Source organism: Halopseudomonas salina, from assembly GCF_014637955.1.
In the GTDB taxonomy this organism is placed as follows: Bacteria; Pseudomonadota; Gammaproteobacteria; order Pseudomonadales; family Pseudomonadaceae; genus Halopseudomonas; species Halopseudomonas salina.
This window is the reverse complement of the sequence record NZ_BMFF01000002.1, coordinates 401,566-458,262: the sequence shown is the minus strand read 5'-3', so window position 1 is coordinate 458,262 and position 56,697 is coordinate 401,566. Positions and strand designations below refer to the sequence as shown.

The 56,697-nt window shown below is 58.9% G+C and carries 54 protein-coding genes (2 of these 54 cut by a window edge); 23 read left to right on the top strand and 31 right to left on the bottom strand.

What is annotated here, in order from left to right; translation table 11 throughout:
- From rsmB to def, 3 genes are all read right to left on the bottom strand, one after another.
- Positions 1–1,327, bottom strand: the 5' portion of a protein-coding gene (gene rsmB, locus IEV54_RS06010; RefSeq protein WP_150276424.1) for a 16S rRNA (cytosine(967)-C(5))-methyltransferase RsmB. It extends 26 nt beyond the left edge of the window; 1,327 of the gene's 1,353 nt are visible here — the first part of the coding sequence; the start codon lies at positions 1,325–1,327; its stop codon lies off the left edge, out of view.
- Complete coding sequence (gene fmt, locus IEV54_RS06005; RefSeq protein WP_150276423.1) at positions 1,324–2,277, bottom strand: methionyl-tRNA formyltransferase; 954 nt, start codon at positions 2,275–2,277, stop codon at positions 1,324–1,326. The genes rsmB and fmt overlap by 4 nt, the downstream gene beginning before the upstream one ends.
- 66 nt (positions 2,278–2,343) lie before the next feature.
- Entirely contained in the window at positions 2,344–2,856 is a 513-nt protein-coding gene (def, locus tag IEV54_RS06000) for a peptide deformylase (RefSeq protein WP_150276422.1), read from the bottom strand.
- A gap of 138 nt (positions 2,857–2,994) precedes the next feature.
- On the opposite strand from def, the gene IEV54_RS05995 reads away from it, so the two are divergent.
- From IEV54_RS05995 to aroE, 5 genes are all read left to right on the top strand, one after another.
- On the top strand, positions 2,995–4,020 hold the full coding sequence (locus IEV54_RS05995) for a LysM peptidoglycan-binding domain-containing protein (protein ID WP_150276421.1): 1,026 nt from the start codon (positions 2,995–2,997) through the stop codon (positions 4,018–4,020).
- A gap of 52 nt (positions 4,021–4,072) precedes the next feature.
- Complete coding sequence (dprA, locus tag IEV54_RS05990; protein ID WP_150276420.1) at positions 4,073–5,191, top strand: DNA-processing protein DprA; 1,119 nt, start codon at positions 4,073–4,075, stop codon at positions 5,189–5,191.
- Positions 5,192–5,310: 119 nt separating this feature from the next.
- Positions 5,311–5,868: an L-threonylcarbamoyladenylate synthase type 1 TsaC gene (gene tsaC / locus IEV54_RS05985; protein ID WP_150276419.1), complete on the top strand. Its 558-nt coding sequence runs from the start codon at positions 5,311–5,313 to the stop codon at positions 5,866–5,868.
- 18 nt (positions 5,869–5,886) lie between these two features.
- A complete protein-coding gene (hemF, locus tag IEV54_RS05980; RefSeq protein ID WP_150276720.1) occupies positions 5,887–6,810 on the top strand; it encodes an oxygen-dependent coproporphyrinogen oxidase in 924 nt (307 codons plus the stop codon).
- Positions 6,810–7,616, top strand: coding sequence for a shikimate dehydrogenase (gene aroE / locus IEV54_RS05975; RefSeq protein ID WP_150276418.1), 807 nt, complete (start codon positions 6,810–6,812; stop codon positions 7,614–7,616). Before hemF ends, aroE begins: the two co-directional genes overlap by 1 nt.
- Here the strand turns inward: aroE and IEV54_RS05970 are convergent.
- The 3 genes from IEV54_RS05970 to trpB all read right to left on the bottom strand — a co-directional run bounded on the left by IEV54_RS05970 (position 7,613) and on the right by trpB (position 9,919).
- Positions 7,613–7,804, bottom strand: coding sequence for a hypothetical protein (locus IEV54_RS05970; RefSeq protein WP_150276417.1), 192 nt, complete (start codon positions 7,802–7,804; stop codon positions 7,613–7,615). The genes aroE and IEV54_RS05970 overlap by 4 nt on opposite strands.
- Before the next feature lie 94 nt (positions 7,805–7,898).
- Positions 7,899–8,711 (bottom strand): tryptophan synthase subunit alpha, encoded by an 813-nt coding sequence (gene trpA / locus IEV54_RS05965; protein ID WP_150276416.1) that lies wholly within the window; start codon positions 8,709–8,711, stop codon positions 7,899–7,901.
- The gene (trpB, locus tag IEV54_RS05960) at positions 8,708–9,919 is read right to left on the bottom strand and encodes a tryptophan synthase subunit beta (RefSeq protein WP_150276415.1); all 1,212 of its coding nucleotides are present in this window, start codon (positions 9,917–9,919) and stop codon (positions 8,708–8,710) included. The genes trpA and trpB overlap by 4 nt, the downstream gene beginning before the upstream one ends.
- Positions 9,920–10,032: 113 nt before the next feature.
- On the opposite strand from trpB, the gene IEV54_RS05955 reads away from it, so the two are divergent.
- From IEV54_RS05955 to IEV54_RS05935, 5 genes are all read left to right on the top strand, one after another.
- A complete protein-coding gene (locus IEV54_RS05955) occupies positions 10,033–10,914 on the top strand; it encodes a LysR family transcriptional regulator (protein WP_150276414.1) in 882 nt (293 codons plus the stop codon).
- The gene (locus tag IEV54_RS05950; RefSeq protein ID WP_223825353.1) at positions 10,911–12,056 is read left to right on the top strand and encodes an aminopeptidase; all 1,146 of its coding nucleotides are present in this window, start codon (positions 10,911–10,913) and stop codon (positions 12,054–12,056) included. Before IEV54_RS05955 ends, IEV54_RS05950 begins: the two co-directional genes overlap by 4 nt.
- A 27-nt stretch (positions 12,057–12,083) precedes the next feature.
- Entirely contained in the window at positions 12,084–15,476 is a 3,393-nt protein-coding gene (locus IEV54_RS05945; protein WP_150276412.1) for a bifunctional diguanylate cyclase/phosphodiesterase, read from the top strand.
- Positions 15,473–17,434: an acetoacetate--CoA ligase gene (locus IEV54_RS05940; RefSeq protein WP_150276411.1), complete on the top strand. Its 1,962-nt coding sequence runs from the start codon at positions 15,473–15,475 to the stop codon at positions 17,432–17,434. Before IEV54_RS05945 ends, IEV54_RS05940 begins: the two co-directional genes overlap by 4 nt.
- A gap of 113 nt (positions 17,435–17,547) precedes the next feature.
- Complete coding sequence (locus IEV54_RS05935; RefSeq protein ID WP_150276410.1) at positions 17,548–18,558, top strand: zinc-binding alcohol dehydrogenase family protein; 1,011 nt, start codon at positions 17,548–17,550, stop codon at positions 18,556–18,558.
- Positions 18,559–18,564: 6 nt separating this feature from the next.
- Here IEV54_RS05935 and dkgB read toward each other — a convergent pair whose 3' ends face one another.
- On the bottom strand, positions 18,565–19,365 hold the full coding sequence (gene dkgB, locus IEV54_RS05930) for a 2,5-didehydrogluconate reductase DkgB (RefSeq protein ID WP_150276409.1): 801 nt from the start codon (positions 19,363–19,365) through the stop codon (positions 18,565–18,567).
- A gap of 129 nt (positions 19,366–19,494) precedes the next feature.
- On the opposite strand from dkgB, the gene IEV54_RS05925 reads away from it, so the two are divergent.
- Positions 19,495–20,532, top strand: a complete 1,038-nt coding sequence (locus tag IEV54_RS05925) for an NAD(P)H-dependent flavin oxidoreductase (RefSeq protein ID WP_150276408.1) — start codon at positions 19,495–19,497, stop codon at positions 20,530–20,532.
- A 62-nt stretch (positions 20,533–20,594) separates the two neighbouring features.
- Here IEV54_RS05925 and IEV54_RS05920 read toward each other — a convergent pair whose 3' ends face one another.
- The 12 genes from IEV54_RS05920 to IEV54_RS05865 form a co-directional block, all read right to left on the bottom strand.
- Complete coding sequence (locus IEV54_RS05920; protein ID WP_150276407.1) at positions 20,595–21,725, bottom strand: response regulator; 1,131 nt, start codon at positions 21,723–21,725, stop codon at positions 20,595–20,597.
- Between the two features lie 85 nt (positions 21,726–21,810).
- Positions 21,811–26,283, bottom strand: a complete 4,473-nt coding sequence (locus IEV54_RS05915) for a PAS domain-containing protein (protein ID WP_150276406.1) — start codon at positions 26,281–26,283, stop codon at positions 21,811–21,813.
- Positions 26,284–26,322: 39 nt separating this feature from the next.
- Positions 26,323–27,096: an SDR family NAD(P)-dependent oxidoreductase gene (locus tag IEV54_RS05910; protein ID WP_150276405.1), complete on the bottom strand. Its 774-nt coding sequence runs from the start codon at positions 27,094–27,096 to the stop codon at positions 26,323–26,325.
- Between the two features lie 102 nt (positions 27,097–27,198).
- Positions 27,199–28,563 carry an ATP-binding protein gene (locus IEV54_RS05905; RefSeq protein ID WP_150276404.1) on the bottom strand — a complete coding sequence of 455 codons (1,365 nt, stop codon included), beginning with the start codon at positions 28,561–28,563 and terminating at the stop codon, positions 27,199–27,201.
- Entirely contained in the window at positions 28,560–29,222 is a 663-nt protein-coding gene (locus tag IEV54_RS05900) for a response regulator (protein ID WP_150276403.1), read from the bottom strand. Before IEV54_RS05900 ends, IEV54_RS05905 begins: the two co-directional genes overlap by 4 nt.
- Positions 29,223–29,227: 5 nt before the next feature.
- A complete protein-coding gene (locus tag IEV54_RS05895; RefSeq protein WP_150276402.1) occupies positions 29,228–29,851 on the bottom strand; it encodes a tetratricopeptide repeat protein in 624 nt (207 codons plus the stop codon).
- Entirely contained in the window at positions 29,848–30,675 is an 828-nt protein-coding gene (locus IEV54_RS05890) for an SDR family oxidoreductase (RefSeq protein WP_150276401.1), read from the bottom strand. Before IEV54_RS05890 ends, IEV54_RS05895 begins: the two co-directional genes overlap by 4 nt.
- Positions 30,659–31,336: an iron-containing redox enzyme family protein gene (locus IEV54_RS05885; protein WP_150276400.1), complete on the bottom strand. Its 678-nt coding sequence runs from the start codon at positions 31,334–31,336 to the stop codon at positions 30,659–30,661. Before IEV54_RS05885 ends, IEV54_RS05890 begins: the two co-directional genes overlap by 17 nt.
- Complete coding sequence (locus IEV54_RS05880) at positions 31,323–32,810, bottom strand: AMP-binding protein (protein ID WP_150276399.1); 1,488 nt, start codon at positions 32,808–32,810, stop codon at positions 31,323–31,325. The genes IEV54_RS05885 and IEV54_RS05880 overlap by 14 nt, the downstream gene beginning before the upstream one ends.
- The gene (locus tag IEV54_RS05875; protein WP_188434338.1) at positions 32,797–33,483 is read right to left on the bottom strand and encodes a thermostable hemolysin; all 687 of its coding nucleotides are present in this window, start codon (positions 33,481–33,483) and stop codon (positions 32,797–32,799) included. The genes IEV54_RS05880 and IEV54_RS05875 overlap by 14 nt, the downstream gene beginning before the upstream one ends.
- 53 nt (positions 33,484–33,536) lie before the next feature.
- Positions 33,537–34,190 carry a lipopolysaccharide kinase InaA family protein gene (locus tag IEV54_RS05870; protein ID WP_150276398.1) on the bottom strand — a complete coding sequence of 218 codons (654 nt, stop codon included), beginning with the start codon at positions 34,188–34,190 and terminating at the stop codon, positions 33,537–33,539.
- The gene (locus tag IEV54_RS05865; protein WP_150276397.1) at positions 34,187–34,885 is read right to left on the bottom strand and encodes a class I SAM-dependent methyltransferase; all 699 of its coding nucleotides are present in this window, start codon (positions 34,883–34,885) and stop codon (positions 34,187–34,189) included. Before IEV54_RS05865 ends, IEV54_RS05870 begins: the two co-directional genes overlap by 4 nt.
- Before the next feature lie 164 nt (positions 34,886–35,049).
- On the opposite strand from IEV54_RS05865, the gene IEV54_RS05860 reads away from it, so the two are divergent.
- The 9 genes from IEV54_RS05860 to IEV54_RS05820 all read left to right on the top strand — a co-directional run bounded on the left by IEV54_RS05860 (position 35,050) and on the right by IEV54_RS05820 (position 42,799).
- On the top strand, positions 35,050–35,376 hold the full coding sequence (locus tag IEV54_RS05860) for an ArsR/SmtB family transcription factor (protein ID WP_150276396.1): 327 nt from the start codon (positions 35,050–35,052) through the stop codon (positions 35,374–35,376).
- Positions 35,373–35,807 (top strand): YeeE/YedE family protein, encoded by a 435-nt coding sequence (locus IEV54_RS05855; RefSeq protein ID WP_150276395.1) that lies wholly within the window; start codon positions 35,373–35,375, stop codon positions 35,805–35,807. The genes IEV54_RS05860 and IEV54_RS05855 overlap by 4 nt, the downstream gene beginning before the upstream one ends.
- Positions 35,808–35,809: 2 nt before the next feature.
- Positions 35,810–36,229 carry a YeeE/YedE family protein gene (locus IEV54_RS05850; protein ID WP_150276394.1) on the top strand — a complete coding sequence of 140 codons (420 nt, stop codon included), beginning with the start codon at positions 35,810–35,812 and terminating at the stop codon, positions 36,227–36,229.
- The gene (locus tag IEV54_RS05845) at positions 36,226–37,971 is read left to right on the top strand and encodes a SulP family inorganic anion transporter (protein WP_150276393.1); all 1,746 of its coding nucleotides are present in this window, start codon (positions 36,226–36,228) and stop codon (positions 37,969–37,971) included. Before IEV54_RS05850 ends, IEV54_RS05845 begins: the two co-directional genes overlap by 4 nt.
- A 147-nt stretch (positions 37,972–38,118) precedes the next feature.
- Positions 38,119–38,898: a molybdate ABC transporter substrate-binding protein gene (modA, locus tag IEV54_RS05840; protein ID WP_150276392.1), complete on the top strand. Its 780-nt coding sequence runs from the start codon at positions 38,119–38,121 to the stop codon at positions 38,896–38,898.
- A gap of 26 nt (positions 38,899–38,924) precedes the next feature.
- Positions 38,925–39,611 carry a molybdate ABC transporter permease subunit gene (modB, locus tag IEV54_RS05835; protein ID WP_150276391.1) on the top strand — a complete coding sequence of 229 codons (687 nt, stop codon included), beginning with the start codon at positions 38,925–38,927 and terminating at the stop codon, positions 39,609–39,611.
- Positions 39,608–40,681, top strand: a complete 1,074-nt coding sequence (gene modC / locus IEV54_RS05830) for a molybdenum ABC transporter ATP-binding protein (protein ID WP_150276390.1) — start codon at positions 39,608–39,610, stop codon at positions 40,679–40,681. The genes modB and modC overlap by 4 nt, the downstream gene beginning before the upstream one ends.
- A 79-nt stretch (positions 40,682–40,760) precedes the next feature.
- Positions 40,761–42,374, top strand: a complete 1,614-nt coding sequence (locus IEV54_RS05825) for a methyl-accepting chemotaxis protein (protein ID WP_150276389.1) — start codon at positions 40,761–40,763, stop codon at positions 42,372–42,374.
- 146 nt (positions 42,375–42,520) lie between these two features.
- Entirely contained in the window at positions 42,521–42,799 is a 279-nt protein-coding gene (locus IEV54_RS05820; protein WP_150276388.1) for a PAAR domain-containing protein, read from the top strand.
- Positions 42,800–42,819: 20 nt separating this feature from the next.
- Here IEV54_RS05820 and IEV54_RS05815 read toward each other — a convergent pair whose 3' ends face one another.
- Positions 42,820–43,143: a hypothetical protein gene (locus IEV54_RS05815; RefSeq protein WP_150276387.1), complete on the bottom strand. Its 324-nt coding sequence runs from the start codon at positions 43,141–43,143 to the stop codon at positions 42,820–42,822.
- A gap of 60 nt (positions 43,144–43,203) precedes the next feature.
- Positions 43,204–44,094 (bottom strand): ankyrin repeat domain-containing protein, encoded by an 891-nt coding sequence (locus tag IEV54_RS05810; RefSeq protein WP_150276386.1) that lies wholly within the window; start codon positions 44,092–44,094, stop codon positions 43,204–43,206.
- Between the two features lie 184 nt (positions 44,095–44,278).
- On the opposite strand from IEV54_RS05810, the gene IEV54_RS05805 reads away from it, so the two are divergent.
- Entirely contained in the window at positions 44,279–44,491 is a 213-nt protein-coding gene (locus IEV54_RS05805) for a penicillin-binding protein (protein WP_150276385.1), read from the top strand.
- 18 nt (positions 44,492–44,509) lie between these two features.
- On the opposite strand, the gene IEV54_RS17330 is transcribed toward IEV54_RS05805, so the two are convergent.
- Entirely contained in the window at positions 44,510–44,923 is a 414-nt protein-coding gene (locus IEV54_RS17330) for a TSUP family transporter (RefSeq protein WP_150276384.1), read from the bottom strand.
- On the bottom strand, positions 44,814–45,155 hold the full coding sequence (locus IEV54_RS17515) for a GFA family protein (RefSeq protein WP_223825373.1): 342 nt from the start codon (positions 45,153–45,155) through the stop codon (positions 44,814–44,816). Before IEV54_RS17515 ends, IEV54_RS17330 begins: the two co-directional genes overlap by 110 nt.
- 378 nt (positions 45,156–45,533) lie before the next feature.
- On the opposite strand from IEV54_RS17515, the gene IEV54_RS05790 reads away from it, so the two are divergent.
- Positions 45,534–46,427, top strand: coding sequence for a transglutaminase-like domain-containing protein (locus tag IEV54_RS05790; RefSeq protein ID WP_150276382.1), 894 nt, complete (start codon positions 45,534–45,536; stop codon positions 46,425–46,427).
- Positions 46,428–46,661: 234 nt separating this feature from the next.
- Here the strand turns inward: IEV54_RS05790 and IEV54_RS05785 are convergent, their stop codons facing one another.
- From IEV54_RS05785 to IEV54_RS05755, 7 genes are all read right to left on the bottom strand, one after another.
- Positions 46,662–47,228 (bottom strand): competence protein CoiA family protein, encoded by a 567-nt coding sequence (locus IEV54_RS05785; RefSeq protein WP_223825375.1) that lies wholly within the window; start codon positions 47,226–47,228, stop codon positions 46,662–46,664.
- A gap of 782 nt (positions 47,229–48,010) precedes the next feature.
- Complete coding sequence (locus IEV54_RS05780) at positions 48,011–48,892, bottom strand: hypothetical protein (protein WP_150276380.1); 882 nt, start codon at positions 48,890–48,892, stop codon at positions 48,011–48,013.
- A gap of 336 nt (positions 48,893–49,228) precedes the next feature.
- Positions 49,229–49,969, bottom strand: coding sequence for a sulfite exporter TauE/SafE family protein (locus IEV54_RS05775; protein ID WP_188434336.1), 741 nt, complete (start codon positions 49,967–49,969; stop codon positions 49,229–49,231).
- A 130-nt stretch (positions 49,970–50,099) separates the two neighbouring features.
- On the bottom strand, positions 50,100–50,885 hold the full coding sequence (locus IEV54_RS05770) for an SDR family NAD(P)-dependent oxidoreductase (protein WP_150276379.1): 786 nt from the start codon (positions 50,883–50,885) through the stop codon (positions 50,100–50,102).
- 182 nt (positions 50,886–51,067) lie between these two features.
- The gene (locus IEV54_RS05765; RefSeq protein ID WP_150276378.1) at positions 51,068–51,997 is read right to left on the bottom strand and encodes an SDR family oxidoreductase; all 930 of its coding nucleotides are present in this window, start codon (positions 51,995–51,997) and stop codon (positions 51,068–51,070) included.
- Positions 51,990–52,865 (bottom strand): bile acid:sodium symporter family protein, encoded by an 876-nt coding sequence (locus IEV54_RS05760; RefSeq protein ID WP_150276717.1) that lies wholly within the window; start codon positions 52,863–52,865, stop codon positions 51,990–51,992. Before IEV54_RS05760 ends, IEV54_RS05765 begins: the two co-directional genes overlap by 8 nt.
- Before the next feature lie 14 nt (positions 52,866–52,879).
- Positions 52,880–54,208, bottom strand: coding sequence for a flavin-containing monooxygenase (locus IEV54_RS05755; RefSeq protein WP_150276377.1), 1,329 nt, complete (start codon positions 54,206–54,208; stop codon positions 52,880–52,882).
- A gap of 47 nt (positions 54,209–54,255) precedes the next feature.
- Here IEV54_RS05755 and IEV54_RS05750 point away from each other — a divergent pair, with 47 nt between their 5' ends.
- Positions 54,256–55,293 (top strand): AraC family transcriptional regulator, encoded by a 1,038-nt coding sequence (locus IEV54_RS05750; protein ID WP_223825352.1) that lies wholly within the window; start codon positions 54,256–54,258, stop codon positions 55,291–55,293.
- 5 nt (positions 55,294–55,298) lie between these two features.
- On the opposite strand, the gene IEV54_RS05745 is transcribed toward IEV54_RS05750, so the two are convergent.
- On the bottom strand, positions 55,299–56,697 hold the 3' portion of the coding sequence (locus tag IEV54_RS05745) for an LTA synthase family protein (RefSeq protein WP_150276376.1). It continues 677 nt past the right edge of the window; only the last 1,399 of its 2,076 coding nucleotides appear in the window; its start codon lies beyond the right edge, outside the window; its stop codon occupies positions 55,299–55,301.

The window sequence follows — 56,697 nt, the reverse complement described above, 5'->3', positions numbered from 1 at the left end:
GCGCAGTGTAGCCGGTGACTGCAGAGTCGGCGCCCATTTTTACCAGCTTGGCCAGGTAGAAGCCATCATGGCAGGTGTTATCAGGTAGCAATTGGCGACCGTGGGGTTGCGCCAATCCGTAGGGGCCTGCAACAGGCAGTTCCCTGGCAGTGGGTTGTCGATCCAGGAAAGCGCCGATCACCTGACTGTTTTCCTCGGGTAACACCGAGCAGGTGGCATAAACCAGGATGCCGCCCACATCCAGCGTCTGCCAGAGCGCGTCGAGCAATTCGCCCTGCAACGCCGCCAACGCCGGTATGTCTTCGGCCTGACGAGTCAGTTTGATATCCGGATGGCGACGAATCACGCCCGTGGCAGAACAGGGGGCATCCAGCAGAATACGCTGGAACGGCTTGCTGTCCCACCAGGCTGCAAGCTCCCGGGCATCAGCCGCCTTGAGTTGCGCGCGCAATCCGAGACGCCGCAGGTTGTCGCTTACCCGTTCCAGTCTTTTGGGCTCCAGATCCAGAGCAACCAGCTCCATCAGGTCCGGCTCCTGTTCCAGAATATGGCAGGTCTTGCCCCCGGGGGCGCAGCAGGCATCCAGTACGCGCTGCCCGGCAGCCAGATCCAACAGGGGTGTAGCCAATTGCGCTGCTTCGTCCTGCACGCTCACCTCCCCCTCTGCAAAACCGGGCAGGCGGTGTACGTCGCAGGATTGCTCCAGGGTAATACCCTGGTCGCTGAATGGGGTCTCATGGGCCGGCAGGCCTGTCTCTGCCAGTTTGGTCATATAGGCCTGACGAGCAATGACACTCTGGTTCACCCGCAGGGTCATCGGTGGGTGCGCGTTGTTGGCGTTACAGATGGCCTCCCAGTGCTCCGGCCAGGCTTGCTTGAGACGTTTTTGTAACCAGCGGGGGTGGGACAGTCGAATGGTAGGGTCACGCTCCAGTGCGATGAACAGCTCTGAATGTTCTCGCTGCGCCCGGCGTAGAACGGCATTCAGCATGCCCCTGGCCCAGGGTTTCTTCAAAGCTTTGGCGGCGGTGACAGTTTCGTCGATCGCCGCGTGGGCTGGTATGCGGGTGAACAACAACTGGTACAGACCTACCAGAAGCAATGCGTGCAGATCGCGGTCTGCAGCCTTGAGCGGCTTTTCCAGCAGAGCATTTGCCAGACCATCCAGACGCTGGAACCAACGTGCGGTACCAAAGGCCAATTCCTGGGCCAAGGCCTGGTCACGGTCATTTACGTGCTGCAACTGAGCGGGAAGACTGGTACCCAGCGAGGCCTTGCCGGCCATTACTGTGGCCAGTGCATTGGCCGCAGCCAGACGCGGGCTCATTGGCCGTTGCCCAGTTGCAGGCCGGGGGCGAACTGTTCGCGGCGGGCGTTATACAGGTCGCTGAACGACAGCGGCTTACCGCCGGGGATCTGTAACCGGGTAAGGCGCAGCGCACCGCTACCGCAACCAACCAGAAGCCCGGCCTTGCTGCACTCGAGAATCCGACCCGGCGCGCCATGATCCTCGGTGGGGCTGGCTGCCAGCACCTTCAGCGTCTGGCCTTCCCACAGGGCATGGGCCAGTGGCCAGGGGTTGAAGGCCCGGATCATTCGGTCCAGCTCAATGGCGGGCCGTTGCCAGTCGATCCGGGCATCGGATTTATTCAGCTTGTGGGCATAGGTTGCCAGGCTGTCATCCTGTGATTCGGGCTTGGCAGTGCCTTTGGCCAGCAGGTCAATTGCCTGGATAACGGCCTTCGGACCCAGCTCGGCCAGACGGTCATGCAGACTGCCGCCGGTGTCAGTATCCGAAATCGGTGTCATCACCTTGAGCAGCATGGGACCGGTGTCGAGTCCCGCCTCCATTTGCATGACGGTCACGCCGCTTTCGCTGTCCCCAGCCTCTATTGCCCGCTGAATGGGCGCGGCGCCGCGCCAGCGGGGTAGCAGGGATGCATGACTGTTGATGCAGCCCAGGCGTGGCGTGTCCAGAACTGCCTGCGGAAGAATCAGGCCGTAGGCCACCACTACCAGCAGATCCGGTGCCAGGGTGCTCAGCTCCTGTTGTGCAAGAGGGTCGCGCAGACTCGCCGGCTGATACACCGGTAGGCCGTGTTGCAACGCCAGTTCCTTGACCGCGCTGACCTGAAGTTTCTGGCCGCGTCCTGCCGGCCGGTCTGGCTGGCTATACACCGCGATAATGTCGAGATCCGCATCAAGCATGGCTTGCAGGTGGGCGGCGGCGAATTCCGGTGTACCGGCGAAAACGATGCGAAGATCTGAAGAGTTCATGCGGCTCCCGCTGCGGGCAAACAAAAAGGCTTGCCGAAGCAAGCCCTTGGATCTACGAACAAAACCTTAGGCACTGGCCTGCTGCTTGTGCAATTTTTCCAGCTTCTTGCGAATCCGGTCGCGCTTGAGGTTGGACAGATAGTCGACGAACAACTTGCCGTTGAGGTGGTCACATTCATGTTGAATGCACACCGCAAGCAAGCCCTCGCAAATCTCATCAAAGGGTTCACCATCACGCCCCAGGGCGCGAACTCGCACTCGCTCCGGCCTGGTGACGGTTTCATAGAAGCCGGGGACCGACAGACAGCCTTCCTGCATCTCTTCCAGGTCCTCGGTCAGAGGTTCCAGATCGGGGTTGATGAAAACCCGCGGCTCACTCCTGTCTTCGGACAAGTCGATCACCACTACACGTTCGTGCACATTGACCTGACTGGCAGCCAGACCGATGCCGGGAGCCTCGTACATGGTCTCGAACATGTCATCCACCAGTTGGCGGATTCGGTCATCAACCTTGTCGACGGGCTTGGCTACGGTACGCAAGCGTGGGTCGGGAAATTCCAGAATGTTTAATATGGCCATGTCAGTTTGTGATGCAGTTGTGGAATAAAGCTAAATTGTGCTGCTAAGATGATGAGCAGCTAGGAAATAACACAGGTCTGGCATGTCTAATGCGCCTTCAGACCGAATGCTGGCCTCTATAATAAAGGGATTCATGTCATGAGGAAAACATTAGTCGGCCTTCTGTTGCTCTCGATGAGCTTTTGGGTGCAGGCACAGGAGCCGGTATTCAGGGATGGCCATCCGCAAACCTATGAGGTCGTCAAGGGCGATACCCTGTGGGACATCGCCGGGCGCTTCCTGAATCTGCCCTGGAAGTGGCCGGAAGTCTGGCACGCCAACCCACAGATCAGCAACCCGCATCTGATTTATCCCGGCGATCTGATTTCGCTGGTTTACATTGATGGCCAGCCACGTCTCACCGTTGGCCGGGGCCAGGGAGGCACCATCAAGTTGTCCCCTACCGTGCGATTCCAGCCTATCGCCGAAGCCATACCCACTATTCCACTCGAAGCGATCAACGCCTTTCTCAAGGCCGGCCGCATTATTGACGATCCCAGTGTGCTGGAAAATGCCCCCTATATTCTTGGCGGTGAAGCACAAAGCGTGGTGGTTGGTGCCGGTAGCCGTGCCTACGCCCGCGGTCAAGTCGATCCGGATATTCGCGCAATGGGTATCTTCCGGCGTGGAACGGCTTATACCGACCCGATTACCGGAGAATTCCTGGGGATTCACGCACAGGAAATCGGCAACGGCGATGTGGTGGGTACCGAGGACGATATTGTCAGCCTCAACGTGACGCGCAGTAATCAGGAAGTACGCGTCAACGATCGTCTGCTGCAGACTGAAGAGCGCCCCATCAACTCGACGTTTTTCCCCCGCGAGCCGGCCAGCGAAATCAATGGCCTGATCATCGATGTGCCCAATGGCGTTACCCAGGTGGGTCAGTACGATGTAGTGGTGATCAACAAGGGCCTGCGTGATGGCCTTGAGCAGGGTAGCGTTCTGACCATCTACAAGACGGGTGAAATGGTGCGTGATCGCATTCAGAACGAGCGCGTGCAGCTGCCCGATGAGCGTGCCGGCATGTTGATGGTTTTCCGGCCGTACGAAAAAACCAGCTATGGCATTGTGCTCGAGTCGAGCCGTCAGATGGAAATCATGGACAAGGTTCGTAACCCCTGAACCTTTGCGGCACCGCCCTCTGGCGGTGCCTACCCCTGATCAAGGATGATCAATGTCAGTTGCTACCCCGTCCTCCCTGCAGGCGTGGCTTACTCTCTCCCTGTTGGAAGGAGTCGGGCCGCACGCCCTGACACGTCTGCTCCAGCATTTCCCTGATCCGGCCGATGCACTTGCTGCCGATCTGCTCACCCTGCAATCACTTGGGCTGCGACCTGCAGCGCTGGACATCATCCAGCGCTATCAGCAGGGGGAAGCCAAGCTGGGCACCAGGCTTGATGCTGTCTACCGCTGGCTCGAAGGTCCAGGCTGTCAGGTGGTATGTCTGAGTTCACCAGAGTATCCCGCGTTGTTGCGCGACATTCCCGACCCTCCCGCGCTGCTTTATCTGCAGGGTAATGCGCAGCTGTTGCATGACCCTCAATTGGCGATGGTCGGCACCCGTCATCCCGGCCCGCACGGTGCGGCCACCGCGCGTCAGTTTGCCCGCAGCTTTGCGGAGAGTGGTCTGGTAGTGACCAGCGGCATGGCGCTGGGTATCGACGGCGCCTGCCACCAGGGCGCGCTGGATGCAGGCGGGCAGACCATAGCGGTCTGGGGAACAGGCCTGGACAACTGTTATCCGAAACGTCACAGAACGCTTGCCAGCGCTATTGTCGAGCGTGGCGGCTTGCTGGTTTCCGAGCAACCCCCCGACGCGCCACCCCACGCCGGTCAGTTTCCCAGGCGCAACCGAATCATCAGTGGGCTAAGTCTGGGCACGCTGGTGGTGGAAGCCAGCCTGAACAGCGGGTCGCTCATTACCGCGCGCCTGGCTTTGGAGCAGAATCGCGAGGTATTTGCGATGCCTGGTTCGATCCACAGCACCCAGGCACGGGGTTGTCACCAGTTGTTGCGTGATGGCGCGCATCTGGTCGAGACCGTTCGAGACGTGCTTGAGGTACTGCGCCTGCCACTGCGTGCAGCTATCGAGGCGTATACCGATTCATCGCAGAGCGTCGATACTGCGCCGCCTGGCCTGCTTTGGCCATTGCTGGACCATAATCCCGTGAGCGTTGACTGGCTGGGTGAGCGCAGCGGTCTGCCGGTGGAGCGGGTAATGCAGGAGTTGCTGGAGCTGGAACTTGATGGTCTTGTGCAGCATACCCCGCACGGGTATTCCCGGCTGACGTGATCTGTAGCCCTTGAGCCTGAAGCGCCGCTCGGCTACTGTCTTCTTTCGTATGCTTGTTCAATGCATCTCCAAAGCCGGCAACGCCTGTGGGGTTGCGGTGGTTATCGGGGGGAGGTGGCATGTTGGCACGTTGGCGATTGATACAACTCAACCGGATTTTGCATGCCGGGGGAGTGGTTGCGTATCCCACCGAGGCGGTGTGGGGATTGGGCTGCAATCCCTGGAAAGCCGATGCAGTAGAACGCCTCCTGGACTTGAAAGATCGCCCGGTGGAAAAGGGTCTGATTCTGGTTGCCGGCGACATCGAGCAATTTGATTTTCTGCTCTGGGACTTGCCCGACGGGCTGCTCGCCAAATTAAGGCTTTCCTGGCCGGGTCCCAATACCTGGCTGGTACCCCATCGCGATCGTCTGCCGCACTGGATCACCGGCGTCCATCAGACCGTGGCGCTGCGCGTCAGCGATCATCCCCTTATTCAACAAATGTGCGAGGTGACCGGCCCGCTGGTATCCACTTCGGCCAATCCCGGAGGTCGCCCTCCCGCGCGCTCGCGACTGCGTATCGAGCAGTATTTCCATGAGTGTCTGGATGCCGTAGTTCCCGGCCCCTTGGGCAGGCAGCACAATCCCAGTATCATCCGCGACTTGCAGACTGACCAGATTATCCGTCCCGCCTGAGGTTTACCCGTGAAAGATATGCCCGATGCCAGCGACGTCGCAGCCGTCAAGCATTACCTGATGGATCTGCAGGACCGCATCTGCGCTGCCCTGGAAAATGCCGATGGTGCAGGTCGCTTTGCCGAAGAACAATGGGACCGCCCGGCTGGTGGCGGTGGTCGCTCGCGGATAATGGAAAAGGGTGCGCTGCTGGAAAAAGGCGGCGTGGGCTTTTCCCACGTGTTTGGCGATGGTATGCCGCCGTCGGCCACGGCCCACCGACCGGAGCTGGCCGGCCGGCATTTTCAGGCCATGGGCGTCTCCCTGGTAATGCATCCGGAAAACCCCCATGTGCCGACCTCTCACGCCAATGTGCGTTTCTTCATTGCCGAAAAGGAAGGCGCGGATCCGGTCTGGTGGTTTGGTGGCGGTTTTGATCTGACACCCTACTATGCCAACGAGGAAGACTGCAGACACTGGCATCAGGTCGCTCGCGACGCCTGTGCGCCTTTTGGTGATGACGTGTATCCACGCTACAAAGCCTGGTGTGACGAGTACTTTCATCTCAAGCATCGCCAGGAACAACGTGGTGTGGGTGGGTTGTTTTTCGATGACCTCAACGAATGGGGATTCGAACGCAGCTTCGAGTTTCTCCGTGCGGTGGGAGACGCCTACATCGAAGCGTACCTGCCAGTGGTCGAGCGCCGGCGCGGCGCGCAATACACCGCCGAGCAGAAGGCTTTTCAGGAGTACCGGCGCGGTCGTTACGTGGAGTTCAATCTGGTGTATGACCGTGGCACCCTGTTTGGTTTGCAAACCGGTGGTCGCACCGAGTCTATTCTGATGTCGTTGCCGCCAGTGGTGCGCTGGGACTACAACTGGCATCCCGCACCGGGCACACCGGAAGCGCGCCTGACCGATGAGTTTCTGGTGGCACGGGACTGGCTCGGAGAGGTGCACTGATGGACCGTTACGCGGTAATTGGCAATCCGATCGGGCATAGCAAGTCGCCGCAAATCCATCGCATGTTCGGCGAACAGACCGGTCAGCCCATTGCCTATGAAGCATTATTGGCGCCGCTGGATGACTTTGCCGGAACGCTGCGCGAATTTCTGGCCGAGGGGCTGGGCGTCAACGTCACAGTGCCGTTCAAGGAGCAGGCCTGGGCGCTGGTTGATCAGCATACCCCTGCCGCGGAACGCGCCGGAGCGGTGAATACGATTCAGCGTCTGGATGACGGTAGACTGTTGGGCGATAACACCGATGGTAAAGGCCTGGTGAGGGATATCCAGCACAACGCTGGATTGGCTTTGGCAGGGCTCAAGGTACTGCTGGTTGGCGCTGGTGGTGCGGCACGGGGAGTGATTCAGCCGCTGCTTGCCGCCGGGCCTTCACAGCTGTGCATCGTTAACCGCACCGTGAGCAAGGCCGAGGAACTAGCTGCGCTGTTCGCCGATCAGGGCCCGATCAGCGCAGCTGGTTTTCAGTGGATTGAGGAGCCGGTCGATCTGATCATCAACGCAACCTCAGCCAGTCTCGCCGGTGACCTGCCGGATATCTCCCCCAACCTGATTCGCCCGGGACATACCTGGTGTTACGACATGATGTACGCCAGTGAAGCGACCGCATTCAATCGCTGGGCTGCCGAGCAAGGTGCAGCGCGGTGCCTGGATGGTTTGGGGATGTTGGTCGAACAGGCCGCTGAAGCTTTCCTGCTCTGGCGCGGCGTGCGGCCCGATACCGCGCCGGTGCTCAAAGCCCTACGCTAAAGTCCGGGCCGGTGGGCTGGTGGGCTGGGAATGTCGAGTTCCACCTCGACAAAGTGCCAGTCAGAAACACCCACAGCCGAGATGGAACTCGGCAACTCCCAGGCGGCGACGTGCACTCCGGGAGCGTCGAGTTCCATCTCGACCAGCGGCGTTGCTGCTACCACCCTGCCGAGGCAGAGCCCGGCCACTCCCAGGGGCCTCCCGGGAATGTCGAGTTCCACCTCGACAGAGAGTCAGCCGCAAACACCATTGGCCGAGATGGAACTCAGCCTTTCTGTTGAGCTAGTTTCTTGCGTGGCGTACCGCGTTAGCCAGGTCTGAGACCAGGTTCAGCACGTCATTGACTCCCTGCTCAGGGGTTTCTGCCTTGGCTATGCAATCCACCAGCGCCGAACCAACTACCACTCCCTCGGCATCCAGGGCAAAACGCGCCGCCTGCTCCGGCGTGCGCACACCAAAGCCTACGCACACTGGAATCTCGGTCTGCTGGCGAATCGCGCCGATCGCATCCCGCACGGTGGCATTATCCGCCTGGCCAACGCCGGTCACGCCGTTGAGCGACACGTAGTAGAGGAAGCCGCTGGCATGGTCGAGCACTGCCGGCAGGCGTTTCGCATCGGTGGTCGGCGTGGCCATGCGAATCATGTCCAGACCGGCCTCACGGGCCAGGGGCCCCAGCTCGCTGTCGTGTTCAGCGGGCAGATCGACCACCAGCAGACCATCGACGCCGGCTTCGCGCGCATCGCGCATGAAGTTATCCGGACCATAGCGGTAGATCGGGTTGTAGTAGCCCATCAGCACGATCGGTGTGGTCTGGTCTTCGACGCGGAACTGCCGGACCATTTCCAGGGTTTTCAGTTGCGTCTGCCCGGCCTTGAGGGCGCGCACGGCGGCGGCCTGGATGGTCGGGCCGTCAGCCATTGGGTCGCTGAAGGGCATGCCCAGCTCGATAATGTCTGCGCCGGCGCCGGGCAACTGCTTGAGCAGTGCCAGGCTGGCATCATGGCCGGGGTCGCCGGCGCAGATGTAGGTCACCAGTGCGGCGCGGTTGGCACTTTTCAGTTCGGCGAAGCGACCAGCTAAACGGGATGTCATGCCTTCTCCTCCATCAGACGCAATACGGTTGGCATATCCTTGTCGCCACGCCCGGACAGGCAGACGACCATGATGTGATCCTTGGGCAGGTGCGGCGCACGCTTGGCTACTTCGGCCAGCGCGTGGGCGGTTTCCAGTGCAGGAATGATGCCTTCCTGACGGCAACAGACGTGGAATGCCTCCAGGGCTTCGGTATCGGTCACTGCGGCGTAATCGACGCGGCCCTGCTCATGCAACCAGGCATGCTCAGGGCCGATTCCCGGATAATCCAGACCGGCAGACACGGAGTGCGCATCGGTGATCTGACCATCGGTGTCCTGCAACAGGTAGGTGCGGTTACCATGCAGCACACCAGCGATACCTCCCTTGAGGCTGGCCGCGTGCTTGCCACTGTCCAGACCTTCGCCGGCCGCTTCGACCCCGATCAATTGCACGCTCGGGTCATCGAGGAACGCGTGGAACAGTCCCATCGCATTGGACCCGCCGCCAATGCAGGCAATCAGGCTGTCCGGCAAACGACCCTCGCGGGCCTGCATCTGCACGCGAGCCTCGCGACCTATCACGGCCTGAAACTCACGGACCATGGTGGGGTAGGGATGTGGCCCGGCTACGGTGCCGATCATGTAGAAGGTGTTGTCGACGTTAGTGACCCAGTCGCGCAGGGCCTCGTTCATCGCATCTTTCAGGGTGCCGGTACCGGATGTGACGGGAATGATTTCGGCGCCCATCAAACGCATGCGCGAGACGTTGTCACGCTGGCGGTCAATATCGGTTGCGCCCATGTAGACCACGCAGGGCAAGCCAAAGCGTGCGGCGACAGTGGCCGTGGCAACGCCGTGCATGCCGGCGCCGGTTTCGGCAATGATGCGGGTCTTGCCCATGCGCTTGGCCAGCAGCACCTGACCAATACAGTTGTTGATCTTGTGCGCACCGGTGTGGTTAAGCTCTTCGCGCTTGAAATAGATTTTCGCACCGCCGTACAGCTCGGTCAGCCGCTCCGCATAATACAGCGGGCTGGGACGGCCAACGAATTCGGCCTGGAAACGGTCCAGCTCGGCGAGAAAATTCGGCTCCGCGAGTGCGGTGTTGAAGGCCTCTTCAAGATCAAGAATCAGCGGCATCAGGGACTCGGCAACGAAGCGCCCGCCGAAGGAGCCAAACTGGCCCTGGGCATCTGCCCCACGGGTAAAGGTGCTGGTGTTCTGCATGATCGGTACCTTCATCTGGAATACGTTTTGGAATGCACCCACCTTAGGGCAGGCGGCATAGGAAAAAAACCGATAAGATAGCTGAAACCTGTGAGAAAAAGTGACGTATCGCCATGAGCCGAGATCTACCCTCACTCAACGCATTGCGCGTATTCGAAACGGCTGCGCGGCTGGAAAGCGTGAGCCAGGCGGCGCAAGTGCTGCATGTGACCCACGGCGCAGTCAGTCGCCAGATCCGCACCCTGGAAGCGGAGCTGGGAGTAGCCCTGTTCGAGAAGGCGGGTCGTGGCGTGCAATTGACCAACGCCGGCCGGCGGCTGCGCGATGCCAGTCGCGAAGCGCTGGATAGTCTGCGCACGGTGTGTGCAGAGATCAGTCAGAGTCAGGTGAGTGCACCTTTCCTTCTTGCCTGTCCGGGCAGCTTGCTGGCGCGTTGGTTTATTCCGCGTCTGGACCGGTTGAACGCTGAGCTTCCAGCGCTGAATCTGCACCTCTCCGCCAGCGAAGGTGAGCTGGATCCGCGCAAGCCGGGTGTCAGCGCAACGTTGCTGTTTGCCGAGCCGCCCTGGCCTGCAGACATGCAGGTGTATCCGCTGATCGCTGAACGTATCGGACCGGTATTCAGTCCGCGCTATGGGCGAGCGGCGTCGATTGCCGAGCAGCCCCCCAGTGCACTGGTGAACGAACCCCTGTTACATACCCTCTCGCGCCCCGGCGCCTGGGCTGACTGGGCGCGGGCGCTGGGGCTCGAACCACAAACCCTGCGCCAGGGCCAGGGCTTCGAGCATTTGTATTACCTTCTTGAGGCGGCCCTTTCTGGGCTGGGAGTGGCGATCGCCCCTGAGTTGCTGGTAGCTGATGACATTGCCAATGGCCGCTTGCTCGCTCCCTGGGGGTTCACCGAAACATCCAATCAGCTGGCGCTATGGAGCCCTTCACGACAACCGCAGGCACAGGTCCGCGAGCTGGCGAACTGGCTGAAGGTCAATCTGTGAAGAGCCTCTATCTGACGATACTCACCGTTGCGCTGCTCGGTGGGTGTAGCAGTATCGCCTTCGTCCAGCAATCTTGGCAGGGCCAGCGCAACGTGATGGCGCTGAGTGTGCCCATTGTCGACTTGTTGGAAAGTCCCGGCACCGATCCCGCTCTCAAGATGCGCCTGGCCCAGGCGCTCGACGCACGCCGGTTTGCCAGCAATGTGCTCGGGTTGCCGGACAATGCCAGTTACACCCGGTACAGCGCCCTGCCCCGGGATTACGTGCTGTGGAATCTGTTCGTCACGCCGGAACTCTCGCTAGAGCCTGTTCAGCACTGCTATCTGTTTACCGGATGCCTGGCCTACAAGGGCTATTTTACTCCCGAGGCGGCGCAAGGCGCGGCGCAGCATTGGCGGCAAGAGGGTATGGACGTTTTTATTGGTGACATTCCAGCCTACTCGACCCTGGGCTGGTATGACGACCCGCTGCTCAGTTCCATGCTCAACTGGGATGATGATTATGTTGCCCTGACGCTGTTTCACGAATTGGCGCATCAGCGTTTTTATGTGAAGGACGAGACTGCTTTCAACGAATCATTTGCCAATTTCGTTGGCAGTGAAGGTCTGCGCCAGTGGCGAGCCAGTCGGGGGCTGGCGCCACCGGATCCCGAGCTCGAGCAGCAGCAGGCTGAGTTTACCCGGCTGGTCATGGCTACACGGGAAAGCCTGCGGGAGATCTACGCCAGCGAACAACCTGATGTGGCCAAACGGATAGCAAAGGAAAAGGCGTTTTTCCGTCTGCAAACGGACTACAGGCAGTGGAAGACAGAATGCTGGGAAAGCAGCCCACGATTTGACGGCTGGTTCGCGCAAGAGCTGAACAATGCCAGCCTGTTACCCTTTGGACTTTATGATCAGTGGGTGCCGGCTTTTGCTATGCTCTTTGAACAGACTGGAAAAGATTGGCAGGCTTTTTATCAGGCAGTAGAAGAAATGGGGAGTTCGACCTCGGCGGGCCGTGAGCAAGCGCTGCTCGCACTGCTGCAGGCGGCGCAAAAAAAGGGTGAGGCCAGCTTGGATTCAAGAATGGATCATCGGCCTGTTTCATCTGCAGAATCAATAAAAACAAGAGAGCCAGGATGCACCCAAGAGCACCGATAACCGTATCTGGACCAGGGAAGGGTATCCATGACGGATCATGAACAACCGAGTGAAGCTGAATTGCTCAAGCCGCCCCGGGCCTACTGGTTGGTTGCACTATTGACTGGTCTGATCACCGGCGTTCTGGCTTTTATCATCGGCTACAGCCTCCATCACCACAGTCGTTTGCTGCAGGAGGAGCAGTTTGCCCAACGAGTGGAGGGATACGGACAGGGTATTTCCGATTTTGTGCTGCGTAGTCTGGGAGCTGTTTATACCCTGGGCACCCTGGTTCAAGTGTCCGATGGACAGCTAGATGATTTTCAACTGCTCGGAGACGAGCTGAGTACCTACTTCCCCGGCGCCTCCGCTCTCGCCATGGCAGAGGGTGGTGTGATCAGTCAGGTGTGGCCGCTTGCGGGGAATGAAGGGGAGCTGCAACGCGATTTGCTGCTGGATCCCGAGCGCGGTGCCGACGCCATGATGGCCCTGCAGAACAAGAGTCTTACCTTGTCCAGGCCCTTTTACCAGACTCGGGGCGGTCGCGTGATGGCCGGTCGTTTGCCCGTATTCGTCAGCGATGCCAGTGGTTCCGAGCGATTCTGGGGCTTTGTAGTCGCAATTCTCGACCTGACAACTATCCAGTCATTGCCGGAGATCCAGGCTCTGCGAGAACAGCAGTTGCGCTTTCGTCTATGGCGCCTCGATCCTAATACGGCCCAGCGGGATCTGCTGCTGCCGGTTGCTGACGAGGGAGACTTCCAACGCTCCCATGAAGTGTCATTGGAGCTGGCCAACGCCCATTGGATCCTGAGCGTTGAGCAACCTCCTAGCGTCGAGCTCTGGTTGCGGGCCTTGATCATGTTGTTGATCGGGGTCATCACCAGCTTGGCGCTGGGTTATTCGGTTCTTCAGGTGCTCACTATGCGCTGGCAGCGGCAGAATCTCACCAGCCTGGTTGCCCAGCGCACGCGCTCTGAAGTGGCGGCGCGCAATGATATGGCCGCGGTAATCCACGCCATACCCGATCTCTTGTTCGAACTGGATGCCGAAGGACGCTATTACCGTTTTTATTCCCAGCGTATTGACCTGCTGAAAATGCCGTTCCATTCGATGCAAGGCAGAACGGTACACGAAGCATTGCCGAGAGCAGCTGCGGGCCAGGTCATGACTGCTATTTCAGAGGCAGCACAAAAGGGTTGGGCAGGTGGTTACAGCTTTCCATTGGGCGATCCAGGGAGTGCCGAGGGTGAGCGCTGGTTCGAGTTGTCGGTGGCACGCAAGGCAGCGAGGCCCAATGAAACCGACCGTTTTATCGTGTTGTCCCGTGACATCACCGAGCGTAAACGGGCTGGAGAACTGAATCGGCAACTGTTAGCGCGTTACCAGTCCTTTGTCAGCGCCTCCAACACCGGGGCATGGGAATATCATGTCAGCTCAGGTCGCCTGGAGTTGAGTGACGAATATTTTCTGATGCTGGGTTTCGATCCGGTGGCGCAGGAGCGTGATCCTCAGTTCGGTTCGCTGCAGGTCTGGATCGACCTGCTCCACCCAGACGACAGAGAGTCGGCGGCCCGGCGCTTCACGAACTATTTCAGCAATCCCTCTGACAGACTGTACGAAAACCGTTTTCGTGTACGGACCGCCAAGGGTGAATGGATCTGGATTCTGGCACGGGGCCGTTTTCTGCGCGATGGGGACGGACACTTTACCGACCTCATCGTAGGCACCCATATCGACATTGACGAAACAGTGCGAGCGAGTGAGGAGCTGAAACTGGTCGGTCGGGTGTTTGAGCAAAGCAGCGAAGGATTCCTGATAACAGATGCCCGGCAGCGCATCGTCAAGGTCAACCGGGCCTTTACCGACATCACCGGCTACAGTCCCTCTGATGCGATGGGTCACACGCCGACCCTGCTGTCTTCGGGTCAGCATGACAAGGCGTTCTACCAGAGCATGTGGGCTGCCATCGAAAGTCAGGGCCACTGGCAGGGCGAGGTCTGGAACCGGCGCAAGGACGGTACCCTTTACCCGGAGTGGCTGCGCGTCAGTCGTATGCTCGATGACAATGGGGAGGCTACCCATTACGTGGCGGTCCTCAGTGACATCACCCAACGCAAGGCGGATGAACAGCATATTCACAAGCTGGCATATTTTGATGTGTTGACCGGCTTGCCTAACCGCAGCATGTTCGAGCAACGTGCCGAGCTCGCCCTGAGTCTGGCCGAGCGACATGGCAAGCACCTGGCGCTGATGTTTATCGACTTGGACAACTTCAAGAATGTCAACGATTCACTGGGTCACCAGGTCGGTGACGCGTTGCTGGTGGCCTTTGCACAGCGCTTATCGGGGTTGTTGCGTGAGGAGGACACCTTATCCCGGACCGGGGGCGATGAGTTCACGCTGATCTTGCCCGAGACGGACGCCAATGGTGCGGCACATACCGCGCAGCGCATTGCCAATGCGATGACTGAATCCATGTTCGTTGCGGGTCACGAGCTGACTGTGACGGCTTCGATTGGTATTGCCCTGTATCCGGATGATGCGCAGGACCTGGTCAATTTGCTGAGTAATGCCGACATTGCGATGTATCGGGCAAAGCAGCACGGACGCAATGGCTACAGCTTCTTCAAGCCGGAGCTGCAGACCCATTACGTGCGTACTCTGCAGATCGAGAACGCGCTACGCCATGCCATGGCCCGGGGTCAGTTGAGTGTGCATTTTCAGCCGCAACATCGCCTGACGGACGACCATCTGGTGGGAGCCGAGGCGTTGTTGCGCTGGAATCATCCCGAGTTGGGTAATATTTCGCCAGCCGAATTCATTCCGGTGGCGGAAAACAGCGGGCTGATCATTCCGATTGGTGAATGGGTGCTGGCCGAGTCGCTCAAGCACTTGCTGGTATGGCATGGCATGGGCTTTACCGATATGCGTGTAGCCGTCAATCTGTCAGCCGTGCAGTTCCGCGACAGACAGCTATTGGGCAAGATCGAAGCCCTGCTGGAAAGCACCGGCGTACCGCCGCAGGCCCTGGAGCTGGAACTGACCGAAAGCATGACCATGCAGGACCCTGAGTCCGCCATACAGATCATTGCCCGGCTCAACCGGTTGGGGCTTAATCTGGCTCTGGATGATTTCGGAACCGGCTACTCGTCCATGAGTTATCTGAAGCGCTTTCACCTGCAAAAAATCAAGATAGACCAATCTTTCATCCGTGATCTGAGTGTCGATGGTGATGACGCCGCCATTGTGAATGCGACCATCACGTTGTCCCGGAACCTGGGCATGCAGACCCTCGCCGAGGGAGTCGAGACCCAAGAGCAGCGCGACTTCCTGCGCCAGTCCGGTTGCGATTTTGTGCAGGGTTACCTGTACAGCCGGCCGCTACCGGCCGATGCCTTTATCGAATACATGACGCATTGCCGTCGGAGTGTGCCATGACGAATTTGCCCGCAGTTCTCCACACACCCACCGCCCGGACAATGAAAAGCAGTCGCATGGCCTGCTATAGAGACTGGTTACAGAACGCTAGTGAAATGCCAGGTGCCGATTACGCGGACCTCCACGCCTGGTCCATCGCTGACATCGAACGATTCTGGCGCAGCATCTGGGATTACACCGATGTGGTCAGCGCCAGCGATCCGAGTGTCGTGCTGGAGAGTCACGCGCTGCCTGGCGCGCGCTGGTTCCCACAGGCGCGCCTCAACTTTGCCGAGAACCTGCTGCGCCACGCCCTGACTAGTGACGCTACGCGGCCAGCGTTACATGCCCGTTCCGAAACCCGTGGCGATTTCACCCTCAGTCGCAGTGAGCTCCTTGCCCAGGTTGCAGCACTGGCAGCCTGGATGCGTGAGACTGGGATACAGCCAGGTGACCGTATTGCCGCGGTTGTTGCGAATGTCCCCGAAGCGATCATTGGTATGCTCGCGGCTGCCAGTATCGGCGCGGTGTGGTCTTCGGCCTCGCCAGATTTCGGCACCGCCGGCATCCTTGACCGCTTTGGCCAGATCGAGCCCAGACTGCTGATCTGCGTTAACGGCTATGGTTATGGGGGCAAGGTCTTCGATCGCACAGCCCAGGCGTTGGAGCTACGAGCCAGTATGCCCTCGGTGGAACAACTGTTGATGATCCGCAATGTACCGGATATCGCACTGCCGGATGGCGTGATCGATTGGCAAGCCGTGCAGAGCGAATATGCCGGTGCACCTCTGGAGTTTACAGCCCTGCCCTTTGATCACCCGCTATACATCCTGTACTCCTCGGGCACCACCGGCGTACCCAAATGCATCATCCATGGTGCCGGCGGCACGTTGCTGCAACATAGCAAGGAGCTGATGTTGCACGGTGATCTGGGCCCTGAGGATGTGTTGTTCTACTTCACGACCTGCGGCTGGATGATGTGGAACTGGCTGGCTTCGGGCCTGGTTACCGGCGCAGAGCTGGTGCTCTTTGATGGCAATCCGGGTTACCCCGATATGCACCGGCTATGGCAGCTGGCCGAGGATTATCGCGTCACCCATTTTGGTACCAGCGCCAAGTTTCTGGGTGGGTGTCGTAATGCTGGTCTGCAGCCAGGGCGCAGTTTTGATCTGAGCCCACTGCGCGTGCTGCTGTCGACTGGCTCGCCTCTGCTGCCCGAGGATTACGACTGGGTCTACGAGGCAGTCAAGAAAGACATGCTCTTGGGCTCGATATCCGGCGGTACCGATATCGTCTCCTGTTTTGTTGGCTGCTCGCCGCTGTTGCCGGTGCGCCGGGGCGTGATCCAGTGCCGCATGCTGGGCATGGATGTGCAGGCATTCAACGATGCAGGTCGGGCGGTGGTTGGCGAACGGGGTGAGCTGGTTTGCCTGCAGCCGGCGCCGTGCATGCCGATCGGATTCTGGAATGACCCGGACGGTAGCCGCTACCGCGCCGCATATTTCGAGCGCTTCGATGGCGTCTGGGCCCATGGCGACTATATCGAGTTCGATGACGAGGGCGGCTGTATTATCCATGGCCGCAGTGACGCCACCCTGAATCCGGGCGGGGTGCGTATCGGTACCGCCGAGATCTATCGTCAGGTGGAGACCCTGGAGGAAATCGCCGACAGTCTGGTGGTCGGGCAGGACTGGGAAGGCGACGTGCGCGTGGTGCTGCTGGTGGTCATGAACCCCGATCATCAGATGGATGAAGCCCTGCGCCAGCGCATTCGTCAACGTATCCGCGATAATGCCAGCCCACGGCATGTACCGGCGTGCATCGAGGTGGTCGAGCAGATCCCCTATACCCGCAGTGGCAAGAAAGTCGAATTGGCGGTGGCCAAGCTGTTGCGCAGAGAAGTGGTGAGTAATCGCGAAGCCATCGCCAATCCCGAGGCTCTGGACCAGATAGCCGCGAATCCCGCGCTCTGGCGCTAGCTTAAGATCATTTGGCGGGCGAATCCTGCAACAGCCTGCGACCTATATCGGCTTTCGCGCCGGCTTCACAGGGGTCAGAATGCTCCACGTTGATTCAATCGAGGAGCCAGAATATGAAAGCTGTGGGATATCAGGAAGCCGGTGCCGTGAGCCGGTCAGATGCACTGGTGGATATCGAACTGCCGCGCCCCGAGCCCGGCCCGCGTGATCTGTTGGTCAAGGTCGCAGCGATTTCGGTCAACCCGGTAGACGCGAAGATCCGCAGTAGCCGAGCGCCACTGACGGGCAAATTTGATGTCTTGGGTTGGGATGCGGTGGGCACGGTCGAATCGGCAGGCGCTGAGGTGTCCGGCTTCAAGGTGGGTGACCGGGTGTTCTACGCTGGCGCTATCGACCGCCCCGGCACCAACGCAGAGTACCACCTGGTCGATGAGCGCATCGTCGGCCGTGCGCCTGCGAGCCTCAGCGATGCCGAGGCGGCGGCCCTGCCCCTGACAGCCATTACCGCCTGGGAGTTGCTGTTTGACCGGTTTGGTGTGAGCGAGGGCGGCGGGGCGGGCCAAACCTTGCTGGTGATCGGCGGCGCCGGTGGTGTGGGTTCCATTCTGGTGCAGCTGGCCCGGCAACTGACTGAACTGACCGTGGTGGCCACCGCTTCCCGGCCCGAAAGCGCGCGCTGGATCAGCGACCTGGGCGCCCAGCATGTGATCAACCACCACGAGCCGATGCTGGCTCAGCTGCAGGGCAAGGGCATCGAACAGGTGGAGCTGGTTGCTTCGTTGACCCACACGGTCGAGCATTACGAAGAAATCGTGGAATGCCTGGCGCCGCAGGGCAAGCTGGGGCTGATCGACGACTTCGAGAGTCTCGATGTACTCAAACTCAAGCCCAAGAGCCTGTCGCTGCATTGGGAGTTCATGTTCGCCCGCAGCCTGCACCAGACCCCGGACATGAACGAACAGAGTCGCTTGCTCAACCGCGTGGCCGACCTGATTGACCAGGGCACCCTGAAGACCACCCTGGGCGAACACTTCGGCCGCATCAACGCAGCCAACCTGCTCAAGGCCCACCGCCTGCTGGAAAGCCATCAGTCACGCGGCAAGATCGTGCTGGAAGGCTTCTGAGTTGCCTTAGTCCCACTGTGGCGCAAAGTCGGGGTCAGCAATCCGTTCATTGCGCTCCAGTGCCGCAATAGCCGCCATATCGTCCTGGCTGAGCTGCAGATCGGCCGCCCGCAGGTTGTCCTGCTGGTGTCCGCGTTTGGTGGAAGAGGGAATAACCACATAGCCCAGTTGCATCAGCCAGGCGAGCGTCACCTGCGCGGGCGTGACTCCATGCGCCTGCCCAATGGCCTGTAATACCGGATCCTTCATCACTGCGCCTACTGCCAGCGGCATGTATGCGGTGAGCTGAATGCCATGCTCGCGGGCGAATTCGGCTATTTTCCGATTGTGCAGAAAGGGGTGAATCTCCACCTGATTGGTGGCGATATTCTCGGCCCCCACCAGGTCAATGGCCTTGCCCAGATGCTCGATGGTGAAATTGGACACGCCGATCTTTTTGGTGAGCCCCTGCTCTCGTGCTTCCAGCAGCATCGGCAGATATTCTTCCATTGGCACCTTGTCATCTGGCGAGGGCCAGTGGATCAGCGTCATATCCACCTGCTTGAGACCGAGCTTGTTCAAGCTTTCTTCCAGGCTGGGAATCAGCTTGCGTGGTGCCAGATTGGATATCCAGATCTTGGTGGTAATAAACAGCTCATCCCGGGGTATGCCGTTATCAGCGATTGCCTTACCTACCTGCGCTTCGTTCTCATAGATCTGCGCCGTATCTATATGCCGGTATCCAAGTTGCAACGCCTGGCTGACAGAGTCGATGACCTCCTGCCCTTTCAGACGGTAGGTACCCAATCCGATCGTGGGAATGCCCATGCACTTTGCTCCTGATTGTTGGTGAGTTCGCTGCCTACACCTTAGACCACGACGAGGTCGCCGTGGTAGTGAGCTCGGTGAGGCGTTAATCTGTGAAGCCGCTCACCATCACTATATGAGGACTCACCAATGACCCTTCAGGCTCTACTTGGAACTCGCTTGCCGATCATCCAGGCACCCATGGCCGGAGTGCAGAACAGCAATCTGGCGCTGGCTGTATGCCGCGCCGGCGGGTTGGGGTCAGTGCCTGCGGCGATGCTCGGGCCGGATGCCCTGCGGGCCGAATTGCAGACGATGGTCGAGCACAGCGTGGGTCCCTGGAATGTGAATTTCTTCTGCCATACCCCGCCGAGGCCCGAGGAGGATCGCGAGCTGGAGTGGCGCGCTGCGCTGGCGCCTTATTATCAGGAGTGGGGATTAGACATTACTGATGTCCCGGCTGGTGGCGGACGTAGACCCTTTGATACCGGTACGCTGGAGATCCTTCGCGAGTTCAAGCCCCCGGTTGTCAGTTTCCACTTCGGCCTGCCGGCCCCCGAGCTGATGGCGGAGCTCAAGAGCTGGGGTACGGTCATTCTCTCGTCCGCTACGACTGTGGAAGAAGCCCGCTGGCTCGAGGCTCGCGGAGTCGATGCAGTGATTGCCCAGGGCCTGGAAGCTGGCGGCCACCGGGGTATGTTTCTGAGCGATGACATCACTACACAGTTGGGGATCTTCGCCCTGCTACCCCAGGTTATCGCAGCGATTGATGTGCCGGTTATCGCCGCTGGTGGCATTGCCGATGCCGCAGGTATCCGCGCCGTCATGGCGCTGGGCGCGGCTGGCGTGCAGATCGGTACGGCCTTTCTGTTATGCCCCGAGGCTACGACCAGTGAAGTTCATCGTGACGCGCTGATCAGCAAAGCAGTCGAGCACACAGCCTTGACCAATGTATTTTCCGGCCGGCCGGCAAGGGGCATCGTCAACCGGGTGATACGCGAATTGGGGCCGATTAGTCCTTCGGCGCCAGCCTTTCCCCTGGCTGGCGCCGCGATAATGCCGTTGCGCAAGGCCGCTGAGGCATGTGGCAATGGTGACTTTTCGCCGCTGTGGTCAGGCCAGAACGCCAGCGGCTGCCAGGCCATATCCGCCGAAGAGCTGACCCGTAAACTGGGCGGGGCCGACTGATATCAAGTGAGCAGTTTCGCAAGAGTCGGCTCCAGCTAACGAGTCAGAGAAGGTGGACGCGTTTACCCTTTGGATAGGCCTACCCATTTCCGCAACCGTGCCAATTCAATCGGGTCATCGTCCAGCTCGGTTTCCAATGCAGCAATACGCATTATGACGAGGTCTTTGCGCAGACTGTTTTGGGGCAACTTGAACACGGCACCGATCAATTCCCGGGTGATGAAAGGTAGCTTCAGACCCACCTTGATGCGATTGCCGAACTCAGGCGCGAACTTCAGCATCAAGCGATCGACATCCAGGGGATCGAACTGTTGTCCGTAGTCGACAAAATTCTGTATTGCACAGAGCGTCGCCATTTCCCCCAGAAGGCATAAACTGACTGCCGACCTCACTGGCTCGGACGCGATGGATTGATGATGTGCCAGTCGTGTCAGAGCTTTTGCCAGAGCGGCCTGCTGTTTCATCAACTGAAGAGCTTTTTCAAGCAGTAAGGGATCACGCAGTACCGGCCCCGTGCGTGCAAGCTGAATCGCCAACTCGATGCTACTGACTAACCCCAACTGGTCAATGGCCTGCTCGACGCTGATGCAGTTGAAGGTACCTTCTCCCCCCTGATCAAGGTTTGCCTGATGCATCAACCCTGCCAGCAGTATCGGTTGCTGGCGCGCAAGGCGAACCATCTCATGCCGGCTGCAGGTGCGTTCCAGGTTGAGCACCCGGGACTGAGCGACCTGCGCGCTCCAGGGAATAAACAGTTTTTGTTGCAGCTGTTGGGTCAGGAAGTCCTGCAAGTCACTCACGCCGTCCACGCCGGCAGCGCATTCAATCGCCCCCTGGTTGACCAGTTCGCGCAATCGTTCAAACAGACTTTCCACCTTGAAAGGCTTGGCTATAAAACTGGTGATACCAGCCCGGCGAGCGGCAATGACGGTTGCCCGGTCAATCTGTGAGGTAATAAGCACCCTGTGGCTATTCGGGTTTCTCCGTCGGCAGGCTTCTATCACTTCCAGCCCGCTGCCATCGGGTAGATTCAGATCACAAATCAACAGATCCTGGGGGTTGGCTTTTATCTCGTTGAGCGCATTGCCAACTGTACCCACCAGGCTCAGTTCGGCCCCGCTGGTGAGGCTTTCCAGCACCTGTCTGAGCAATTCAGCTATCCATTGATCATCCTCGACGATCAGTATCTTCATCTATTCGACTCGCTGTACATGTTCGACCTATAACCGAATTTCGTCTCTGCTCTGCGCTACAGCCCTCCCCTGGCATTCCTTGGTTTCAGCCTACCTGATCTGATGCGGACTTGGCATCCAGCAATATCCAGAAGCTCGAGCCCTTCCCCGGAGATGACTCAAAGCCGACCTCGGCGGCCATGTGTGACGCCAGTTCACGGCAGATGGCGAGACCCAGACCGGTGCCGCCCCGCTGACGGGTGTCCGTGGCATCTGCCTGGGAGAACTTGGTAAACAGTTGCTCATGGAAGGCTTCAGGGATGCCGATTCCCTTATCAGTCACCCGTATACGCACCTTGCTCTGTGCATAGTGGGCTTCAAGCAAAACGGATTGGCCCGGGTAGGAGAACTTGATCGCGTTGGACAGGTAATTGTTCAGTATTTGCCCCATGCGCTGGCCATCGACTGTCACCTCTACGGCATCAACATGTCCTAGCTCCAGTTGTACCTGGAATTGCGCCGCATAGCCGGCGTTGCCCTGGATGGCTGTCAACAAAAGCGGCGCAAGCGCCTGGGGCTGAAGATCAAAATGCATTTTTCCAGCTTCGAGCTTTTCCATATTCAGCAGATCGTTGATCAGATTGTTCAGCGACTGGCTGTTTTTCTGCGCAATCTGCAGCATCTCGCGCATCCCGGTGGGCACTGGCCCCAGCACATTGTTGGTAATCAGCGTAAGCGCACCTGAAATAGCGGTTAATGGTGTGCGCAGTTCATGGCTCACAGTGGATACGAATTGATTCTTCAGCTGATCTATCCGGCGCTGCTCGGTAGCGTCCCAGATAAAACCACTCAGCCACAACAGTTCGTTCTGTGCATTGTATTCGCCACGGCCCTTCTCCCTGACCCAGACCTCGTGGCCCAGGGCATGAACAACCCGGTAGGTCGCTTCAAAAGCTTCCTGGCGCTGAATACGCTCAGCGGTAGCATAGGTTAGATGCAGATCCTCGGGATGCACAATACTGGCAAAGCTACGTACCCGGTTATCAACAAAATCTGAAGCCGGATAGCCGGTAATGGTCTGAATCTCGTCACTCATATACGACATCGTCCAGTCCAGGTCATTGTTGCAGCGGTACACTGCGCCGGGCAGGTTGCTGACCATGCTGCGGAAGCGTGATTCGCTTTTTTGCAGCGCGCGGGTGGCCTGAATCAGGTCGGTGATATCGGTAGCGATCCCGAGGAAGCCGGTCAGCTCGTTGTTTTCCTCGCGAATGCCGGTAACCGTCAGATTGACCAGACGATGGCCGCCGTCCTTGTGCACGTAAGTCCAGTGCAGGGTTTCGCCACCACCGTCACGAACATTGCTGGTGAATACCTCGAAGCCAGTGACATCAATGCCCTTTTCCTGACTGAGCTTCTGACTACGCCGTTCTATTTCGCTGGCCAGGTGGAATACCGCCGGAGTGGTTTTGTCGACGATGTCCTCTGCCTTGTAACCGAGTAGCTTTTCGGCCCCGCTGTTGAACAGGGTGATGGTGCCCTGCAGGTCGGTGGTGATGACCGCAACCTCGGTAGAGGCATCAATGACTGCCCGCAGGAAAGCCCTGGCCTGGCTGATTTTCTGATCCCGATCCATCTCTGCGCTGATGTCCGCATGGGTACCGCTCATCCACAGGGGCTGACCCTCAGGGGTACGGCTGATCAGTTGGCCGCGATCGTGTACCCATACCCAGTGACCGTCCTTGTGGCGCATGCGGCATTTGCAGTCGTAGTAGTCCGCCTCACCGGAAAAGTGCTGCTTCAACTTGCGCTCGGATTCTGCCAGGTCATCCGGATGGGTCAGACGGCCCCAGGTATCAATGTTGATGGGGGCCAGTTCATCGAGCGTGTAGCCGATAATATTGGCCCAGCGTTCATTAAACAGAGTTTCTCCCGTGCTCACGTTCCATTCCCAGGTACCAATGTTGGTGCCCCGAATAATGCTTTCCAGGCGCGTTCTTTCGTGCTCCAGGGTCAGTTCAATCTGCTTGCGGGCAGTAATATCGCCGATGTAGCCGTGCCAGATGGTATCGCCGTTTTCCAGTCGTTCCGGCACGGCGCTGCCAGCTGCCCAAATTTCCCCCAATACAGGATGGTTGACCCGGTATTCACTGCGCCAGATCGACAGGTGCTTGGCAGAGTCGGCAATACTCTCAAGTATCTGCGGCTGGTCCTCCGGGTGGATAGCCTGCACGGCTGCATCGGCATCCATTCGGACCTGCTCGGGGGTGACCCCATAAAGATCGATGATGCCCTGGCTACTGTACGGGAACCAGGTCTCTCCCTCACTGTTGAGTTGATATTGGTAGACTACGCCGGGTAACTGCTCGGTGAGGCGGTTGAAACGTTCAAGCAGCTGTTCGCGCTCACGATTGGCGGCGTCCTGACTCAGAGCGGAATTCACCCAACGGCTCATCAGCCGGATAAACTCCAGGTCGGTATCGGCGAACGGCTGTTGCCGTGGCTCCTCGGAGGTGAAGTTGAGCGTCCCGTAACGCTCACCGTCGACTATCAAAGGCACACCCAGATAGCTCTCAAGACCAAACAGGTTGTAGCAGGGATGGCCGCTGAATCGTGACTGACCCATGAACTCGATGGCCAGCACATCGGCCTGTTGTAGTGTCAGGGCGCAATAGGTAGTTCCAAGCGTGAAATACTGACCGATGGCAATATTATTATCGGGGCTATACTGGGCCACTACCCGGTAATCATCATCAGTGATGGAACTGATAATACCCACATTCATTCGCAGGTACTGGCAGCCCAGCTCCAGGGCCTTGTTCAGGCGGGTCTCCAGGCGCAGGTTGGACAGAGCTGCAATCTCGTTCAAGGCGCGTAGCGCCTGGCGCTGCAGCTCGATGCGCAGGGTGGAAGCCCGTTCTTCTTCATCCCTGCGCAGAGCGTGTATCAGTTGGCCGAGTGAATTGAGCAGAGGCGTTAGATAGGCCAGTTGCTCAAGGTTGTATCCACCCTCCCGGTTAGCCAGCCCGATCATGCCCACCATCCGATCGCCGAATAAGATAGGCAGTCCGGCAAAACTCTCCAGGGCCGGGTGGCCCGGTGGCAAGCCACCGCGATTAGGGTCATTCACAGGATCATTACTTATGTATGCAGCGCCACTTTGCAGTACCTGGCCAAACAGGGTGTCCAGGCGCGTAAAGCGCAAGCCGGTGGCCTGATGCTCCTCATAAAATGCACGGCTTTGATCGTCCCAGGCGATATTGCTGATGGCATAGGTCTGCAGAAAGGGCTTGCCGTCCCCGTTGCGCAATAGCTGGCCTACGAAACCAAAGCGGCTTCCGGTCAGATCAAGTATCTGGGCGAGTAATTGATCAAAGCTATCATTCAGGTTGCTGGCCTTGATATAGGCAGACTGGGTTTGCGAAACAATGTTCAGTAGATGCGCGGTCTGCTCGCGCTCCTTTATCTCTTGCTTGAGACGACCCTGGTGGTCATGCTCGCGCCGCCGGACACTTTCACGGGTGGCCAGCAAGAGACTGCCGAGTAACAGCATGGCGGCGATAAAGGCAGTCAGCCAGGTGAGTAAAGCCCGACTTTTTTCTGTCAGGTGTTGCTGCCAGAGTGGATTTATATCGCGCCAGACCAGAACCAGCGCCGAGGGATTACCCTGGCCATCCAGACGCGACTGAAAGTCTTCCAGGGGGATGCTCGTGAGTAGATGGTAGCGGCCATTGAGCGCCAACTCGGCACTGCCGTCCTGCTCCAGGGCCTTTGCAACCGAGTCGCTGGAGAGCCAATCCATTGCTTCAGTACGTGACGACTGATTCAGCCACCAGGGGCTGCCCTTCAGTTCGACCAGGCCAGCCTCGTCATGGTCGAGCACGACATCTTCCAGCAAGTGCCGGTTGAGTAGGAGCGCCAGGCTGGCCTGCAACTCTTCATCCAGCAATTGCAATTCCGGCAGCATGCCAAAGCCAACCTCCAGGCTGGCGATGACTTCTGCGTCGGGACCGGCTCTGTTTTTAATGGGCACAATGCCGCGCATGCCTGAGCCGTGGCGGCCGGTTTCCATGCCGCTCAGTGCCTGCCCCTGGGCTTGCACCAGCTCTATCATGGGGCGTATGCCCTCCAGGCTATCACCCCAATGGTCGGGTTGGTGCATACGCAGCAAGCTGACCGCACCTGGTGCTAGATGCACGTGCAGTTGATTGGCACCTGCCTCCTCGAGTATCCGCCAGAAGCCGGAGAGGTCGTTACGCAGTTGGGCACGCAGAAGATGCAACACAGGGTCGTCGAGACCGTTGCGCTCTTTGAGCAAGGCAATGCGACGTATCAGCCGCAAGGTATCGGGGTCTTCCGTCAGACTGTTGGCCGCCATAAGGGCCTGGCGTCGCACAGCCTGTTGCGACTGTTCAACGGCCATGCGCTGTATCTCGGACTGGGCATGTAATTGTTGCTGCCACAGTGAGTCACGTTGATTGCGGTCTGACCAGGCCAGAAAGGAAAAAAACAGAGCGAGCAGAATGACCCCGGTCACCAGCAAGGGACGCTCGTTGCGGCGTAAATCAATCCGGAGCATTGGCCTGTGAGTCCTCTTGGAGCCCTGTTGGTTATCTATTCACAGACTATTGCACAGATGGCCGCCATCCACATTGATAACGGTACCGGTCATGAACGAGCCCGCCTCACTGGCCAACAATAACAAGGGCCCGCTTAGCTCCTCGAGCAGGCCCAGGCGACGCATGGGTACTTTCTGCTTGATATATTCCTGACCTTTTTCCGACTCGAAATAATCGTTGTTCATCTCGGTACGGAAATAGCCGGGGGCGATCGCGTTGACCCGAATATTGTCGCGAGCCAGCTCAATGGCCATGGCCTTGGTCAGTTGCACCACACCGGCCTTGGCGACCGCGTAGTGGCTCAGGCCCTGACCTACGCGCAGGCCAAGAATCGAAGCGATATTGACGATGTTACCGCCCCGGCCGGACTCTGCCATGGCTACTGCAGCCCGGTGGGCGACACGCCAGGCGCCGTCGAGATTGGTGTCGAGCATGCTGCGCCAGTTGCCTTCGGTCATTTTCAGAAAGGGCACACCTTCACCAATGCCGGCATTGTTGATCAGTACATCCACACCGCCAAACTGCTGCTCGGCCTGGCGGAAGCCGGCATCGATGCTGTCGGAATCGGTTACATCCATGGTCACTGCCAGGGCTGCAAAACCCTGGGCCTGCAGATCCTGCACCAACTTGTCCAGGCGTTCAGCGCGGCGGGCGGCTACCACAACACGCGCACCTGCGGCGGCCAGCACACGGGCGAAGTGTTCCCCAAGCCCGCTGGAAGCGCCTGTAATCAGTGCGGTTTTACCGGTCATGTCAAAGCGTTGTTCGGTCATATTCTGAGTCCCCTGCGAGTCGTGTTTGGCGCAGTATCGACCATGCGAGGCTCAGGCTCCAGCAGGTTATGCAGGGGTGATAATCCGCCATCAACAGGCGCATTAAAGAGGCAGACGAATATTTACGCGCAGGCCTCCCAGGCTGCTGTCATCGAGCTCTATTGTGCCGTGGTGACGCTCCACTACCCGTTGCACAATGGACAGGCCCAATCCGGCGCCTGGATGATTGCTGCCAGTATAGAAGCGCTCGAGCAATCGACTCCGCTCGACTATTGGCACAGGCTCACCGCTGTTCTCGATGCTCAGCAATAGACGATGCGTCGACACCTGCTCCCGTTGCAGATGCAGCCGGATAGTACCGTGATCCGGGCAATGCTGAATGGCATTGCCGAGCAGATTCTGCAACAACATGCCCAGGCTGCCAGGCTCCATTTTCAGGGTCTCGGGAAGCTTCGGGTCGATGTCGAATTGCAGATCCTGATGCCGTTTTAACGTCAGGGGTAGAAGCTGTGCCAGCTCGGCGCGGCATGCCTGCTTCAAGTTGACTGGCTGGCGTTGCAGTTGCTGCTCGTCCGTTAGGCGAGCGAGTGTCAGCATCTGACTGACCAGGCGCGTGGCGCGCTCGGTTGCATTGAGCAGATGGCCAAGAGCGGCGTCGCGCTCGGCCGGGTCGCTGGCCGCCCGTGCATTTTCAGCATGGATCTGCAGTATCGCCAGGGGCGTTCGAAGCTCATGGGCCGCATCGGCGATAAAACGCTGTTCTCGGGCCAGGAGCTGCCCCAACTGATCAAGCATGCGGTTGAGCGCTGCCTGCATGGGCTCAAGCTCGGTGGGTAGATCGCTGATCAGCATCGGTTGCAGGCTGTCGGGATCACGTTGACGTATCTGCCTGGCCATACGCTCCAGTGGCTTGAGGCCGGAGCCTATTGCCAACCAGACCAGCAGTAGCATCAGGGGAATGCCGATCAGGTCGGGAATCAGGGTGGAACGCACAATCTTGCCCACCAGCTCGCCGCGCACATCGGCGCGCTCCCCGACCCAGATGGCCAACTGCTGCTCGGGATCCACCAGTACATAGCGTCGCCACTGGTCTTCCCCTTCGCCAAGACTGGCAAAGCCGGGTTGCCAGGTATCCTTGCCGATGGTTGGCACATTGAAGGAGCGGGCAATAATCTGGCCATCAGCATCGCGCACCTGATAGGCCAGTTTGCTTTCGTAGCGATGCCCCAGGGTAGGCTGCTGCCCCGCGGATTCGTTTAGCGCCGCAGCCAACTGCTGGTGATCTATCTGCGCCTGGGGCAGGCGTAGCAGACCCTGCAGCACCCTAGCACTTTGACCGAGCTGGGCGTCGAACAGCTCCTCGATTTCATGGGTCGCATCCCCGTAGCTGATTGCACTGAGGATCAACGAGCCAATCAACAGCAAACCGAGTACCCGCAGCAAGATGCGCTGGCGTATGGATTTCATACCTGGCGCTCAATCATGTAACCGACCCCGCGCAGCGTACGGATCAGCTCCGGGAAGAGTTTGCGACGCAAATGATGGATATGGACTTCCAGCGTGTTGCTGTCCACGTCCTCGTTCCAGCCGTTGAGTACCTGCTCCAGTCGGTCGCGGGTCAGCACCCGGTCAGGTTGGGCGATCAATTCGTGCAAGAGTACAAATTCCTTGCGTGACAGACTCACTATTTTCCCGTCCAGTGTTACCTGCTGGTTCTGCGGGTCAAGGATAACGCCGCGCAGGCTGATCAGCGGCTCCGCACGGCCATTGCTGCGCCTGAGCAGAGCGCGCAGGCGCGCCTTGAGCTCCGCGCTGTCGAATGGTTTTGTCAGGTAATCATCGGCTCCTGCATCCAGTCCAGCTATGCGGTCACTGACGCCGTCGCGTGCGGTAAGGATCAGTACCGGCACCGCATGATGGCGGTCGCGCAATGCCTTGAGCACCTGCAGGCCGTCCATGCGCGGTAGACCCAGGTCGAGGATGGCCAGGTCAAAGGGTTCGCTGCTCAGGGCGTGCAGCGCGCTGGCACCATCCTGTAACCAGTCAAGCGTGTAGCCCTCGGCTTTGAGCGCAGTGATTATGCCTTCGCCGAGGGATTTGTCGTCTTCAACCAGCAACAGTCGCATGGGCGTTACTCGAGTGTATTGAGGAGTGCGCGAATCTCCTGTTGCCGACCCTGGTCTGCAAGCTCGCGCCCGGGTCTGGGCGGTGCCGCCTGGGCTTTGAGAAGGGCTATTCGAGCCTCAGCATAGCGCTTTTGGTCTATCAGGTAATCCGCCCAGAAATAGTTGCTGTCGATACCCTCGGGATTGAGCGCCAGGGCTTTCTGCAGCAGCTCGCCGGCCTTGTCGTCGTCGCCAAATCCGATCGGCCAGCCGGGCACTTGATAGTAGAGCACGCCCAGGCTGGTGTAGGCAGACCCCTGTAAGGCCTCAGGCTCCAGACTCAAGGCCTGCTCCAGCTCCGCCTTTGCCTCCTTGGCCTTGCCCAGTGCGCCCAGCCCACCCTCGGCTCCGGCCCAGCTGCTGAGAATAATGCCCTGCCAGATATGTGCCTGAGCGCTCTCGGGGTTGGCGCGGGTCAATTGCCGTGCCTGCTCGGCCAGTAGCGAATAGGCCTTGGGCTGCTCCTTGGCAGGCGTCTGGTAATGGATCTGTGCCCAACGCTCCTGTAGCGGTGTGATGTCCGCCGCCTGGGCGGCCAAGGCCAGACCCCAGAAAGACGCCGTCAGGGCCAGCTGTCTGATGATGTTCATGGTCTTTGCTCCAATGCTGTGGATGGGGCGATGTCGGGTTCGGTACCGGCGTAATGTTGAATGGTCGGCAACTGGCGGCGTAAAGCCTTGTCCAGCAGCGAAGGCAGCAGGCTGTTGAGACGCACAAACAGGCGCTCCGGCCAGCCGAGATGCACTTCGCGCAGGTCCTGCTGCAGTGCTCGAATCAGTTGGGCTGCGACCTGCTCGGGGCTGTCCATGGTGACCTGCAAAGCGTTGTTCATTGCATTCACCCGGGTACTGTTCATTTCTGTACGGGTTGCCCGGGGAGCCAGATACAGCACCCCTACTCGCGTGTCCGCGAGCTCGCGGCGCAGGGCCTGAGAAAAACCGCGCAGGGCAAACTTGCTGGCACAGTAGGTGCTGAAGCCGGCATAGCCGATCGAGCCAAAGGTCGACCCGATATTGACCACACAGGCCTGCGGCGCAGATTTCATCAGAGGCAGCAGCGCGCGGGTCAACTGCAGGTTGGCGGTCAGGTTGGTGTCGATCAGATCGGCTATCGCCGCATCGTCCATGGATTCAAACAGCCCGAAGTGATTCACCCCTGCCGCGTTTACAAGCAGGTTGAAACCGGACAGTTTGCGCGCGGCTGCAACCACTCTTGCGCGGTCATCGGCTTGCCGCAAGTCGGCCTGCACGCAGGAAACACGAGAGCCGAATTCGCGCTCCATGGCCTGGAGTGCCTGCGTCTGGCGCCCGACCAGCAACACCTGCGCCCCGGCCTGGCATAATGCGGCGACCATGGCCTGACCCATGCCACCGGTGGCGCCGGTCAGTACCACAACGCTATCGCGCAAGCGCATGGGGCACCTCCAGCGAGCCGGGCAGGCTACGGAACATATCGGCGTATAGCCGGTAAATGACCCGGGCAGTATGCATAACGGCTTGCTGGTCTTCCGGATCATCCAGCTGGTTGACCAGCTGTTCAAAGAACTTCATGTGCTCCTGATCCAGTGCGCCATGGGACGTCAGGTAGCTGAATGCCTTGTCTGGCAGCCCCAGCCCCTTTTTCAGGCTGCCCGCGGCCTGCGTGGCGAGGGCGATGCTCGTGCCCTCGAGCACAAAGACCATGCCGAGCATCGATACCGGGTTGAGCCGGTTGATTCGGTCATACATGGTGCTGACCATCAATTCGGTTGCCAGGGCCGGTTGGCCATGACGCACCGCTTCGGAATCGGCGCCACAGGCGCGCAGGTCGTTGAGAATCCATTCCTGATGCCCCAGCTCTTCCTCGATATATTCGGCCATGGCGTTGCGAATCCATTCCTGCCTGGCGCTCAGCCTTGCCCCACACGCCATGAGCAGCGGCACGGTATGACTGACGTGATGAAAGGCTTCCGTCAGAAAGGCAATGTAGCTATGACGCTGCACCTGCCCTGCCAGTGCCGCCTCAATCAGCGGCGAGGCAAACAGGTATTCACGCTCGGCTTGCGTGCACTGGTGTAAACGATCAAAAAAACGCATGGGCTAACTCCTGGGGTAGCAGGCCCTGAAGAGCCTGACGGTAATGCTGGAAAATGGCAGCACGGCGGAGCCGACCATTGCTGGTCAGGAGGCCGTCGGTGCTGGTGAATGGCTGGGCGATGACCAGCCAGTGATGGACCCGTGCGTAGCCGGGCAGCCCGGCATTGGCCAGGGCCACGGCTTCTGCGATCTGGACGCTGGTGACCTGTTCATGGCGCGGTACGATCAGGGCGAGATTGCAAGGCAAGGCTTCGCCATGCACAAAGGCCTGGGCGATGGCCGGTTCAGCAGTCAACTCGGCCTCGACCCATTCCGGATTGACGTTGCGACCGAAGGCAGTGATGAACTGGTTCTTCTTGCGCCCGAGGATGGTCAGGTACCCTTCGTCCATGTGCCCGATGTCTCCGGTAGGCCATGGCCCGGGAGCGCGTATGGCGCTACCCAGATACCCAAGCGGACAGTTGCCATGCACCAGAATTTCGCCATCTTCGGCAATGCTGATCTGCACATGGGGCAGAGCCTGCCCCACGGTCCCCGCGCGGTGCCGAGTCGGTCGGTTAAGACAGACCACCGAAGCGCACTCGGACAGGCCGTAGCCCTCGTAGACTGGCCACTGCAACTGCGCGGCCCGTTCGAGCAGGGCAGGCGCTACGCGGCCACCGCCAACGGCGATAAATCGTAAGCTGTCCGGCGCTAGCAAGCCGGCATCGGCCGCCTGCAGGAGCCCCTGCAGCAGTTGCGGAACCAGTATCAGCGTATGGGGCCGGGCCTGATGTAACGCCTGCATGAGGAGCTGAATATCCAGCATGTTATTGCTCACGCCAGTGTGTTCGGGCAGATGAATACAGGCGCCCGCCAACAGCGCAGCGTAGACACCGATGTTGTCCAGGAGCACACCCAGAGGCAGAAGCACCAGGTGGCGTTCGGGCCTGACCTCGGAGCAGGCTGTCTGCAGGCTTGACGCGACTGTCATCAGGGCCTCCGCCGCCAGGCACACGCCTTTTGGCTGGCCGGTGGTGCCGGAGGTAAAAGTGATCTTGCAGGTATTTTCGGGAAGCGCGACTGCTGCGGCTTCCTGCTTCTCGGGCATCAGGCGTTGCCAGCCCAGACTCGTCCGGCTGAAGCCCCGCGGCGTTATATTTACGTCACCCGGCAACTCGCCGATAACGGCATCCACGGTGGCGCTGTCGAGTAGATGGCAAACCTGCTCGGCACTGAAAAACGGCGGCACGGGTATGCAGACAAGATTGCTGCGCAGCAAAGCCAGATCCCATAGCAGCCAGTCGCTACCGTTCGCCATGGACAGGGCAACCCTGCGGCAACCGCTGGCTTCGAGCGCCCTGCTTCTGGCGTTTATGGCTGCGGGCAGTTGACCGTAGGTGCATTGGTCCTGGTCACCGGCAAGGGCAACCTGGTCCTGCCTGTTCTCGGCATGCTTGGCCAGCGTCAGCCAGAAATTCTCAAGCGCTGACATGGGAGGCCTCCCGCTGGTGTGCGTACAACGGGCGGTAACCCAGTCGCCGGAAAACGCCGCGCTGCTCAAGCTGAACCAGACCCTCGGGAATGTACCCTGCCATCACCCGCGGCCGGGTTGCGTAATAACTTCCCCACTCCGCTTGCCGGTCGCCGAGGCGTTCCGGCTTGGCCTCACCCAGGTCAATGGGGCTGAGGGCAAGGCGCTGAAAACTGTTTAACAGCATGGCAGTGCCGGTGAAAACCACCCAGGTGTAACCCTGGGCGGCCAGGTAATGGGTCAGGGCGATAATCAGCACCCGCGCTGCGCCCGGTGCCAGGGCAGCCAGGTTGCCCACTTCCACCATGTGCTCGCGTTGTGTGGGCATGCCACTGCGAATGCGGATCTGGGTGCAGGCAGGCATGTCGAGATACTGCTCCAGAAAAAGCGCGCTGGTAGTGGCCGGTCGCAAGCCGACGACGGCCTGCAATGTCCCCCTGTGTCGGATACCCAGCAGTTGCGGCATGTACTGCCTCACACAGGCCCCGTAAGTGTCGGCAAAGCGTTGGTATACAAAGGCTTCCAGCTCAGTGCGCTGCAGGCCGGTGGCGGGCTGATCGGTGTTCAGTTCCAGAACGTATTGACTGTCGAATGTAGCCAGCGGTGACGGTGTGTTGGTAAGCGGGTTTGACATGGGCTTCTCTCCAGTGATGGAGAGAAGCTTGCCCGGTGAAACTTAAGATTCGCTTAAGCGGTGAAAGACTGTTGATGGGCCTGCAGCATTTTTTCCCAGTCCCCGGCATCAAGCAGGGACTGATGGCGCTGCAACTGATTCAGATCGTGCTGGGCGCTCTTTTTTGCTGCGGGTCTCCAGCGCATCTTTTCCAGGTCGATCAGTGCGATCTGCCAGGCTTCTGCGCTCTGTCGTACGAAAATATGCTTGGCGTACAGACAGCCATGCTGCAGATGGTGTCTGTGCATATGGCCCAGACACCGGCCCAGGTTCAGGGCCAGCTGCTCCCGTTGCGGCCCGGCTTCGAGATGTAATTGGTCGAGGGCGACAAAGCCGTCGAGCGCCTCCACTACCAGTACGGCTGCAGCACCTTCTCTGGCAAAGTAGACCGGCGCAGGACAATGAATGCCGAGTTTTTGCAGGGTAAGCAAATTCCGGTATTCACGGCACAGGGTCGGCCATCCGAGGGGGTGTAGCCATTCCCGGCAGAAGTGCTGATGCTGGCGCTTAAGATAGACCGCCCGATTCTGCCACCGGCAGCGCAACACCCCGCTCCAGCCGCCGCGTCGGATATTGGGCGGCTCTACCCACTGACCGGGCGCCTCCCACCAAAAGGCGAAGGACTGCGTCTGGGTTATCGGCCACTTGTTCAGGGAGGAGGAGCTCATGGCAAGGGCTTGCTGCGATCAGCGCTGCGCAGTACGTAGACTCGCCACATCGCGTAGCCTGGAATGAAGTCCTTATGGCTCTGGATGGTGAAGCCCGCCTCGAGAAACAGTTTTTCTATCTCGTCGCGCCGGGCCACAAATCGGTTGGTGTTATTGCCGGGGCCTCTTGCTGCTCGCCTGGCTTCAGTGCGCCTACGGCGTTCTGCCTTGACATTGCCGTCTACCCAGAGCGAAATGATCAGGCTGTCGCGCGTCACCCTCCGGCATTCCTTCAACATCGCCAAGCGGTGATCATTCTGTTCGATATGATGCAGCAATCGCATGCAGAAGATGCTGTCTACGCTGTTATCAGGCAGGTCGATGGCGAACGCGGAGGTCTGCAACAGCTGGATGCGTGCCAGAGTAGCTGGCGAGTGCACCTGTTGGGCTACGTCCAGCATTGCCGCTGCATTGTCCGCGGCTATCAGGGAGCGGGTTTCGTTGGCCAGCAGCGTCGGCCAGAAACGACCGGCACCGCAGGGGAGATCCAGTACCTGTTGCGGTTGGCAGGCTTGCTCCAATGCCCAGCGTGCAATTTGCTGGTCACGCCAGTTGGACAGTTTACGGGCCAGGCCGCGGCGATGTTTCTGCCAGTAGTCCTGGGCATGTTGCTTGTCGTATTTGTCAGCGAAAGGTAACGAAATAGGGGTTTGCATGTCAGACTTCCCACGGAATAGAAGGCCTGATGCTCGCAGGTGTACCTTAAGAGAAACTTAAGGCGTCATCTAACGCGCCAACACCAGAATTACCAGGCTGGCAAACTTGAAACATTATATTTTTATATATATTGTGATCAGCTCAGCGCAAGACGGACGACCCAATGCAACACACCACCGAAACACCTGATCTGCAACGCATGCACGGTGCTGCTGACAAGGCCCAGGCCCTGCTCAAGGCACTAAGCAACCGTGACCGCTTGATGCTGCTCTGCCAATTGGTCGAGGGCGAGCGCAATGTAGGCCAATTGGAAGCAATTCTGGGTATCGTCCAGCCGACCCTGTCCCAGCAGCTTGGCGTCCTGCGCCGGGAAAACATGGTGGCAACGCGACGTGACGGCAAGCAGGTCTACTATCGTATTGCCAGTCCCGAAGCATTGGCGGTGATCACCACCTTGTATCAACTGTATTGCAGTGAGGAGGCCGAATGAGCATTGACTGGGTAAACTTCACCCCCTGGAGCGCTTTGCTCGGTGGTGTTCTGATTGGCTTGTCTGCCAGTATGCTGATTTTGCTCAATGGCAGAATCGCCGGTATCAGCGGATTGGTAGGTGGCCTGTTGGGGCCGCTGATGCCCGGCAGTGGCGAGCGGGCAGCCTTTGTGGCCGGGTTGCTGATCGCCCCTGTGCTGTACTGGGTTTTTGTGCACCGCCCGCAGATTCAGATTGAGGCGGGGCCGGTGGCCTTGGTGATTGCCGGGCTGCTGGTGGGATTCGGTTCGCGGCTGGGTTCGGGGTGTACCAGTGGACATGGCGTATGTGGCCTGGCCCGGTTATCCCCGCGTTCTCTGGTGGCAACGCTGTGCTTCATGGGTAGCGGGTTTGTTACCGTCTTCGTGCTTCGGCACCTGTGGGGGATCTGAACATGCGCATTCTGACCGCGTTACTGGCTGGCCTGGTATTCGGCCTGGGGCTGGTTATTTCGGGCATGGCCAATCCAGCGAAGGTGCTCGGATTTCTCGACCTGTTCGGTCAATGGGATCCCTCTCTGGCACTGGTCATGATCGGCGCGATTGGTGCGGCTTTTCTGCCTATGCAGTGGGTGCAGCGCTCGGGTCGCAGTCTGAGGGGCGAGCCAGTGACACTCCCCGGCAAGCAGAAAATTGACCCACGCCTGATCCTTGGCAGTCTGCTGTTCGGCGCAGGGTGGGGCGTTGCGGGTTTCTGTCCTGGGCCGGCCATTGTTGCAGTCGGCGCCGGGATGCCCCAGGCGTTGCTGTTCGTGCTGGCCATGTTGGCGGGCATGCTCGCGTTCCAGGTGTATGACCGCCGCGTGAGTGCATGAGCGATAATCCGCGGCTTCAGCCACCGGGTGATTCCGGCCTGCTGGGCTGGTTACGCCACTACCGTCTGGCCTGGCTCAGTGGCGATCTGACCGCTGGCCTGGTGGTCAGCGTGATGATCATTCCCCAGAGCATGGCCTACGCGATGCTCGCTGGTCTGCCCGTCCAGATTGGCCTCTATGCCAGCCTGCTGCCGCTTCTGGCCTATGCGCTGTTTGGCAGCAGCATGAGTCTCTCGGTGGGCCCTGTGGCGGTAACCGGGCTGATGACCGCGACCCTGCTGGCGCCCCTGGCGTCCATAGGCAGCGGTGCCTATCTGCAAATGGCGATATGGCTGGCGCTGCTGTCGGGTGTCATGTTGTTTGCAGTGGGTTTGTTACGTCTGGGCTTTCTGGCCAACTTTCTCAGCCATCCGGTGATCAGCGGGTTTATCAGTGGCGCGGCTATTCTTATTGCCATCAGCCAGTTGCCGCACCTGCTGGGTGTGCCCGCCCTGCCGTCCGGTCCGCAGCAACTGCTCGATAGCTGGACCCTGGCGAACTCCCTGGTGCTCGGGATTGGCCTCGTTTCCCTGGCGTGGCTGATGTATGCCCGCAGCATGCTGGCCAGGCACCTGCGCGGTCTGGGCCTGCCACCGGTAGCCGCGACCCTGCTTGCTCGTCTGGCCCCCATCGTCCTGGTGATTGCCGCGCTGCTGGTTACCGTGAGCGGTGATCTGGCCGCGCGGGGCGTGCCGGTAGTGGGCTTTCTGCCTGCGGGGCTGCCTGCCTTTTTCTGGGCTACGCCGGAGTTTTCAGATATACGAGCACTGCTGTTGCCCGCAGCGCTGATCAGCCTGGTCACCTTTGTCGAGAGTGTGGCAATCGCCCAGTCCCTGGCCCGGCGCAAGCGCCAGAGCATTGATGCTGATCGGGAGTTGCTGGCACTGGGCGCCGCCAACCTGGGTGCGGGCCTGACCGGCGGCTTTGCTGTCGCGGGTGGCTTTTCCCGTTCTGTGGTGAATATCGAGGCAGGGGCCAACACGCCGTTGGCAGGCGTCATTGCCATGACGATAATTGGCCTTATTCTGCTGACGATTGCCCCTTTGTTTGCGCATCTGCCCCTGGTGATACTGGCGGTTGTCATTCTTGTGGCCGTCACCCCGTTGATTGATGTGGCCAGTCTGCGACGGGCCTGGCGCTACGACCGTGCCGAGGGCCTGACCCTGTTCAGTACGGCCGCCGGGGTGCTGTTGCTGGGAATCGAGGGCGGCATCGCACTGGGAATCTGTCTGTCGATTGCCGCGCAGCTGTGGCGGGGTAGCCGGCCGCACATTGCGGTCGTCGGGCGTGTACCGGGCACCCAGGACTTTCGTAATACCAAGCGCCACCTGGTGGAAATAGAGCCCCATCTGCTGGCCCTGCGGATTGATGAAAACATCTTCTTTGCCAACACCAAGGCGATCGAGCACGCTCTTTATCGGGCCCTGCGTGATTATCCCGATACCCGCGAAGTGCTGCTTATTCTGTCCGCGGTGAACCACATCGACAGTACCGGGTTGGACATGCTCAGCGAACTCACCGAGGGTCTGGCCGAGAGAGACATTCATCTCCATCTGGCCGAGGTCAAAGGCCCGGTAATGGACCACCTGGGCGAGACGGACTGGATCAATGAACAGGTGGGTGAAGTGTTTCCCAGTACGCATATCGCGTTCAATACGCTGGGTAACCAGAAGCGTGCTGTCGCCGAGCCAGAGCAGGCCTGAGCTGCGCGGTAAATCAGCAGCGCCTGCGCGAGATTGCCGCCTATCGGTATCCTGCAGCCTGGCTGGTATAGTCTCCAGTCAACCGTCAGGCACCACAATCCAGGATCATTGTCTGGTGAAGAGGCTGGCAATCAGGCTGGAGAGACAATGCCGTTGTTCGATCGTTTTTACGCCCCACCCCTCCGGCTACTCGGCGCCCTACTGTTTTTGCTGTTGATTCCGTCAGTACAGGCCAGTGAAGTTGTGCGCATCGCTGCCGCCTCCGATCTGCGTTACGCGCTGGACGACATTATCGAGCTGTACCACCAGGCCCATGCCGATGCCCGTATCGAGGTGATCTATGGCTCATCAGGCAAGATGACCACGCAGATCATCAACGGCGCACCCTACGATATGTTTTTTTCTGCCGACATTGCCTTTGCGCATAAGCTTGAGGAAAAGGGGATGGCGGCGACGGAACCGGCTGTTTATGCAATCGGCCGTATCGTGCTCTGGAGCAATACGCTGGATGCCGCCGGTCTGACCCTGGCAGACCTTACCTCTGATGCCATCAAGCGGATTGCCATCGCACAGCCGGCCCACGCTCCCTACGGTTTGCGCGCCCGGGAAGCGATGCAATCAGCAGGTATTTGGGAGGCGGTGCAGGGCAAGCTGGTATTTGCCGAGAATATTGCCCATGCCGCGCAGATGACCCAGTCCGGCGCCGCCGAAGTCGGCATCATTGCATTGTCGCTGGCCAGGTTTCCAGAGCTGGAAAAGTACGGCTATTACCTTATCGACGACACCCTGCACCAGCCGCTGACCCAGGGCTATGTAGTCACCCGGCGTGGTGCTAAAAAGCCGGAAGTGTGGGCGTTTGCCGACTTCATGGCCACTGATCAGGCCCATGCCAGCATGCTCCATTACGGTTTTGTGATACCCGAGTGAGTTAGCAATTAAAGCGAGGAAGACGCATGTTCTCATTGGGGCCAGCGGAGTGGCAGGCCATCGAGGTTACAGCCAGGCTGTGCCTGTATACCACGATCATTCTGCTGATATTGGCTACGCCACTGGCCTGGTGGTTGGCACAGAAGCGTTCAACCGGCCGGGTGGTGGTGCAGGCCATTGTTGCGCTGCCGCTGGTGCTGCCGCCCACCGTTCTGGGGTTTTATCTGCTTATCGTGCTGGGCCCGCGTGGTGTAGTCGGGCAGACGCTGGAAAACCTGGGTTTACACCACCTGGCTTTTACCTTTGAGGGTATTCTGATCGCCTCGGTAATCTATTCCATGCCCTTCGCGGTGCAGCCCTTGACCGAAGCCTTCAGTCATCTGGGCCGCCGACCGGTTGAAGTGGCCAGCAGCCTGGGCGCGGGCATGGTGGATCGCTTTCTCACGGTTATCCTGCCCATGACCCGTGGCGGCTTCGTGGTGGCAGCGACCCTGACCTTCGCCCACACCCTCGGTGAGTTCGGCGTGATACTCATGCTCGGAGGCAGCATTCCCGGCGAAACCAAGGTGCTGTCGGTGCTGATCTATGACCACGCCGAAGCCATGAACTACCCCGCCGCCCACGGTCTGTCGCTGATGCTGCTGGTATTCGCTTTCGTCACCCTGTTTGTGGTCTACAGCATCAACCGGCGCTTTGCGGTGGCCAAGGTATGACTCTGCAGATTCAGGCCCGCCTGCGCCACGCCAGTGGTTTTGAGCTCAAGGTGGATTGCGAGTTGCCCTTGCAGGGCGTTACGGCATTGTTCGGCCGCTCCGGATGTGGCAAGACGACCCTGCTGAGGATCATTGCCGGACTTGAGCGTGTGCCCGATGCGCAGGTGTGCTTTGGCGATCAGGCCTGGCAGCAGAGCCGGCAGTTCGTGCCGCTGCACCAGCGCCGCATTGGCCTGGTATTCCAGGAACCCAGCCTGCTGCCGCATCTGTCGGTACGCGATAACCTGCTCTATGGCTACAAACGAACGCCAGCCGCCCTGCGCCGCCTGCATCTGCCTGAAGTAACGGCCATGCTGGATATAGAGGAGCTTCTTGATCGTCGTATCAATCAGCTATCCGGGGGGCAGCGCCAGCGTATCTCTTTGGGCCGCGCCCTGCTGATCAGCCCGCAACTGTTACTGCTCGATGAGCCGATGGCGGCGCTCGATACCCGCACCAAAAGCGAGATCATGCCCTTTCTTTCGCGCATGGCCGCACAGGCGGAGGTACCGATCATCATGGTCAGTCACGCCCCGGAAGAAGTAGAACGCCTGGCGGATCGAATCATATTCATGCACGACGGGCAGATTGAACGTATCGAGACCCTGCAGGAGGCGCTCAGTCGCCCCGATTCGCCCTTGTTTGCCGATGCCGGGGCGGCGTCCATCCTGGTCGGTAGCCTGGGGGATGCCGAGGAAGATGGCATGCGACCTTTCGGCCCAGTCGGCGCCAGACTCTGGGTGCCGGGGTCGGGCCTGAACACCGATGCGCATGACGTAAGGCTGCGCGTACTGGCAAAAGATGTCAGCTTGTCCCTGGTCGAGCCCCGGCAGATCAGTATTCAGAATCACCTGCAGGTGAGCATCGAGTGTATTTATCCGCCGCACAACTTTCGGACCCTGGTCGCCTGTCGCACCACCGAAGGTCAACTGCTGTTGGCGGAAGTGACCCCAAGGGCGGTCAGGCAGCTGGATCTGGCAGCAGGCCAGAAGGTCTACGCACTTATCAAGTCGGTAGGGTTGCTGACCTGAAGCGAGAATAAGTCTGTTGTAATGGCAGTGTCACATCATGGGAATAGCCTCCGGATGCCGACCCTGCTGTGAGGTAGTCATGCTGTCCACCGTCCGTACCCGCATCCTGTTCTTCTCCTTTCTGTCCATAAGCGCCCTTGCAGCGCTGGCGATCATGTCCCTGCTGATCATCAAAGAGACGGAAACCGCTTCCAAACGGTTGATCACCGCTGGCTTGCAGGAGTCCTGGATGCTCGAGGACCTGGAGCAGGATCACCGACAGTTGCAGGACCTGACCTACAAGATTAAGGCGCAACTGCTGCTCTGGGATGAGATTGTGCCCACTTTCGAAGCATTGGTGGTGTCCCTGCCGCAGCGCTGGCAGGTAATCGAAGAGAGCGCGCAATTGAGTGACTGGGCCATGGCTCACCGCGAAGAGTTTCAGAGCGTGCTGGACCTGCTTGGCAAGCTTGAACCCGGTATCGGCGAAAAAAGTTATTACCGGGTTGGCCAGGTCGTGGACTTTGACCTGTTTCCAGCGCTGGACCCGATGCTCGCGGCGATCGAGGAGCGAAAGCGCAACAGCCGTAGCATGATTCAGCAGGATTCCTCGCAGTTGCTCGCCTACCTGGACAATCAACAGACGTTTCTGATTATTGGTTCTGCGGTATTTCTGGTGGCAATCATCCTCATGACCCTCTGGCTCAGGCGCACGGTTATCGTGCGCCTGCAGAATATCGAAAGCGATATCAAACAGATGGATGCAACATCCGACCTGAGCCTGACACCGGCCGTAACCGGCCAGGATGAGGTCGCCGGTGTGGCGCGCGCGCTGAATGGTCTGGTCGGTCGCTTTGACCAGTTCGTCGGTGACATCCGCCAATCAGCCGCAGGCCTTAATCAGCGTTCTGCCAGCCTGGACGAGGAAGCGGAAGCCCTGCAGGCCGCCTCGGAAATGACCCGCGAACAGATCGAAAAAGTCAGCCTTTCCATGGGCGCGATTGCCGGTCAGGCCTCGGAGATAGAGTCCGCAACCGAAGGATCAGCGGCGACCATCCGCGAAGCGGTGCAGGCTAACGAGCAGGTACAACAGGGCCTGCAAAGCAGCGAGGCGGCGGCGAACAATGCGAACGATGTGATTGGACGTGTGTCCGGCTCGATCCACGCACTGAGTGAATCGACCAACAAGATCGAGCAGGTGATTGGCGTTATTGCTGCCATCGCCAACCAGACCAACCTGCTGGCGCTGAATGCAGCGATTGAAGCCGCGCGCGCTGGCGAGCATGGCCGCGGCTTTGCAGTGGTAGCCGATGAGGTGCGGACTCTATCCCAGCGCACCGCTGATTCCACCCGGGAAATTCGCGAATGGGTCCTCGATCTGGTGGAAGGTGTCAGCAGCGTAGACTCGCTACTGGACGAAATGCGCGCAGCCGGTGCCAGCAACCGCAGCAATCTGGACCAACTGAAAACCCATCTGACGCGCCTGGGGGACCAGTTCGTTGAAATGGAATCCAGCAGCCAGCAGGTATCGCATTCAGTCTCCCTTCAGCGTGATGCCCTGGATCTTATCGAGCAGCGCTCCGCCATGCTGCGCGAAAGCTCCCAGGTGCTGATGGGCAGCGTGAAAAACTCCCGGGAAGTCAGCGAATCCCTGCGCCAGGAGTCGTTGTCGATGCGGCAGCTGACAGAGCGTTTTCGGTCGGCAGGGGTGTAGCTACTGGAACCGGTGAGCCGAATAGCTGCCGCCACACCTCAGCGTTTCTAGAAACGTGACGCAGGTATCAGCCCCGATATCGCCAATTCGCTATGATCCTCGCCTGATACCGGACGGACTGAAACGTACAGGGAGCGTTGGCACACATGCATAGCATAGGGATAGGCTCGAAAACCTCAACCGGCGGCGCCGTTATCGAAGGCAACGGCGGAGTGATGTTTGATGGGCTGGTCGCCACATCGGTCGGCCACAAAGCCACCTGCCCGGCCTGCAAGAAAGGCATTGGCCCCATTGTCGCAGTCGGCCCCCGCACCGCCTTTCTACCAGCAGGTCCAGCCGCCAGAGCGGGTGATTATGTGGCTTGTGGTTGTCCGCCGGGGGCCAACACCCTCCTGCCACAGGGCACCATCAAGGTCGGTGGCTAAGGGGCTGCATTCGGCTCAACTCAGCCGAAATAATCTTCCATCCACCCAACCAGAGTCTCGCTGCTCATATCCGCCAGCGGGATCTGCTTGAAGTCACCGCCGACTTCCTCTGCCCGCGTCACGAACTGGTAAAGCACCACGCCCGGCTGTTGGTCATGCAGGATCAGGGTAATGCGGCGTTGGGTGCGCAGGCAGTCGAGGGTGAGCACGTCGGCGGGGATACCGGCATTGCGCATGCCCTGGCGCACTTCCACCACCGGGTTGATGTGCTCATGCGCCGCTTGAATCTGCGCATGGGCTTCGCTGACCAGATCGGAGAGGGTTTTCAGCGGATCGGTAGGCATGGGTTGCTCGACTTTAGTTGGTGGGAAGGGGTGCCAGGCACGTGCCCGACGCGAAAGTGTTCAGAGTTGGGTACCGCCAACGCTGAGCAGGTAATCAATCACAGGCTGATTCTTACCGTAGTGGGCCCACTTCAGTGGCGTTTCCTTACCCCGACAGGTCTGATTGACCGCCGCACCCTGGTCGACAAGATAACGTACATCCTCGACCAAACCGTCCTGCGCCAGGTAATGCAAGGCAGTGCAGCCATCGCTGTCGGGGTGATCCACCGGAACACCCCACTCCACCAGATATCGGACCACTGCGGCTTGCTCGGTCAGCGCCCCGAAGCGAAGTGCCTGGTAGACCTGCTCGTCAGGGGCCTTACCGCTATCAACAAACGCCTTGAGTGTTTGCAGATTGCCCAAGCGCGCCGCCATCCTCACAGCTTCATTGTTGGGCTCGCCGGTAAAGTCAGTGTCGTGCTGCAGTAGCATCTCCGCCTGCTGGTAATCATCAGCATAGGCTGCCTGAAACAGGGTCTCAGGGCCTGGCCGGGCGCCATGTCTGAGTAGTGCCGCAGTTAGCTCACCAGAGCCACGCCGGACAGCTATATCAAGACTCTCCTGCAATTCACTTGCGTCGAACTGAACGCGGCTGTCGAGGCGTTCCAGAACACGGGCGAGCCCAAAGTTGTCAGACTTGGCAGCATGGAGCAAGGTCTCCTTCAGATCCGCATCACTGATATCGTCGAAAAAACCGATCTCATCAAACAGAAAGGCACCATCGTAGCTGCGGGTTCTCGTCGACGCTTTCAAGCCGTCCATATCGATGCTGATCCCGCGCTGAGCCAGCTCCGCCAGGGCCGAATCACGATTATCGGATGGCGCCTCACAGCCGTTGGTCAGCAGCGCAAGCAATGCCATAAGCAGCACGTATGGCAGGCGAGCTATTGTTCGGTTAGGTGGGTACATCGGTGGTCATCCTTTTCCTGTGCCGCCCGGGGCGGTCGGGTAAATGCCTGGGCATCTTACGGGGCGGTTCTGGTTATCAGCAAGGCTGTGTCACCGCCAACAGGAAACCCGCGTTAAAGCGGGTCGACCCATCAAGGATCAGCGCGATACCATCGATCTGCACCCATTGCCCAGGAGAAATACCATGTCTGATACCGACACCCTGCAAGCCCTGAAAACAGCGTTCACATTCATGCCCAAGCCAGTAGAAGTAACCCGGTTCGAATATGGCGACGATGCCAGCAGGATTCTTGAGCAGATCAATTTCGTACGCGAGGTATTGATAACCCATGGGATAGACCCCGATGAGGTCGCCGGAGACATCAATCCGATGAGCACCCCCAACTCCTGCTATTGAGAGCATCCAGCGAGGGGGTCAATCACCGCAAGGCCACGACTCTACCAAGCGATCCAGCCGCTGGACTAGGTCGGCATGCCACACGACGTTGCCATAGGCGGCAAAGACGATCAGTGATGACAGGTTGGTCGCGAAATTCAGGGGCCTGGCCACAGCGGTGGCAGCCACCAGCTTCGCTCTTCGGCATAGAACACTGGCCAGGGTGAAGAACGAACCGGTGCCGGGCCCGAACATACCGTCGGCGAATCCAATACCCGGAATCACCGCATACTTGAATTTTTTGCCGCTGATCTTTTTGCCCAGATGGATGGCACGGCTGGGTTTATACAGAAGGCGACCCAGGGAATTGCGGAATTTCTCGGTTGAGGCAAACCCAAGGCTGTGAGCGTGAAGTCCAAATATCCAGCTCGGGCTTGAACCAGGAGGCGTCATCCAGAGTTGAGAAACGGATGGACATGAACTCTGACACCGCTTCCCCCCGGGTGAATAGTGGAGTCCCGCACTCAGCGCAAAAGCTACGAGTCGTTTCTCCACCGGTATTGCCGCGTACGGTATGCGTCTTGGGCACACCTGTAATGTCGGTAGCCGAAACGGCGACAACGATGCCTGATGCGAAAGGAGCCCCGCTTGAGCGCTGACAGTCCTGGCAGTGACAGTTCAGCATTGCGATAGGCTGCTCCTTGCACGTATAGCGAATCACTCCGCATGCGCAACCGCCAGTTATTGGTACCGTCATACCTGAGTCCTTGTGGTGAGGCCTAGCGCCTTGTTTGCCGTTAAGTCAGTAGGGCAGCAAATTGTTAACGTTATACAAGATGGTAAGTAGACCGGATCAAGCGAAAATATATGACGGTTGATCTGCCTCCACTTAGTTTCCTACGGTTTCTCTGTCAAGATGGGCAGGCTGGCGTTCGGGACGCAATCACCTCACGCAGTCCAACGCTATCATTCTCGCCTACAAGCAGGGTCAGCGGCTCGTCCTGCCATCGTGGCCGAGCCTCGGCCCTGCCGGTTTTTCATGTTCATCAAAGGATACACTGCCATGGTGCGGCTGAAATTTTCCATCGAACTCACCTATGGCGTGCTGGATGCGACCTGTGACTTCCTGTTCAACATTCATCCGGCTCTCACGTCCAGCCAACAGGTGCTCAGCGAATCCCTGAGCATCAACCAGCCAGTGCAACAGCAACTGTTCATGCAGAACGACGACGGCACGCGGTGGTTGAAGTTACGCGCCAACAGCGGCGAGCTAGTGGTGCGCTACGAGGGACTGGTAGAGATCTACCACACGGTGGCGGACCCCTGGAGCCTGGAAGAGATGGCGGTTGCTGACTTGCCGATGGATCTCTTCAACTACATCTATCCCAGTCGCTATTGTGAATCAGACCGCTTTCAGGCTCTGGCCAACCATGAATTTGGTCAAATGCCGCCCGGTTACAACCGCGTGCTGGCCATCCGTGACTGGGTATACCAGAGAACCCGATATACCTCGGGCAGCTCGGGTAGCAGTACCTCTGCCGTGGATACACTGACCGACCATGTGGGTGTATGCCGCGACTTCGCCCATCTGATGATTGCCACCTGCCGCGCCCTGAACATGCCGGCACGCTTTGTTTCCGGCATCGAGTTCGGCGCAAACCCTGCTTTCCGGCCGGCGGATTTTCATGCCTACGTCGAGGTGTTTCTCAGTGGTCGCTGGTATCTGTTTGACCCCAGCGGCGTGTCTCCCGTCATGGGGCTTCTGCGCCTCGGCACCGGCAGGGACGCGGCCGATGTGTCCTTCGCCACGGTATTCGGTGCAACAAACCCCGCGCTACCGGTGATTACTATAGAAGCGATCGAAGATTCGCAGCAGGGGCTCGATCTGCCTGTGCATCAGGACAATGCGTTATCAACTGCAGGCTCGCCGCAGTCAGAATTTCAGCGAATCTGGTGATTAGACTTGGGGCAAATTCAGGGTCAGATGAAAGGTTCTGATTAATTTTCATTTGAACTAACCCCAATTACACGCAGTAAGGGCCGGATTCCTCTATAGACCATATGCTCTCTCGCTTGCTTCTAGCTTTAGGCAAAAGGCGAGACCTGACCCTGAGTGTGTGCTCGGCTGCGACATCAACCGGTTTGCATCGGGCGAGTAAAAATGGGGTCAGACGAATTTTTCGTTCAATTTTTATTTGACCCCGATTGACGATTCGTTGTAAGAACCGCCGTTTTTCTCGATGAGAGCTCGCTTCTGAATGAGTTGTACACAATGCCTGCTTGGATTCTGATATTCGCAGATTCTATAAACTTCATGACCCCCAAAATCTATGAGGACGGGCGCTGTAGCTTGAAGCCAAACCTCTCTTGGTCGTTTCCATTTGAAGAAGTGATGCCCTTGGTAATGCTCTTGAATTTGGCTCCCGATCTCCTCTGCTTTGTGCATGAGGACCATTGCGGGGTTCGCTTCATTTTCAGAACGCCGCCAGAACACCGTGCCTAGCCCCTCGAAAAATACAACATCGTCAAGAAGCTGTGAGTCCGGATGAGGCAGAGGCTCTGGGCGCAGTTCGAACTGTGTCCTGAAAGGGCGACCATCGACAATCCATATCATGTGCTTATAGAAGGCCTCTCGTGCTTTCAGCTCCTCTACTGGCATAGCGGAATGCTGAATTTCTATGACCATCCCTCTGTCTGTCTTTAGGTCTGCGATATGCTTTTCCCCGGTTGCTTCATCGAAGAGAACGACTTCATGCATGCGATCAGGAAAATGTGCTTTCCAAGCCCTGTGCCATTCTGTTTCGTTTTCCCACCAGGGGTCACAGTGTCGTCTACCTTTGTGTGACCAATGCCATATTAGTTGCGAGCCACACTTTGCTACGGCAGCTTGGCCGCAACGTGGGCATGATCCCTTTAATCCTGGAGCCGGGCGTGTTCTAGTTCCCTCCACAAGTGCGATTTCCATATCTGCCCTCTTTCATTAACAGGTCTTGGGGTCGGATGAAGGCTTCAGATTAATGTTCATCTGGTCCCAAATAACTCAACTGCCAAAAAACAGTACCGCTACTAAACCTGTTAGCGCCCCAACAAGTCCGGTAGTCGCCCCTATCCAAGACAGTGCGGCTTCCCGCCTTGCCGTTCGCTCACCCCGGATAGCCTTGCGTAGTTCATGTATTCCGCGCGTGGTCAAAAATCTATATCCAGTTACCCCACAGCGCTCCCATTGATCTTCTTCGGGAGTAGGGATCATCATTCGAGAGGCGCAAGCCATAAGATTTCTTGTCACAAGATACATTCTTTCTGAGTCTAGCTGTGTCAGATCAAAGTAGTGGTCCTGATATATCCCCTGTATATCATTCTCACTTATAGTGTTCTTCCGCGCTCTCTCGATCTGCTCCCTTTGCTTTAGCAAGAGAGCACTTTTTTCGCGCTCCAGAGCAGCGAGCCTTTGATTGAACTGTAGCCACTTCAACATTTTGTCCCGCCTGGAAATGAGAAGTCGAGGTCATATGAAGTTTTTCGCTTAATGTTCATATGGTTTCATTTGTCCCTGATTCTACTAACGTTTTCGCCAAGCTCGTAAACCGCTGCCTTCAACACTTGAAGGCATAATTTCGCTGTGTGCTCCGTCGGGCGAAATCCTGTACTCATTTGCTGAAAAGGATGAATGTAGTTTCTGAAATCTCGGAGAGTGTGACTAAACTTTTGGGTGTCATGTTGGACAAGCCTGAGTTCGTAGGCGGCGTCGATAAAAGCGCTGAGGGTCCAGTCCTGGAATTGCTTAGCTTTTCCGGCGCGGTCTTTTGGTGATGCGGCAGCTAAATTGAACGATCTGGGGTGTTGGTTCGCCACGCCGAGCAATGTTCCCTCTAGTGTGCTCCCGGCCATTAGGATCACAGCCAGGTAGGCTTTGCCAAAGAAGCACTTCTCAATTTCTCTAATTCTTTGCTCAAGGACGTCACTAACCGCGCCTTCTAGCCCGAGCCTTGCAATGGACACGTTAGTAAATTCTTTTTTCAGAAACTCACTTTCGGTATCACCGTCGTCGTTCGGCTGGGGTTCGTCAATCTCGACCTTCTCGAGCCTTCGAAAATTAATCTCTGCGCCCTCCCGAATAATCTTCCATTTATCGAAAGTAAGAAATTGATTGAATGAGATGATGTGGGCATCCAGATCGGGAAATCGTCCGATGAAATTGGCCGGATTCAAGACCGCCCGAATGCATTTATCCAGCTCTGGCGTTCCGTTGATTGCCTCCAAGCGCTGATCGGTATAAACCCATCGGGAAGGGAAGCCTTGGCCATAGGAATCGTGGAAGCCGAGACGATTGAAGAACTGCACAAGCTTCGGGCCCGAACGGTATTCGGTCTCCTCGTTAATGAGTTCCCGCAGTTTTTCCAAAGATGTTGGGCTAAGATTCATACGGCTACTGTGCGTCTATGACGTATAACAGTAATTCGCCCGTACGCGCTGTGAAGACGTGACCTAGCTTTTTGCTGTTGCAGCGAGGCTTCATGAACATATTCATATGCTTGCTTTTCTCCCATCCAAGCGAACGCACGTTAAACCGCACCCTACTCCAGCCAACAACAGCGGGTGGATCAGGATGTCTAAAAGAGTAGTTCAGGCATCCATGCCACCGAGGAGGGGGACTGCAATTTGGCAGTTACTGGCATAGTGATACTTTTTGCCTGGGGTGCCAACCTTCTTTTTCCAGCCAGGCCAAACGGTTCAGCGCATATCTCCGCTACCAGGCCTTCACCCAACAGCCTTAAAAATCAACAGCGCCCCCGTCACCGCCAATAACCCATACACCACCTGCCGGAACCGCTGCTCATTCAACCGATGATGCAGGTACTCCCCCAGCAACACCCCAATCACCAGCAGCGGCAAATACACCACCAATCTGGGCAAACTCGGAATCAAACTGCCGTCGAACAGAAACAGCGTGGTCAGGCAGCTGTTCAGGGTGAACCACACGACCAGCAACGTGGCGCGCATGCGGCTTTTGTCGAGCTGGATGCCGCCTATGGCGTAAACCAGCAGTGGGCCGCCGGAGGCGAAAAGGCCGTGGGTGATGCCGGCGCCGAAGGTGAGTGCGCGGCTGAGCATCGGTGGGTGCGGGGTGATGACGATGCCGCGGGCCATGCGCCAGAGTTCGCGGGTGGCGAACCAGAGGACCAGGATGCCGAAAAGGAGTTTGAGCAGGTCGGCGCCTAGCCAGGGGCGCAGTACGTAGCCGGCCAGAGTCCCGAGCAGCATCAGTGGCAGGATCAGTTTGAATAGGACCGGCCAGTAGATGTGGCGGCGGTTGCGCCAGACCAGGTAGCCGGTCATCAGGACGTTGAGGGGTACGACCACGGGGAGCATGGCGGGGATGGGGAGAAACAGGGCGCCGAGGGACAGGGCGATGACCAGGCTGCCGAAGCCGGTGATGGCTTCTACGGTGTAGGCCAGGAGGATGAAGATGCCGAGCCAGATCCAGGGGTCAATCAGCATTGGTGGGCCTTAGCACGTAGGTGGTGGCGGCTGGGAGCGTCGAGTTCCATCTCGATGAGGGGTGGGTTCTGAAGCGCTGTTGGCCGAGGTGGAACTCGACCTTCCCAGGGGAGTGTTGTTCTGGCATGCGTTAGCGTAACTCGCCGGCGAAGCGTTTGCGTACTTGGCGTAGGTATAGCGATGGAGCAATGCGCCAGAGGAGGCTGCCGAATCTTGAGACGGGTTCGGGGAGTATCCAGCGTTTGCCATCCTTAAGGCCTTTGTCGATGAGTTCGACCATCCATTCGGCGCTGCGCATGCCGCCGACCATCGATCTTGGATGCTTGGCGGTGGTGCCGTCGCGGCCCAGGGCGTGGTTCTCTATTGGGGTGTCGAGAAAGCTGGGGTAGGCCATAAGTATGTGGATGCCGTCGGCTTCCAGTTCCAGGCGCAGCACTTCGAAGAACTGGGTCAACGCGCCTTTGGCGGCGCAGTAGGCGGCGCGGCCGGGGACGGGCATCCAACCGGCCATGGAGCCGATGCAGACTATGTTGCCGGCGGACCCGCGCAGCAGGGGTAGCGCTGCCATGGTCAACTCCACCGGGCCTTGCCAGTCCACGGCCATGACCTTGCGGAATACCGCCGGGTTGGTCTGGTGCGCGGGCGAGCGGTGAGTGATGCCGGCATTGTTGACCAGCAGATCCAGGCGGCCAAAGCGGTGCTGCACTTCATCGATCAGGTAGCTGATGTCAGAAGCCTGAGTAATATCCATGGTGACGGTCAGCACCCGCTCGGCCTCGCCCAGCTCTTCGGCGCGGGCGGCCAGGCCTGCCGCATCGATGTCGGCCAGTACCAGGCTGTGGCCGGCAGCGAACCAGTGGCGCGCCATGGCCCAGCCAAGGCCGGAGGCGGCGCCGGTGATCAGTGTGACGTGCATGAGGGCTCCCGTTGGTCGCCAGCGGCAAGCTTCAAGCTTCAAGCTGTAAGCGGCAAGTTGATTTGGGTGAGTCATATATCGGTGTCTGGCTGTTGTTGTTTTGGCTGCCGGGTGCATGCTGATTTGCTTGAAGCTTGAAGCTTGAAGCTTGAAGCTTGAAGCTTGAAGCTTGAAGCTGCGCGTCAGCGCCTCAACCCGTTGGCTTCGACAAAATACTCGAACGTCTCCGCCGAGGTCTTGGCCAGCGGATAGCCGAATTCTTCCTTCAGCCGCCGATTGCTTAGTACCGGGCGATAGCGCAGAAAATTAACCTGCTCGGGGCCGGTGGGTTTGCCGCGCCATTTTGCTACCTGCAATCCTGCTTTGACCAGCCATACAGGTAAGGTCAGCAGCGGTTTGTTCAGCCGTCTGGCGATTTCACTCATGGTCAGCGCGCCGTCGCCGGCCATATTGAAGATGCCGGTCTTGTCTTCGCGGATGCCCATTTCCATTGCGCCAATCACGTCCTGATCCCAGATAAATACAAAGGGTGAATCGCTGCCCTTGAGCGCAAGAATGCGTGGGGCCATGAACAGGTTGGTGATCTGGTTGCGGGTTTCGGTGCCCAGCACGGTGCCGGGGCGGAAGATCAGTTGCTGCAGCTGCGGATGCTGCTGACGGTAGTCGGCCAGCATCTCCTCGATCAGCCGTTTGTGGTCTGAGTAGGCGAACTCGGTATTACCGCGCAGTGCGTCCTGCTCGTCGATCCAGGCGGGATTGTCGGCATGGTAACCGTAGGCCGCGCCTGAGCTGGTGACGGTGAAATGCTGAACGCCGGCCTTGATGCAGCACTCAAGCACGTTGCGCGTGCCGTTGACGTCTATGTCATAGTCCCGCGCCCGATCCGGCGACGCCTGAAGTATCGAGGCCAGATGCACGACGTGGGTGATCTGCTCGCGTTGCAGCAGGTCGGCCAGGGCCGGATCGCGTACATCGGCGATCTCCAGGGGGAAGCGTAGGTCGTCGCGCCCGCGCAGATCGGTGCCGATGACTGGAAAGTGGTCAGCCAGCCGGTTGCCCAACTGGTGGCCGATATAGCCGGCGGCGCCGGTGATCAATATGCGTTTAGTCATGTGCGGTGCGCGCCCAGATCTGTGAAAGAGTGATGCCCGACACCAGGTGCCAGACGCCCCAGAACGCGGTGATCAGCATCATGCCGCCCGCTTCGGGAAAGAAGGTGAAGAGAATGACCAGGCCCAGCCCGGAGTTCTGGATGCCGACTTCCATGGTCACGGCTCGGCGGTCTGCCACCGGCAGCTTGAGCAGCACGCCCATGCCATACCCCAGGGATAGCGCCATCAGGTTGTGGGCGACCACCAGCCAGAAAAAGCTGTGGAAACGCTCGAGGAACAGGTCAAAGTTGTTCGAGAAGGCGATAGCCACAAAGCCCAGAAACACCAGCAGCGAGATGATCCGCAGGGGTTTTTCACTGCGGGTAACCAGCCCCGGTAGCTTGCGGCCGGTGACCATGCCCAGCACCAGTGGCAGCGCGAGCACCAGCAGCACCAGCAGCAGAATGCCGCCCGGTTCCAGGGTGATCTGGGTCAGGTATTCGCGGGTGTGCGGGTTGAGCCAGCCATAGAAGGCAAAATTCAGCGGTGTCAGCACCGTGGCGGCCAGGCTGGAGACGGCCGTCATGCTGACGGAGACCGCCACATTGCCGCGGGCCAGCCAGGTCATGATGTTGGAGAAACTGCCGCCCGGGCAGGAGGCGACCAGGATCATCCCCAGCGCCAGTTCGGGATCAATCTCCAGTGCCCAGGTGAACAGACAGGTCGCCAGGGGCAGCAGCAGGAACTGGGCGAACAGGCCGGCCAGGGGTGCGATCGGCGCCATTGCAATACGCTTGAAGTCCTCCAGGCGCAGGCTAAGTGATACGCCGAACATCATGCAGGCCATGATGACGTTGAGCAGGATCAGGCTGGCCGGGTCGAATTCCATCGGCAAGGCGCCGCTCACGCTGCAGGTACCGGCGTGGGTTCCTCGACTTCGAGCCCGCTTTGCAGCTCGGTAATATGCTCGGCCAGCGTTCGCAGGTATTCGTCCTTGTTGACGTAGTAGGCCATACGCGCCAGCTTGATGTAGTCATAGCCGCCATCCAGCGTCACGCCGGCACGCTCGCGCTTGATGGTGTCGAAAGCCTTGGCCGCCTCCGCTTTCTGCTGCTGCCGGCGGATATACAACGCCACCAGCCGAGCCTGCTGATTGCGCCCTTCCCAACCCAGCCCCGCTGCTTCGATCATGCCCATCATGAACAGGTTGTTGTGCGCGGGATGGAACACGTTCATGTATAGCTGCGGTGCATCCTGATTGGCCGGCCAGTTCAGGTGTTGACGATCAATGAAGGGATAGTCCAGCAGGTAGCCGGTGGACATCAGGATCAGATCGTATTCCTTGCGCTGACCATCGGTGAAGGTGACCTGCTTGCCCTCGATTTTCTTGATATCGCGGCGCGCCTGAATGTCGCCATGCCCGAGGTGATGCAGAATCAGCGAGTTGACCACCGGATGGGATTCATACAGCCGGTAGTCCGGATCGGGTAGGCCGTAATCGGAGGGCTTGCCGATGATCATGCGGATCATCGCGCCGTCGATGCGTTGCTTGAGCGGGCGTGGCAGCTTGACCTTGCCGCCCAGGGTATCGATAGGCCGGCCCTTGACGAATTTGGGCAGGAAGTAATAGCCGCGACGCAGACTGATATCCACCGACTTTGCATGGTGCACCGCATCCACGGCGATATCCGCGCCGGAGTTGCCGCAACCGACAATCAGCACCCGCTTGCCCTTGAACACATCGGGCGTGCGGTACTCGCAGGAGTGCATTAGCTCGCCGTCGAACTCGCCGGGTAGTGTCGGCATGTTCGGCTTGTGCAAAGTGCCGTTGGCAATCAGCACGCCATCAAATGTGCGCGTCTGCTGCTGGCCATCGCGTTCGGTGGTGATCTTCCATTGTTCACCCGCGGGCTCGACGCTGAGTACCCGGGTGCTGAATTCGTAATGACGACGCAGATCGAACTGGCTGGCGAAATCCTGGAAGTAGGTTTTCAGCGAGCTGTGATGCGGGTAGGCCGCGACGTCATCCGCCATGGGGAATTCCTTGAATTCCGTCATGCGCTTGGACGAGATTAGGTGCGCAGTCTCGTACATGGTGCTGTGCGGATTGTCGATATCCCACAACCCGCCCACATCACTGTGCAGGTCGAAGCCGGTAAAGGGGATGTCGAGCTTCTGAAGATTGCGGGCTGCGGCGAGACCCATCGGGCCCGCTCCTATCACGGCGTACATGGCTGCTACCTCGGGTGTCTTTGTTGTTATGCTTGCCAGTCTAGTGGATGCGCTTGCAAGCGTATCGCACCAAACAGGACAAAGGACCGGCAATTCAGGCCATGGGCGAGACTTCCGAACACAGCGTTACGCCGCTTTACAGTCAGGCCATAGTGCAGGCCGCGCAGCGCCTCGGCCTGGCTCTGCCCGCTGAGTTGTTGGCTGAACTGCGGCCTGGGCAACGTGTGCCCCTGGCCACGCAGGATGCGCTTTGGGAAGCTTTTTGCTCTGCCAGCGATGATCCCCTGGCCGGCTTGCGCCTGGGTCTGGAAATGCAGATCGGGCATCTGGACAGTGCCGGTATGCTGCTGGTCACTTCCGATACTCTAGGCGAGGCCCTTGAGGGGCTGATCGAGTACGCGCCGGTGATCGGCGACGGCGGTGAGTTCAGCGTGCGACATGCCGACGATCTGGTATTTATCGATTATCTGCCAGACTATTCCGTGCGCCGCGCCGAGCGGGTCGAGGCGGTGCTGGCCAGTCAGCTCAATCTGACCCGCTGGTCCACCGGCGGGCGCTTTCAGGCGGCCGGGCTCTGGTTGACCCATGCGCCGCTCATTCAGCCGGAAGACTACGCCCGGCTGATCAGTTGCCCGCTGCATTTCAATGCTGGGCACAACGCCTTGGGGTTTGTTGCCGATCAGTTGCACCTGCCGCTGATTCAGGCCAACAGTGCCCTGCGCGAGCATCTGCGGCAACTGGCTGACCAGACGCTGGCCAATCTGGGCCAGCACAGTCTGAATGCGGCGGTGCAGCGGCTGGTGCGTCAGCATCCCCGCTGGGGCAAGGAGCGGGTCGCCGCCGAACTGGAGCTGAGTGGCCGTCATCTCAATCGCCGTCTGGCTGAGGAAGGCCTGTCTTTCAAGAGTCTGCGCGAGAGCGTGTTGCAGCAGATGGCCTGCCGGGCGCTAGATGGAGATCAGCGGGTGGTCGCCATCGCCGAAGAGCTGGGATTTTCCGACGAGGGCGCCTTTGTACGCGCCTTCCGCCGCTGGCAGGGCACGACCCCGGCGCGTTACAGAGCCGGGCGCTCAGCCAGTGAATGACGATGCTATTGAGTGTTCACCTTGATGCGGGACTGATCAGCAGTCGCCCCAGCTGCGTTGGTTAACAAGCTGTTGGTTGCGACCTGGATAAAGGCCTGCAACTGGGTTAAGAGCTCCTGATCTACCGTTTCCAGCCGCTGCGCCAGCGGCGCAGCGCCCAGTTGGTAGCGATGCTGGCTGGGCGCTTGCCCCTTGGGCAGTATCAGAATCTGATCACCCTCAATGATCGCTACCGTCTGATTACCCCCCGAAGGCTTGATCACCGCCCGCCCCTTTTCGTCAGCAGGCAGGCTCAGCAGATCACGCCCCCAGCACTGGTGCCGGGTTTTCCCGCCGAGCAGCCCCATGATGGTCGGAACTACATCCACCTGGCTGCCGGTCATATCGGTGCTTGTGCCGAAGGCGTCCTGGATGCCCGGTGCGATCATCAGCATCGGCACATTGAAGCGGTGCAGGTCCATCTCTGTGAGTTGATCCGGAGCGCCAAACCCGTGATCCCCCACGATGACGAACAAAGTCTCATTAAAATACGGCTTGTTGCGTACCTGTGCAAAAAATTGACCCAGCGCCCAGTCCGAGTAACGCATCGCGGTAAGATGTTCGTCCTGTGATCCCTGGCCGGTGACCGCTTCTGTGGGCAGGGAGGCGGGCAGTGGGTAAGGTACGTGGTTGGATAGCGATTGCAGCAATGCATAAAAGGGACCTTCGCTGGCGAGCGCGTCCAGTTCCGGCACGGCACGGTTAAACATGTCCTGATCGCTTACGCCCCAGGTGGGATCTGAGTACACCGGGTCGATAAAGTCGTCGCGCCCGACAAAGCGGGTCATGCCCTGATTGCTGAAAAAGCCCTGCTGGTTGTCCCAGGCGAAGTCGCCGTTGTACACGTAGACATCATCCATATTGCGGCTGCTGAGTAGCTGGGGCAGCCCGGAAAAATCATTGCCGCCCTCTGCGCTTTGCATCAGGTATTCGAACCCCGGCAGATTGGGAAAGCAGGCCATGGTCGCGAACATGCCCTGGTGAGTGTGTGTGCCATTGGCAAAGAATCGGGTAAAGAGCAGACCCTCTTCGGCTAGCTGGTCAAAATAGGGTGTGATGCCCAGGGGGCTGCCCATGGCACCGATATAGTGGCCGGCAAAGCTTTCCATCAGAATGACGACCACGTTTCTGATCGCCAGTTGACCTTCGGCGGCTGGAGTGAAATCCCGACGCACTGCAGCGGTGTTGGGATCAACCAGCCGATCACGCTCGGTCAGCAGCATCTTGCGGGTGACATTCTGGGCCTTGTCCATGGACATGACGGGTTGCCACACATTGTCGCGAGCTGCGGAAAAATGGCTTTTCGCTGCATCGAACAGCGTAATCACAGGGTTCAGTCCCAGATGGTTGGCGAACACTGTTTCT

Coding starts and splice junctions, on each gene's coding strand:
- hemF (WP_150276720.1), top strand. CDS start 5,887: ATGCCCGATGCCAGCGACGTCGCAGCCGTCAAGCATTACCTGATGGAT.
- def (WP_150276422.1), bottom strand. CDS start 2,856: ATGGCCATATTAAACATTCTGGAATTTCCCGACCCACGCTTGCGTACC.
- IEV54_RS05855 (WP_150276395.1), top strand. CDS start 35,373: ATGAGCATTGACTGGGTAAACTTCACCCCCTGGAGCGCTTTGCTCGGT.
- IEV54_RS05750 (WP_223825352.1), top strand. CDS start 54,256: ATGCGCTTGCAAGCGTATCGCACCAAACAGGACAAAGGACCGGCAATT.
- IEV54_RS05945 (WP_150276412.1), top strand. CDS start 12,084: ATGACGGATCATGAACAACCGAGTGAAGCTGAATTGCTCAAGCCGCCC.
- IEV54_RS05765 (WP_150276378.1), bottom strand. CDS start 51,997: ATGACTAAACGCATATTGATCACCGGCGCCGCCGGCTATATCGGCCAC.
- IEV54_RS05895 (WP_150276402.1), bottom strand. CDS start 29,851: ATGAACATCATCAGACAGCTGGCCCTGACGGCGTCTTTCTGGGGTCTG.
- IEV54_RS05805 (WP_150276385.1), top strand. CDS start 44,279: ATGTCTGATACCGACACCCTGCAAGCCCTGAAAACAGCGTTCACATTC.
- IEV54_RS05890 (WP_150276401.1), bottom strand. CDS start 30,675: ATGCGCTTGCGCGATAGCGTTGTGGTACTGACCGGCGCCACCGGTGGC.
- tsaC (WP_150276419.1), top strand. CDS start 5,311: ATGTTGGCACGTTGGCGATTGATACAACTCAACCGGATTTTGCATGCC.
- IEV54_RS17330 (WP_150276384.1), bottom strand. CDS start 44,923: ATGACGCCTCCTGGTTCAAGCCCGAGCTGGATATTTGGACTTCACGCT.
- IEV54_RS05925 (WP_150276408.1), top strand. CDS start 19,495: ATGACCCTTCAGGCTCTACTTGGAACTCGCTTGCCGATCATCCAGGCA.
- IEV54_RS05775 (WP_188434336.1), bottom strand. CDS start 49,969: ATGCTGATTGACCCCTGGATCTGGCTCGGCATCTTCATCCTCCTGGCC.
- IEV54_RS05845 (WP_150276393.1), top strand. CDS start 36,226: ATGAGCGATAATCCGCGGCTTCAGCCACCGGGTGATTCCGGCCTGCTG.
- IEV54_RS05880 (WP_150276399.1), bottom strand. CDS start 32,810: ATGTCAGCGCTTGAGAATTTCTGGCTGACGCTGGCCAAGCATGCCGAG.
- modA (WP_150276392.1), top strand. CDS start 38,119: ATGCCGTTGTTCGATCGTTTTTACGCCCCACCCCTCCGGCTACTCGGC.
- modB (WP_150276391.1), top strand. CDS start 38,925: ATGTTCTCATTGGGGCCAGCGGAGTGGCAGGCCATCGAGGTTACAGCC.
- IEV54_RS05850 (WP_150276394.1), top strand. CDS start 35,810: ATGCGCATTCTGACCGCGTTACTGGCTGGCCTGGTATTCGGCCTGGGG.
- IEV54_RS05955 (WP_150276414.1), top strand. CDS start 10,033: ATGAGCCGAGATCTACCCTCACTCAACGCATTGCGCGTATTCGAAACG.
- IEV54_RS05860 (WP_150276396.1), top strand. CDS start 35,050: ATGCAACACACCACCGAAACACCTGATCTGCAACGCATGCACGGTGCT.
- IEV54_RS05875 (WP_188434338.1), bottom strand. CDS start 33,483: ATGTCAAACCCGCTTACCAACACACCGTCACCGCTGGCTACATTCGAC.
- IEV54_RS05910 (WP_150276405.1), bottom strand. CDS start 27,096: ATGACCGAACAACGCTTTGACATGACCGGTAAAACCGCACTGATTACA.
- IEV54_RS05825 (WP_150276389.1), top strand. CDS start 40,761: ATGCTGTCCACCGTCCGTACCCGCATCCTGTTCTTCTCCTTTCTGTCC.
- IEV54_RS05870 (WP_150276398.1), bottom strand. CDS start 34,190: ATGAGCTCCTCCTCCCTGAACAAGTGGCCGATAACCCAGACGCAGTCC.
- IEV54_RS05905 (WP_150276404.1), bottom strand. CDS start 28,563: ATGAAATCCATACGCCAGCGCATCTTGCTGCGGGTACTCGGTTTGCTG.
- IEV54_RS17515 (WP_223825373.1), bottom strand. CDS start 45,155: ATGCTGAACTGTCACTGCCAGGACTGTCAGCGCTCAAGCGGGGCTCCT.
- trpB (WP_150276415.1), bottom strand. CDS start 9,919: ATGCAGAACACCAGCACCTTTACCCGTGGGGCAGATGCCCAGGGCCAG.
- modC (WP_150276390.1), top strand. CDS start 39,608: ATGACTCTGCAGATTCAGGCCCGCCTGCGCCACGCCAGTGGTTTTGAG.
- IEV54_RS05995 (WP_150276421.1), top strand. CDS start 2,995: ATGAGGAAAACATTAGTCGGCCTTCTGTTGCTCTCGATGAGCTTTTGG.
- IEV54_RS05935 (WP_150276410.1), top strand. CDS start 17,548: ATGAAAGCTGTGGGATATCAGGAAGCCGGTGCCGTGAGCCGGTCAGAT.
- IEV54_RS05900 (WP_150276403.1), bottom strand. CDS start 29,222: ATGCGACTGTTGCTGGTTGAAGACGACAAATCCCTCGGCGAAGGCATA.
- IEV54_RS05865 (WP_150276397.1), bottom strand. CDS start 34,885: ATGCAAACCCCTATTTCGTTACCTTTCGCTGACAAATACGACAAGCAA.
- IEV54_RS05810 (WP_150276386.1), bottom strand. CDS start 44,094: ATGTACCCACCTAACCGAACAATAGCTCGCCTGCCATACGTGCTGCTT.
- IEV54_RS05755 (WP_150276377.1), bottom strand. CDS start 54,208: ATGTACGCCGTGATAGGAGCGGGCCCGATGGGTCTCGCCGCAGCCCGC.
- IEV54_RS05915 (WP_150276406.1), bottom strand. CDS start 26,283: ATGCTCCGGATTGATTTACGCCGCAACGAGCGTCCCTTGCTGGTGACC.
- IEV54_RS05820 (WP_150276388.1), top strand. CDS start 42,521: ATGCATAGCATAGGGATAGGCTCGAAAACCTCAACCGGCGGCGCCGTT.
- IEV54_RS05885 (WP_150276400.1), bottom strand. CDS start 31,336: ATGCGTTTTTTTGATCGTTTACACCAGTGCACGCAAGCCGAGCGTGAA.
- fmt (WP_150276423.1), bottom strand. CDS start 2,277: ATGAACTCTTCAGATCTTCGCATCGTTTTCGCCGGTACACCGGAATTC.
- trpA (WP_150276416.1), bottom strand. CDS start 8,711: ATGACATCCCGTTTAGCTGGTCGCTTCGCCGAACTGAAAAGTGCCAAC.
- IEV54_RS05920 (WP_150276407.1), bottom strand. CDS start 21,725: ATGAAGATACTGATCGTCGAGGATGATCAATGGATAGCTGAATTGCTC.
- dprA (WP_150276420.1), top strand. CDS start 4,073: ATGTCAGTTGCTACCCCGTCCTCCCTGCAGGCGTGGCTTACTCTCTCC.
- IEV54_RS05815 (WP_150276387.1), bottom strand. CDS start 43,143: ATGCCTACCGATCCGCTGAAAACCCTCTCCGATCTGGTCAGCGAAGCC.
- IEV54_RS05785 (WP_223825375.1), bottom strand. CDS start 47,228: ATGCATGAAGTCGTTCTCTTCGATGAAGCAACCGGGGAAAAGCATATC.
- dkgB (WP_150276409.1), bottom strand. CDS start 19,365: ATGGGCATTCCCACGATCGGATTGGGTACCTACCGTCTGAAAGGGCAG.
- IEV54_RS05770 (WP_150276379.1), bottom strand. CDS start 50,885: ATGCACGTCACACTGATCACCGGCGCCGCCTCCGGCCTTGGCTGGGCC.
- IEV54_RS05780 (WP_150276380.1), bottom strand. CDS start 48,892: ATGAATCTTAGCCCAACATCTTTGGAAAAACTGCGGGAACTCATTAAC.
- aroE (WP_150276418.1), top strand. CDS start 6,810: ATGGACCGTTACGCGGTAATTGGCAATCCGATCGGGCATAGCAAGTCG.
- IEV54_RS05790 (WP_150276382.1), top strand. CDS start 45,534: ATGGTGCGGCTGAAATTTTCCATCGAACTCACCTATGGCGTGCTGGAT.
- IEV54_RS05760 (WP_150276717.1), bottom strand. CDS start 52,865: ATGGAATTCGACCCGGCCAGCCTGATCCTGCTCAACGTCATCATGGCC.
- IEV54_RS05940 (WP_150276411.1), top strand. CDS start 15,473: ATGACGAATTTGCCCGCAGTTCTCCACACACCCACCGCCCGGACAATG.